Genomic DNA, 57,188 nt, shown 5'->3' with positions numbered 1-57,188 from the left:
GATGAGCGGCGCGGCCATGATGCTGCGCGGCACGTAGCCGGTGGACTCCGCGGCGCTCCGGGCGAACTGGGGACTGTCCGCCACGTCGTCGATCACCAGCGGCTGGCCGGACACCATCGCCCAGCCGGCGATGCCGGTGCCGCTCGGGAACCTCGTCCCGAGCAGGTGGTGTTCACCCTCGCCGGCGACCGCCTCGAAGACCAGGTCCCCGTTGTCCTGGTCCACCAGGAGCACGGAGGCGGCCGCGGCGCCGAACACGCTGCGGGCCACCTCCACGATCGACTGGAGCAGTCTTCGCTGCGGGATGTCGGCACCCTCCAGCGGGTCAGTCGACACGCGCACCTCCCTCGGGTACGGCTACGTTCTCGGCGGCCTGGTAGAGGACGGACTTGAGCTGGAACGGCGTGAGCGCGCGGTGCTTGCTGAGGATGAGCGCGCAGATGCCCGCGATGTGCGGGGTGGCGAAGCTGTTGCCGGTGCTGAGCAGCCGCCGGCCGCCCGGCCCGGCCACCGGCACCCGGACGCCCCGTGCGTAGAACTCGACCGGCGGCGACGGGTTGTAGTAGTAGGTCATCGGGTTGGGACTGTCGTGGCTGGCCACCGAGATGACCGAGGCGAACGGCCACGGGTAGCTGTGGACCGGCATGTTGTGGGCCGACGCCACGATGACGCAGCGCCGGAAGTACGCGGCGTCCGACAGGTCGCGCAGGGCGTCGCGGAAGGCCGGTTTCGTCGTCGAGAGGCTCATGTTGATGACGTCGAAGCCCTCGTCGATGGCCCAGGTGAGCCCGGCCAGCAGGGCCGCTCCGCTGCCGTGCCCGCCGCCGGACAGCACGCGCACCGAGGTCAGCGACACGGCGGGGGCGATGGACCTGATCACGCTCGCGCAGGCGGTGCCGTGTCCCGCCGGGTCGCCCGGCTCGGTCGGGGTGACGGTGAGGACGCCGTCCTCGTCCTTGACCACGTCCATGGCGCGGTCGAGCCCGCCGACCATCGGGTGGTCGGCGTCCACACCGCTGTCGAGCAGGCAGACGCGGACGCCGGAGCCGTCCGCGTCACCCCATGCCCAGTCCTGGGTGACCGTGCCGAACGGGCTGACGTCGAAGGGCTCCTGCGGTACCACGGATACGGGCATGCTCCACGCGGGCACGCCCGGGAAGTGGTCGCGCGGCGGGCGGCGCCAGGGCGGGAGGTCAGTCATCGGCCCCGGCCTCCCCCGGTCCGCCGGCCCCCGGTCCGCCGGCCGCCGACCCGGCGGCGAGCCACCGGCGGACCCGTCCGGCCGGAAGGTCGGCGCCCTTCTCCTCGAACACGCGCAACGCCTCAGCCCCTTCAGCCCTCGCCCGTTCCGTCATCCCGGCCGCTTCGAGCACGATCGCCAGGTCGAAGAGCGTCTCCCCGGTCAGGCACAGGTCGTCGCACCGGGTCACCAGGGTGCGTGCGGCCACGGCTTCGGCGACCGCCTCCTCGTGGTGCCCCCGGGCGGAGGCGAGCCGGCCGCGCAACGCGGCCTCACCCAGCCGCGCCCGCAGACCCGCGCCCTCGGCACCGTCGACGCCCTCGGCACCGCCCACGGCACCGGCACCGGCGTCGCCGCCGCGGTGGAGGCCGTCGAGGCGGTCGAGGCGGTCGAGGGCGGACTCGGCGGCGGCGGTCCGGCCCTGGGCGAACAGCTCCCGGGCGATCGCGACTTCGGTGTTCCGGGTGTCGGTCGCGTGCTCCGAGGTGCGGAGCACGCTCAGGCTCTGCCGGTACCGGGCCTCGGCCACGTCGTGGGCCCCGGCCAGCGACTCCACGAAGCCCGCCGTGTCCAGTACCACCGCGTCGGCCAGGTCGGCGTGCACGTCGCGCGAGTAGGTCAGCGCCTCGGCGACGGTGCGCCGGGCACCGTCCAGGTCTCCGCCGAGCGCCTCCAGGTGCGCCCGGGTCACCAGCACCGGGATGAGCAGCGAGCGGCTGGCGGCGAACCGGACGCCGAGCACCGCGCAGAGCTTCAGCCCGGTGGCCACCCGCATCGGCGTCCACTGCGCCAACTCGCAGACGGCGCAGAGCAGTCGGTCCTCCTGGTAGCCGTCCCCCAGGGCCCGTGCCCGGGCCAGCGCGCGACCGAACGAGGCCGCCGCGGACGCGGCGCGCTCGGCGACGAGTTCCAGGTGGGCGAGCAGTTCGTGCAGCCGGCACCAGCTGAGGTCGTCCTCGGGGTCGCGCTCCAGCTCCGCCGTGATCCGTGCCGCGTCCGCCGCCACGGACGCGGGTGGCTCCAGGCCCAGCCGGAGTGCGACGATCCCGCGCTGGACCGCCAGGGTGACCGCGGACCGTCGGTCGCCCGGCAGTGCGGCCTCCGCCGCGGCGAGCGCCGACCGGCACCGCTCCTCGTCCTGGAGCCAGATCCCGGCGTCGCAGACGTGCAGGGCGAGCGCCGTGTGGCGGGGGTCGCCGGCCGGCAGCAGGTCCCTTGCCCGCTCCAGGAGTTGGACGGCCGCCGGTAGGTCCTTGCGGGCCAGCGCGTGCATGCCCTCGGTGATCAGGGTGTCCGCCGCCGCCCCGGCCAGCCTCGGCAGCCGCGGGTCACCAGGCCGCAGCTGGCGGCGCAGCCGGCAGGTGGCCTCGACGTGGTAGGCCACGGCCATCGCGTCCTGCGGCAGCTCCCCGGCGTACCGCTCGGCCAGGAAGTCGTGCCAGCGCTCGCGGCGGGTCTTGGGGGTGAACTCGTAGGCGGTGTCGCGCAGCAGGGCCTGGGCGAAGCGGAACGTGCCGGCCGGGCCGCGTTCGAGGACCCGCCGCCGGACCAGCCGCGCCGTCGCCTCGTCGGCCTCGGCGGAGCCGATGCCGTCCGCGTCGGCCATCACCCGCAGCAGCCCGCGGGTGAACTCGCGCCCGATCACGGCGGCCAGCTCCACCAGCCCCCTTTCGGTGGCGGGCAGTTGGTCCAGTCGGGCACCCAGCATCGCCTGGATCGTGGGCGGGACCTGGGTGCCGGGGGCCGTCTCGGCGAAGACGTCCATGAGCTGCTCGGCGAAGAGCGGGTTGCCGTCGCACAGCGTGGCGACCCTGCTGTTGACCTCCTGGAGGTCCTGCGGGTAGACGTCGCCCACCAGCGCCAGCTCCCCCACCAGGGAGGCGATCTGATCGTCCGTCATCGGGCCGATCTCCAGCGTCGTCGCACCGGGTTTGCCGCCGCCCCAACCGCTGCGGATGTCCAGGAGTTCGGGGCGGGCGACGCAGAGCAGCAGGACGGGGACGCCCTGCAGCCAGGTCGCCACCTCGTCGATCAGGTCCAGCAGGGTCTCCTCCGACCAGTGCAGGTCGTCCCAGACCATGACCACCGACCGGGAGCGGCCGAGGACCTCCAGGAGGTGCCGCACCGCCCACGCGATGTCGTCGACGCCGGCCTGGCCGGAACTCCCGTCCTGGTCCACGACCGTGCCGAGGGTGCGCGCCGCCAGGCCGTGCGACGGCGCCGCGGCCGCGCCGTCACCGGTTCGCGCGGAGTCCTCCTCCAGCAGCCGGGTGAGCGCCGGCCAGCCGCCGGGGAGCGAACCCAGCATCTCGGCCAGCGGCCGGTAGGTGATCCCCCGGCCGTAGGCGGAGCAGCGCCCGGCGAGCACGGTCACCTCGCCGGCCGGCAAGGTCGCGAGGAACTCCCTCACCAGGCGCGACTTCCCGATGCCGGGGACACCGACGACGGTGGCCAGGCACACCTGGCGCCGCTGCCGGGAGCGTCGGAAGCTGCTTGCCAGGGCCTCCAGTTCGTCGACGCGGCCGATGAACGGGGTGACCGGTCCGGGGAGGTCGGCCGCAGGCTCCGGGGCGGTCACCCGCCAGGCGGGCACCGGGCGGGCCTTGCCCTTCACCCGCAGCGGGGCGACGGGCTCGATGCCGACCTGCCACCGCACCATCGCGGCCGTGTCCGCGCAGAGCAGCACCTCGCCCGGCCGGGCGGCCGTCTGCAGCCTGGCGGCCGTGTTGACGGAGTCGCCGACGACCCGGAAGTCGTCGCCCGGCCGGGTGATCACCACGACGTTGCCGGTGCAGATCCCGGCCCGCGCCTCCAGCCGCACCTGGTACTCGGCGCTGAGTTCGGCGGTGAGGCCGGCCAGCGCCGCGAGTGCCCCGCTGGCGGCGCGCACCGCCCGCAGCGCGTCGTCCTCGCGGGCCACGGTCGCGCCGAAGGCGGCGAGGATCGCGTCGCCGATGAACTTCTCCACCACGCCGCCGTGCTCGGCGATGCAGGCTCCGCAGCTCGCGAAGTAGCGGTCCATGACCTGCCGCAGCGGCTCCGGGTCCAGCCGTTCGGCGAGGGCGGTCGAGCCGACGATGTCCAGGAACAGCATGGACACCTTCCGCCGCGTCTCGCGCGGCGCGGCGGCGGCCGTGAGCGGCGTGCCGCAGCCGGCGCAGAACCGGTCCGACTCGCCGGCCTGCCGGCCGCACGCGGAGCAGGTCACGGCGCGGCCTCCGGAGCGGGACCGGCCGGTCCCGGGCCGGGCTCGGCCGCCGGCGCGGTGGCCGGCGCGGCCTTGGCAGCTGCGGCGGCCGTGGCGGGCGCCGGGACCGGGGTGGGCCCGGCGGCGGGTCCCGCGGTGGGCCCGGCGGTGGGCCCGGCGGGTGTCGTGGACGTGGCGGCGGGCTCCGCCCCCGGCTCCGGCTCCGCCCCCGGCTCCGGCTCCGCTCCCGGCTCCGCTCCGGCCTCGGCCTCCGGTGCGGCCTTAGCGGGCGCGCCGGCCGTGTCGGGGAGGGCCATCCGCGCGTACACGCCGGCGAGGACCACCACGACCCCGGACGCCGCGAAGATCGTGTCGATCGGGCCGAACCGCAGGCCGCCCAGCGTGGCCGAGAAGTCCCGCAGCCCGCTGCCGGCCAGCCAGCCGGACAGCACCGCCGCCAGCATCGCGGCCAGCCGGGTGACCGGGTAGAACACGGCCACCACCCGGCCCCGGAACTCCTGCGGCGTGGCTGCCAGCAGCAGCGGCGACATGGCGGTGTTCAGCATGGTGAGCGGAAGGACGAAGAGGAAGAGCAGGGTCACGGCGGCGGGGAACCCGGTCTGGCGGGAGTACAGGAACAGCAGGCCCCCGCTCACCATCAGTCCGATCCAGGTGGTCCTCCGGGCGCCGATCCACTGGACCACCCGGCCCGCCGCCAGCGCGCCCACGATGCCGCCGACCCCCAGCGCCATGCCCAGGTAGCCGTACAGCTGGGCGGACGCGTGCAGGTTCCCGGTGGCGAAGAAGATGTTCAGGGTGTTCAGGGCGCCGATGCCGAGCTGGCCGATCACGGCGAACAGCAGCAGCGCCACCAGGAAGCTGCTGCTGCGGAAGAACCGCAGGCCCTCCAGGAACTCCTTGACGAGCCCAGGCCGTTCGGCGGCCTTACCGCCCGGCTTCGCGGCCGCCTTCCCGCCCTGCGCGGCGGGCGCGCGCACCCGGTCTGCCGCCGGCGGCACGTCCACCGAGCGGATCGCGACGTACGACACCAGGTAGGAGACGGCGTTGAACAGCAGCGCCCACTGCAGGCCGACCGTGAACAGCAGCGGCGCGGCGAGCGGCGGGCCGATGATCCAGGCGGTCTGCCCGGTCGCCTGGGCGATCCCGGCCGCCCGTGCGCGGTCGGCGTCCCCGGTCACGAGTTCCGCGATGACCGAGAACCGCGCCGGTGTGAAGAACTGGCTGGCCGCGTTGAGCACCAGGACCGTCACGTAGATCAGGCCGAGCCACACCCCGATCGGCAGGTCGTCGGCCGGCAGGAACGAGACGGCGGTCAGCACGGCGACCAGCCCGCCGCGGACCGCCTCGGTGCCGAGCATCGTCGCGCGCTTGTCCCAGCGGTCGACGAACACCCCCGCGAAGGGGCCGACGAACAGCACGGCGACGCTGGTCGCCAGCACGACGCCGCTGACCGCCTGCGGAGCCCACGACTTCCCCTTGGCCAGCTCGGTGGCCACCCACAGGACCAGGGTGGTGCTGAAGACGGCGTCCCCGACGGAGGAGACGGCCTGCCCGAACCAGAGGCGGGTGTAGCTGGGGTCGATCAGCGTCAGCCGTGGTCTCATGAGGCCCGCTCCGGCAGTCGTCGCTCCGTGTGCCGTTGATCAGGCGACCGCTCCGGCAGGAGGAGGAGCGTCATGAGCGCGGTCACCAGGGTCGTGTGGTACGCCTTCGCAAAGTGGGCGCCGGCCGGTTCCGCGGCGGTCGCGGCGGTCGCCGCCGACCTCCCGGGGAGCGCGCCGTCCGGCCGCTGGGCCCGGGCCAGGCACTCGACGGCGGCGCGGCCCCAGGGGGTGCGCAGCGGGTCGAGGCCCAGGCAGGCCTGGGTCATGACGAGTTCCGCGGCGAGGTCCCACCAGTCGTGCCGCACGCTGTGCTCCAGCAGTCGGCGGACCAGCTCCGCCGCGTCCGCGAGGGCCTCCGTGGAGAGCCCGGAGGCGGTCCGGCCGAAGTCGCTGAAGTAGAAGCTGGAGTGGGTGAGGGCGTACGCCTCGGGGATGCTGACCGGCGCCGCGTCGGGGTCCGGACCGTCCGTCAGGGAGGTCCCGCCGACCCCGTCCGCCCGTTCGGCCCGTTCCGCCTGTTCCGCCCGCTCGGCGGGCAGCCGGACGAGGAAGTTCTGCCCGAGCAGTACCCCGTAGGGTTCGATCGTGTGCGGCACCCCCGCCTTGTCCGCGTAGTGGCGCAGCTCCAGCCGCTGGTAGGGCGACGTCCCGTGCGGTGACAGGCCCTCGGGGGCGAGCCGGGCGAGCGCCGCCCGCAGGGCCGTGCCGTCGGTGCCGTCGGGCGCCAGCGCGGCGCCGGCCAGGGCGTACTGGACGGCGCACCGCGGGTCGGCGGTGAGCAGCCGCGGGAGGTCCGAGTGCTGCCAGACCCTGCGGACCACGGCGGTCGCCGTGCCGAGGCGGGGGTCGTCCGCTCCCGCCCGCCGGGCCCACAGGTGGCAGAGCAGCGCGAGTTCCAGAGCGGCCTTCGCCCTCCCGTGCTCCGCCGGGCGGGCGGGTGCCGCGTACGGGTCGAAGCGGTCCAGGTGCCGCCCCAGCCAGGCGAGCGTGCCGGCGGACAGCCGGTCGAGGTCCGGTGGTGTGGCCGGCATGGCTACAGGCGCCCCGTCTCGTCGAGGTAGTCGAGCAGGGCCGCGTCCACCGTGTCGTGGAACTCCGCGAGCGTCCGGCGGTCCTCCTCGCGCCGGTAGAGGTCCTCGCAGCCGACCCACCGCTCCCGGGTCACCGCGCCGGGCAGGTACCCGCCGGTGACGGTGCCGACCTCCCACTCGGTCTTGCCCGCGGTCTCCCAGCAGCTGGCCAGCGTGCCGTCCGCGCTGACCACCGCGCCGTAGCGGCCGTCGTCGTAGCCGCAGGTGACGCACGGGCGGTGGCCCTGCGGCCGGGTGACGGTGAATCCGAGGTCGAGGGCCCGCCGCTGCCACCGGGTGAAGCGGGCGGACAGCTCGCCGGTGTGCAGCAGGTCGTTGCCGTAGCCGATGCCGACGTCGCCGACCTGGGCGAAGTACAGGGTGCACCGGACGGGGTCGAGCTCCGTGGCGAGCCGCTCGACCAGCGCGTCGACGCCCCGGTAGGTCTCCCGGGAGACGTTGACCCGCAGCAGCCACCGGATCGGGGAGGCCTCGGAGGCCCGGACGATGTTGCCGACGATCGCGTCGAAGGTCCCGCCGCCGTCCGTGCGTCCGACCCGGATCCGGTCGTGGTCGGGGCGGTCGCCGTCGAAGGTGATCTGGACGGAGCGCAGCCCGAGCTCGGAGAGCCGGCCGGCCAGGGCCGGGGTGAGCAGGGTGGCGTTGGAGATCATCCAGGCGGAGGACAGCCCGTGGTCCCGGGCCCGTTCCAGCAGTTCCAGGCAGCCGCGCGGGTTGAGCAGCGGCTCGCCGCCGAACAGCAGGATCCGGAGCTGTTCCAGGCCGGCGGCGGCCATCTGCCGCCGGGTGAAGTCGAGGATCGAGGTGATGGTCCGCGAGGTGAGGCGGGTCCGGGCGATCCGGGGCGGGCGGGTGCCGCCGTCCGGGTCCTGGCTGGTGTTCTGGAAGCAGTAGCCGCAGCCGAGGTTGCAGTGGGTGCTGGTCAGCACGGTCAGCGCGTAGCTGCTCGGCGGTGGGGCGGTGAGCAGGCCGAGCTCACCGAGCCGGCGTTCGGTGCCCGGCCGGAGCAGGCCGTCGTCGGTCAGCTGGCCGGGGCGCAGGCGGGCCAGCCCGCCGCCCGGGCCGAGGAACCACCAGTTCCGCTCGCCGCGGAGGATGCGGACGCCGCCGACGAGGGCGGCCGGTGCCTGGGTCACCGCGCACCCCGCATCGCGGGCGAGCGGTCGGTGCCGGTCGCGCCCGCGCCGCCCGGCGCCGCGCCGCTCCGCTCCGGACCGCTCTGCTCCGGCCCACCTTGCTCCGACCTACTTTGCCCCGGCCCGTTCCGCCCCGGCCCGTTCCGTTCCGGACCGCTCCGCCGGCCGTGGGCGACGGTCAGCGCGGTGAGCGCCGTCACCAGGGTGGACTGGTAGGCCTTCCGGAAGAACTCCACGGTGGTCGCGGCCGTGTCCGCCCGGTCGCCGGAGGAGCGCCCGGGGATCGCGCCGCCGGGCGACTGGACCCCGGCGAGCAGCCGCAGCCCGGCCTCCCCCGAGGGGGTGGCGAGCGGGTCGAGGCCGAGGCAGTGCTGCGCCAGGACCAGCTTCGCGGTGAGGTCCCAGTAGCCGTTGCGCACGGAGTCCTCGGTGAGGCGGCAGACCCGGTCGCGGGCGTGCTCCAGGGCGTCGCCCGGCAGGCCGGGGTCGCGGAAGCCGAAGTCGCTCAGGTGGAAGACGGTGTGGGTCACGTCGCACACGTCCAGCTCGGCGACCGGCCGGCCGTCGCGGTGCCGGGCCAGCAGGCTGGCCCGGTACAGCTCCGGGTAGGAGCGCAGGCGGTGCTCGACGCCCGCGAGGTCCGCGTAGTACCTGGTCTCCAGGTGGAGGAACGCCGACTTGCGGCCCGGCGTCAGGAAGCCGCCGGCCACCACCTCGGCGAGCGCGGCCCGGTGCGGGCCGTCGGTGAGCCCGGTGGGCGCCAGCGCGCCGTACATCAGCTGGAACTGCCACGCGTAGCGCGGCTCGGCGATGAGCAGGGCCGGGTGGTCGGGGCTGCGCCAGACCCGTTCGACCGTCCCCGTCACCTCGGCCAGACCCGGGTCCGAGGGCGCCGCCAGTTCCCAGGAGCGGCGCAGCACGGCCAGCTGCAGCAGGGCCTTGACCCTCGGTGTCACCGGCAGTTCGGCGCGGCCCGACGGGGAGTCAAGATAGCCCGAGTGAAGGCGAATCCACTGGAGCGCGCCCGCCGCCAGGCTCTCCACGACCACTGCGTCCAGGCCGGCTGATCGAGTACCCATGGTTCTCCCGGTTCTCCCTGAGGGGTGCGGACCGCTGGGCCGCCTCCTCGATGATGTCGGCCGCGCGGACGGGGCTGTTCGCCGCCGAGAGCCGGCCGCCGAGCCGGCGGGCGCGGTCCCGCAGCCGGTCGTCCCGCCAGGCCGCCCCGACCGGTTCGGACGGGTCCGGCCGTTCCGTTCGGGGGATGTGCACGGCCACGCCGGCCCGCAGGCAGGCGCCGGACAGCACCGGCTGCTCGGAGCCGTTGGGCGTGACCCCGAGGGGCCGGCCGCGCAGCAGGGCGCCGAGCACCGGGGCGGAGGTGCCGCTGGTCAGCACCAGTCCGGCGAGGTCGACGAGCGGTCCCAGCCACGGCTTGCGGACGAGCAGGATGTCGGCGCCGGGCGCGGGTCGCGGGTCCGTCGTCCGCCCCTGCTCGACCACGGCCTGGAACGGGCCGCCGGTGAACGTGGCGTTGAGGCGGGGCCACGGGGTGCCGCCGCCGAAGAAACGGCCGAGGTGCACGTAGACGACGGGCTTGCCGGAGCGCGCCAAGTGATCGGTGACCGCCGCGAGTTCGGCCCGGTCGGCGGCGGGCTCCCAGGCGAGCGGGCCGACCTGGTGCACGCGCTCGGGCAGGACGGCGCCCGGGTACTCCAGCTCGGGGTCGCCGCGGAGCAGCAGCGCCTCACCGAGCAGCGGATCGTCCGGCCGGCGGGACGGCCCACCGGACGGCCCACAGGAGGGACGGCGGGACGGCCGACGTGCCAGGCCGACCTGTTCGCGGACGGCGGCGTACAGCTCCAGGCACTCGTGGGTCCGGTTCTCCCTGGTGCGGCCCCACTGGGGTTCGTCCTCGCCGCCGCTCCGGTAGTTCCAGAGGTGGACCGACAGTCCGATCACGACGACGGGGATGTCCAGCACCTCCGCGGCGAGCAGCGCGCCGTTGCACAGCACCGAGGTGACCAGCAGGTCGGCCTGCGCCTCCCGGGCCGCGCGCACGGTCGCCCGGTACTGCTCCGCTCCGGTGGGGCCCCACGAGGCGGCGGAGAAGGCCCGCTCACCGCCGTACTCGTCCGCCGGCGTGAACGGCAGGCCCGCCTCGGCCGCGACGGACGCGGCACCGGAGCGGCCGAGCACGCCGACCCGGTGGCCCCGGCGCCGCAGCTCGCGCCCGGCGGCGATCGCCGGGTAGAGGTAGCCGCCGTCACTGAGCGGGCAGAGCAGGATGTTCACGGGGCCTCCGGGCCGGGGCGGTCGGGCACCGGGCGGGCCACCCGGGCCCCGGCGGCTCGCGCCGGGGACGGGGTGGCCCGCCCGGTTCTCATGGCTCGGTCCGTCGAGTCAGAGGGCCGCGCTGTTGTTGATGATGCAGATGCTGTCGTCGGCCACGGACTCCTCGCCCGCGGCGTGCGCGACGACGTCGACGTCCTCGTCCTTGACCTCGGTCGGCTCCGGGTTGATGTCCTCGGGCATGCTGTCCTCCTCTGCCATGGCCGCGTCCGCTACGCCGCCCCGTCGAACGTTAGGGATACTCGGTATGACGACGATTAGGCCGCGGTTCGATACCGGTATGACGGCCACTCAGAAGTGCGGAACCGGTCTTCGGTCGGCCGCGCGGACCGCCGTCTCCCGCGCGTAGGCGTACGGCAGCGCCGGCATCTCGTAGCGCACCGTGTGGGCGAGCCCCTCCACGTTCGGGACGGTGAGGAGGCTGGCCTCCAGCAGGTGCTCCAGCACCCGCACCGCCGCGTCCGGGCCGCAGTCCAGCACCGCGGCGGCCTGCTCCAGGGTGAACACCGGCTCCGCCAGCAGCCCGAGTCGCAGCACCGCCCCGTGCGCTGCCTCGGGCAGGTCCCCGATCGACTCGGCCAGCCGGGCGCGGACCGCCGGGTCGCCCCCGCACAGCTCGTCCAGCAGTCCCCGGGTGCCGGCCATCCGCGCGCTGAACTCGCGCAGCGGCACGTGGCGCAGGAACGCCAGCCGGTCGGCCACCAGCCGGACCCCGAGCGGCAGCAGTCCCGCCGCCCGCACGATCCGGCCCGCGGACTCGCGGTCCGCGTCGACCCGGTCCGCTCCGATGACCCGGCCGAGGAACTCCACGGCCTCCTCCGCCGCGAACGAGGAGAGCCAGAACCGGTGGGCGCTCTCCAGGCCGATCATCCTGGGCCGGGCCGTCACCACGACCGCGCTCTCCCCGGCCTCCGGCAGCAGCGGACGGACCTCGTACTCGTGCCGGGCGTCGTCGACGACGACGAGGGCCCGCCGCCCGGTCAGCCAGAGCTGCCAGGCCCACCGCAGGTCCGGCGGGTCCGGACGCCCCGCCGGCTCCGGCCGGCCGGGTGCGGCCGCGGCCAGCAGCTGGCGCAGCACGTCGTCCAGCGGGCGAAGCCGGCCGTCCTCGCCGCGGAGCCGCACGAACAGGCGGCCGTCCGGGAACCGGTCCCCGAGCCGGTGCGCGACGTGGACGGCGAGCGCCGTCTTGCCGGAGCCGAGCGGACCGGTCACCACGGCCAGCCGGTTGCCGCCCCTCGCGAGCGCCTCGGACAGCTGCCGGGTGGCCGCCGCCCGCCCCGTGAAGACCGGCGGATCGCAGGGCAGCAGGTTCGGCACCGCCGCCCGGCCCGGCCGGGGCTCCGCGGGCGCGGCGGGCTGCGCCGGGGCGGGGTCGGGCGGGCGCAGTTCGGCGGGCGCCGGCTCGCACAGCAGCGAACGGTAGAACCGGACCAGCGCCGGACTCGGCGGCAGCCCGAGTTCGAGCGCCAGCGACTGGCGCAGCTCGTCGTAGACCGCCAGCGCCTCGGAGCGCCGTCCCGCCTGGCACAGCGCGGTCATCTGCAGCATCCGCAGCCGTTCCCGGAGCGGGTGCAGCTGGACGGTCTCGGTGAGGCGCTCGATCACGGCCGGTCCGCCGCCCGCGGCGATCTCCGCCTCCGCCCAGTCCTCGAAGACCCCGAGGAACCGCCGGTCCAGCCGCTGGGCGGCGGCGCCGATCAGCGGCACGTCCCGGAACCCGTCGAGGGCCGAGCCGCGCCACAGGTCCAGCGCCTCGGTCAGCGCGCCGGCCCGGGCCCGCTGTTCGAAGCAGAGCGCGTCGAGCTCACCGGCCTCCGTGTGGAGCACGTATCCGCCGGCCTGGTGGCTGATCCGCGTTCCGGACTCCGCGCCGACCAGGCGGCGCAGTCCGGACACGTACACCTGCAGGTTCTTGCGGGCCGTCCGCGGCGGTGCGTCGTCCCACAGGGCCTCGACCAGGGAGTCGGACGAGACCCGGCCGTTGGCGTGACACAGCAGCGTGGCCAGGAGGATCTGCTGCTTCCGTGATCCCGGGTCCACCGAACGGCCGTTCGCGACTACCCGCAGTGGGCCCAGAATCCCGAAACTCACCGTCATCTCACGCCAACTTGATGACGAGGGAATGCCCTTCCACCTCGGCGTCGGACACCGCGTCCAACCGCTGTTTCACGGAGTTGAGGACGGTCACTTCGTCCTCGGTGAGCCGGGAAAGCACGTCCTGCTGTTCCTCCGTCAGCAGGTCGACCGGGTTACCCGCTTGCCGCAGGGCGGCGAGGGCGTCGAAAGTCATGGTCCCCTCCTGTCTCGTCTGCCAGATCATCATCGTCTTCGGCCCGAACCGCGTCCATGAGACCTTTGGGCCAGAAAGCGCCGTCGACCGGGGACGACGCCACGATCACCGCGAAGAGTCCCGCCTGCAGCCTCGACCGGAGTCCCAGCTTCGCCAGAATGGCGGTGACGAACCGCTTCACCGTGCGCTCACTGATGTTCATTTCCCGCGCCATCGACCGGTTGTCGTACCCGAGGCCGAGGTACTGGAGGACGACGCGCTCCCGAGGGGTGAGCGAACGGCTTCGCGGCAGGGCGTCCGCCAGGGGCTGCGGCAGTGCCGGCGGCCGGTGCGCCCCGCACGCCGGGCAGATCGCGGCGATCGGACCGCCCACCCCGTTCAACGCCGCCGCACGTCGGTACACGAACGCGGCGGTCGTTCTCCATGAAACGTCAACAGGATCCCCCCTCGGGCCACACGACTGCGGTGCCCACATGCTGACGCGAGGACCGGGCACCGGCAAGAGGTCGGACCGACCCTCGTCATGCCAACGTCAGGACGGCGCAGGGTATTTGTGGCCGGAGTGAAGGGTGTGACGGGGCCCCCGGCCCCTGGCCCCCCGGCCCCCGCCGGGCGGGGCGGGGGCGGGCTCGGGGGCCGGGGATCGGGGGCCGGGGGTCGGAGGCCGGGGGCCGGGCGGGCGCCGGGCGCGCCGGGTGAGTCAGGCGCCGACGTAGGCCGCGAGGTGCTCGCCGGTCAGGGTGGAGCGGGCGGCGACGAGGTCGGCGGGCGTGCCCTCGAAGACCACCCGGCCGCCGTCGTGGCCCGCGCCGGGCCCGAGGTCGATGATCCAGTCCGCGTGCGCCATGACCGCCTGGTGGTGCTCGATCACGATGACCGACTTGCCGGAGTCGACGAGCCGGTCGAGCAGGCCGAGCAGCTGCTCGACGTCGGCCAGGTGCAGGCCCGTGGTCGGTTCGTCGAGGACGTAGACGCCGCCCTTGTCCGCCATGTGCGTGGCCAGCTTGAGCCGCTGCCGCTCGCCGCCGGACAGCGTGGTGAGCGGCTGGCCGAGGCTGAGGTAGCCGAGACCGACGTCGGCGAGCCGCTCCAGGATGCGGTGCGCGGCCGGCGTGCGCGCCTCGCCCTCGCCGAAGAACCTCTCGGCCTCCGTCACCGACATCGCGAGCACCTCGCTGATGTCGCGGCCGCCGAGGTGGTGGTCCAGCACCGACGCCTCGAAGCGCTTCCCCTCGCACTCCTCGCAGGTGGTGGCGACGTTCGCCATCATCGCCAGGTCGGTGTAGATGACACCCGCGCCGTTGCAGTTCGGGCAGGCGCCCTCGGAGTTGGCGCTGAACAGCGCCGGCTTCACACCGTTGGCCTTCGCGAACGCCTTGCGGATCGGGTCGAGCAGACCCGTGTACGTCGCCGGGTTGCTCCGCCGGGAGCCGCGGATCGCCCCCTGGTCGACCGACACCACGCCCGCGCCGGGCGGGATCGAGCCGTGCACGAGCGAGCTCTTCCCCGAACCCGCGACGCCGGTGACCACGACCAGCACCCCGAGCGGGACGTCGACGTCGACGCCCTGCAGGTTGTTCGCCGACGCGCCGCGGATCTCCAGCGCGCCGGTGGACTTGCGCACCTCCTCCTTGACGACGGCCCGGTCGTCGAGGTGCCGGCCGGTGATGGTGTCGCCCGACCGCAGCCCCTCGACCGTGCCCTCGAAGCAGACCGTGCCGCCCCCCGAACCGGCGCCGGGGCCGAGGTCGATGACGTGGTCGGCGATCGCGATCGTCTCCGGCTTGTGCTCCACGACGAGCACCGTGTTGCCCTTGTCCCGCAGGCGGAGCAGCAGGCCGTTCATCCGCTGGATGTCGTGGGGGTGCAGGCCCGTGGTCGGCTCGTCGAAGACGTAGGTGGTGTCGGTGAGGGAGGAGCCGAGGTGGCGGATCATCTTCACGCGCTGCGCCTCGCCGCCCGACAGGGTGCCGGACGGCCGGTCGAGCGCGAGGTAGCCCAGCCCGATCTCCACGAACGAGTCGAGGGTCTCGCCGAGCGTGGCGAGCAGCGGCGCCACCGACGGCTCGTCGAGGCCGCGGACCCACTCGGCCAGGTCGGTGATCTGCATCGCGCAGGCGTCGGCGATGTTGATCCCGCCGATCCGCGAGGCCCGGGCGCCCTCGGCGAGCCGGGTGCCGCCGCACTCGGGGCAGTCGGTGAAGGTGACCGCGCGCTCGACGAACGCCCTGATGTGCGGCTGCAGCGCGTCCTTGTCCTTGGCGAGGAACGACTTCTGGATCTTGGGGACCAGGCCCTCGTAGGTCAGGTTGACGCCGTTGACCTTGACCTTGGTCGGCTCGCGGTGGAGGAAGTCCTGCATCTCCTTGTCGGTGAACTCGCGGATCGGCTTGTTCGGGTCGATGAAGCCCGACTCGATGAAGATCCCGACGGTCCACCAGCTGTCCACCTTGTAGCCGGGGACGGTGATCGCACCCTCGGCGATCGACTTGGTGTCGTCGTAGAGCTGCGTGAGGTCGATGTCGGAGACCTTGCCCCGGCCTTCGCAGCCCGGACACATGCCGCCGGCCCGGCTGAAGGTCTGCTTCACCGTCTTGCTGCCGGCCCCCTTCTCCACCGTGATCGCGCCGCTCGCCCGGACCGAGGGGACGTTGAAGGAGTACGCGTTGGGCGAGCCGATGTGCGGCTGCCCGAGCCGGCTGAACAGGATGCGCAGCATCGCGTTGGCGTCGGTGGCGGTGCCGACCGTCGAGCGCGGGTTGGCGCCCATCCGCTGCTGGTCGACGATGATCGCGGTCGTCAGGCCTTCGAGGACGTCGACCTCGGGGCGGGCCAGGGTCGGCATGAAGCCCTGGACGAAGGCGCTGTAGGTCTCGTTGATCAGCCGCTGCGACTCCGCGGCGATCGTGCCGAACACCAGCGAGCTCTTGCCCGAGCCGGATACTCCGGTGAACACCGTCAGCCGGCGCTTCGGGATCTCGACGCTGACGTCCTTGAGGTTGTTCACCCGCGCGCCGTGGACGCGGATCAGGTCGTGGCTGTCGGCCACGTTCGGCTCGGGCGACTGCGTGTCCGGCTTGGGGGCCTTGCTCATCGTGTCTCCATCTGCTGGGCGCTACCGCCTGTGCGGTCTCCGCCGGCGTCGCCTGACTCGATCTCGATCCAACCAGTTTCGAGCACCGCCCGGACCCGTTCCGGATCTTCCCGGGCCGTTGCGGACACACGCGGACGTGCACGGACGTGCGCGGGCCTCCGCCGACCTCCGCTGATCTTCGCGAGCGGGCGGCAGCGAGTGAGCATACGGGGAGGCACTGACAATCCGGCCGACCCCCGTCGCGGATGCGAGGCCCGCCGACCCCCGTCGCGGATGCGACACCCGCCCACCCTCGTCGCGGGTGCGACGCCCCGGAGTTCAGCCGGCGGTCGACGCCGCCTCGGCGAGGGCCTCCAGCACCGGCCGGATCAGCGGGTGGCCGTCCGCGCCGGCCCGGACGGCGGCGAACACCCGCCGGGTCGCGAGCGCGCTGTCCACCGGCCGCACCGACACCTGCCCGAGGTCCACCCCGAGCAGCGCCGAGCGCGGCACCAGCGCGACACCCGCGCCGGCCGAGGCGAGCGCGACGACGGCGCGGAAGTCGTCGGAGGAGTGCACCAGGCGGGGCTGGAAGCCCGCGTACTCGCAGGCCAGCAGCACCACGTCGTGGCACGGGTTGCCGGGGTAGGGGCCGATCCACGGCTCGGCGGCGAGGTCGGCCACCGCGATCGGGCCGTCCCCGGCCGCCAGGGGGTGGGCGAGCGGCAGGACCGCCTCGAACGGCTCCGCGTACAGCGGGACGCGGGTGAGCCGGGCGTCGTCGGCGCGCGGCGCGCCCCGGTACTCGACGGCCACCGCGAGGTCGGCGCGCCCGTCCAGGACCATCGGCAGGCTGGCGTCCCCCTCGGCGTCCAGCACCTTGAGCCGGACGCCGGGGGCGCGGGTGGCCAGGGTGCCGATGGCGGGCGCGAGGACCAGGGAGATCCCGGTGGCGAAGGACGCGACGGTGACCTCGCCGGAGACGCCCGCGCTGTAGGCGGCGAGGTCCGCCTCGGCGCGTTCGAGCTGGGCGAGCACGGCGTCGGCGTGCCCGAGCAGGATCTCACCGGCCGCCGTGAGCCGGACCCCGCGGCCCTCCCGCGCGAGCAGGTGGTGCCCGGTCTCCTGCTCCAGCGCGGCCAGCTGCTGCGACACGGCGGACGGGGTGAGGTAGAGGGCGGCCGCGGCGGCGGTCACGGTCCGGTGGTCCGCCACCGCCCGCAGGGTCCGCAGCCGTCTTGCGTCGATCACAGGCCAATTCTGCCAGCGCCGGAGCACCCGGACGGGCGGGGGTGAGCGCCCGGTCCCGCGGAGCCCCGGAAACCGCGAACGGGAGTGGGACGTCGGACGGGCCGACGTCCCACTCCCGGGCGGGAGGGTGGGGCAGGTGGTCTGGGTGCCGTGCGACGGGGGCGGGCCGGTCCGGCCTCCGCCGCACGGCGGCTCTCGGAGCCCGTGGCGCGTCCGGTTCCGAGCGGACGCGCCACGGGCGATCAGGGGGAACCGTCCCGAACGGGGACGGCTCCGCGGGGTGCTGCCCCGCCGCCGGGGCTACTCCCCCAGCGCGGCGCGCGCGTCGATGAAGGCGGCGACGGCGCGCTCGACGTCCTCGGTGGAGTGCGCGGCCGAGAGCTGCACCCGGATCCGGGCCTGGCCGTGCGGCACGACCGGGTACGAGAAGCCGATCACGTACACGCCGCGCTCCAGCAGCAGCTCGGCGAGCCGGCCGGCCTTGGCCGCGTCGCCGATCATCACCGGGGCGATCGGGTGGTCGCCGGGCAGGATCTCGAAGCCCGCCTCGGTCATCTTCGACCGGAACAGCGCGGTGTTGGCCACCAGCCGCTCCCGCAGGTCCGTCGACTGCTCGACCAGGTCGAGCACCTTCAGCGAGGCCGCGGCGATCACCGGGGCGAGCGAGTTCGAGAACAGGTACGGCCGCGAGCGCTGGCGCAGCAGGGCGACGATCTCGCGGCGCGCGGCGACGTAGCCGCCCGACGCGCCGCCGAGCGCCTTGCCGAGGGTGCCGGTGATGATGTCGACGCGGTCCATCACGCCGTGCAGCTCGGGGGTGCCGCGGCCGCCCGGGCCGACGAAGCCGACCGCGTGCGAGTCGTCGACCATGACCATCGCGTCGTAGCGGTCGGCCAGGTCGCAGATCTCGCGCAGCGGGGCGACGTAGCCGTCCATCGAGAAGACGCCGTCGGTGACGATGAGGCGGCGGCGGGCGCCCTGGGCCTCCTTGAGCTGCTGCTCCAGGTCGGCCAGGTCGCGGTTGGCGTAGCGGTGGCGGCGGGCCTTGCAGAGGCGGATGCCGTCGATGATGCTCGCGTGGTTGAGGGCGTCCGAGATGACCGCGTCGCGCTCGTCGAGCAGGGTCTCGAACACGCCGCCGTTGGCGTCGAAGCAGGAGGAGTAGAGGATGGTGTCCTCCTGGCCGAGGAACGCGGAGAGGCGCTCCTCCAACTCCTTGTGGACGTCCTGGGTGCCGCAGATGAAGCGGACGGACGCCATGCCGTAGCCCCAGCGGTCCAGCGCGTCCTTCGCGGCGGCGAGCACCTCGGGGTGGTCGGCGAGGCCGAGGTAGTTGTTGGCGCAGAAGTTGAGCACCTCGCCGGGGGCTCCGCCACCGGTGACGGTGACGGCGGCGCTCTGCGGGGTGCCGATCACCCGCTCGGGCTTGAAGAGGCCCGCCTCGCGGATCTCGTCGAGGGTGGCGGCCAGGTCGGCGCGCACGTTGTCGATCACAGCGGACTCCTACACGAGTGAGCGAGGGCGGAAGGGGGCTCGGACGGTCGCGTCCGGCACTCAGACGGTCCAGTCGAGGATGATCTTGCCGCAGCGGCCGCCGGCCGCCTCGTCGAACGCGGCCTCGAAGTCGGCGGCGGGGTAGCGGCCGGTGATCACGGGGCTGAGGTCAAGCCCGCCCTCCAGCAGGACGGACATCGCGTACCAGGTCTCGAACATCTCGCGGCCGTAGATGCCCTTGAGGGTGATCATCGAGGTGACGACGGAGGCCCAGTCGACCGGGAACTCCTCGGCCGGCAGGCCGAGCATGGCGATCTTCCCGCCGTGCGTCATGTTGGCGATCATCGACTGGAGCGCCTCGGGGCGGCCGGACATCTCCAGGCCGACGTCGAAGCCCTCGCGCAGGCCCAGCTTCTGCTGGCCCTCCTCGATGGTGTGCTCGGCGACGTTGAGGGCCAGCGAGACGCCGACCTTGCGGGCGAGGTCGAGCCGGTAGGGCGAGACGTCCGTGATCATCACGTTGCGGGCGCCGGCGTGCTTGGCGACGGCGGCGGCCATGATGCCGATCGGGCCGGCACCGGTGATCAGCACGTCCTCGCCGACCAGCGGGAAGGAGAGCGCGGTGTGCACGGCGTTGCCGAACGGGTCGAAGATCGCGGCGACGTCGAGGTCGACGGGCACGCGGTGCACCCAGACGTTGGAGGCGGGCAGCGCCACGTACTCGGCGAAGGCGCCGTCGCGGCCGACGCCCAGGCCGACGGTGTTGCGGCAGAGGTGGCGGCGGCCGGCCAGGCAGTTGCGGCACTTGCCGCAGACCAGGTGGCCCTCGCCGCTGACCAGGTCGCCGACGGCGATGTCCGCGACGCCCGCGCCGATCTCGGCGACCTCGCCGACGAACTCGTGGCCGAGCACCAGCGGCGTCCTGATGGTCTGCTGCGCCCAGCCGTCCCACTTGCGGATGTGCAGGTCGGTGCCGCAGATGCCGGTGCGCAGCACCTTGATGAGCACCTCACCGGGGCCGATCGCCGGGGTGGGGACGTCCATCAGCCAGAGTCCGGGCTCGGCCTTCTGCTTGACGAGTGCCTTCACGGCGGTGGCTCCTGACGCACGGTGGGTGGCGGCCCGGTGTGGGCAGGCCGACGGGACCCGGCGGGGGGGTGGCGGTTCCTCGCAGGTCCTTGATCGGTCCTGGCGGTTCCAGGAGGGTTCCTGGCGTCCGCTGTTCCGGGCAGGCAGAAATCTGCCTGGTGAGAGGGGGTGCGGTCCATCTAGGAATTCTTAAGGGCCGCCACAGCTGGGCTAAACGATCGTGCCCGAGCGGGGGTCGGCGGCCCTCGCGGCATGCCGGGAGCCACTCGTACGGCGGAGCGCGCGGAGTGCGTTCGCGGGGTCGCGGGGTGCGTTCGCGGGGTCGCGGGGTGCGTTCGCGGGGTCGCGGGGTGCGTTCGCGGGGCCGTGGGGTGTGGCGGCCCGCGAGCGGGGTTGGGGCGGGTGGCTGAGGCTTGGGTCCGTTCGGGCCAGCGGGGCGGCGGTCGGCGCGCGGGGCCGGTGCGGCGCGCATACGGTGGCGATCGCTCCCCCGTGGGCCCGTGGAGCGCTGCTCCGGGTCCGTCCGGACCAGAGAGGCGCCTCGAAGATGACGACGAATTCCGTGACGAGTCTCCACCGTCCGCGCCCCGCCGCGCCCCGCCGGCGCGGGCGGGCGGTCCCGGCGGCGCTGGCGCTGGCCGGGCTGCTGGCCGCGGCCGGCTGCTCGGGCGGGGCGGCCTCCGATCCGCCGGCCGCGGGGGCGGTGACGGCCGTCCCGGCGGCGCTGAGCCCGTCGGCGACGGCCTCCTCGGCCTCCTCCCCCGCGTCGACGGCGTCGCCGACGGCGGGCGGGACGGTGGTGCCGCTGACGCCGGACGTCACGGCGCGGATCGATGCGGCCGTGCAGCGGGTGCTGCGGGAGGCCTCGGTACCCGGTGTGATCGTCAGCCTGTCGTCGCCGAGTGGCAACTACCTGAAGGCCTTCGGCGTCTCCGACAAGGTCGCGGGCACACCGATGGTGACCGGTCTCAACATGCGGATCGGCAGCGAGACGAAGACCTTCACCGTCACCGGCCTGCTGCGGCTGGTCGACCAGGGCAAGGTGGGGCTGGACGACCCGATCGGCAAGTACGTGGCGGGTGTGCCGAACGGCGACAAGATCACCCTGCGCCAGCTCGCGGCCATGCAGAGCGGGCTCTTCTCGTACACGCAGGACGAGGACTTCGTCCAGGCCCTGGAGGCCGACCCGGACCGGGTGTTCACGCCCCAGCAACTGCTCTCGTACTCCTTCGACCACCCGGTGAACTTCCCGCCCGGCGCCAAGTTCGAGTACTCCAACACCAACACGGTGCTGCTGGGCCTGGTGATCGAGAAGGTGAGCGGGCAGGCGCTCGGGCCGTTCCTGAAGCAGCAGGTGTTCGACCCCGCGGGGCTGGGGCGGACGGTGTTCCCGGTCGGCAGCGAGTTCCCGCAGCCGCACGCACGCGGCTACACCAACCAGACGCCGAACGGGGCGATCGCGGACTCCACCGACTGGGACCCGTCCTGGGCCTGGGCGGCGGGCGCCATCATCTCGGACCAGGCGGACCTGCAGAAGTGGGCGAAGGTGGTGGCCACCGGCACGCTGCTGACCCCGCAGACGCAGGCGCAGCGGTTGGCACCGCAGCCCTCGGCGGTGCCGGACACCTGGTACGGGCTCGGGATCTTCTACGACCACGGGTGGATCGGGCACAACGGTTCGCTGCCGGGCTACCAGAGCGTGGTGGTCTACCTGCCGTCGGCACAGGCCTCGTTGGTGGTGCTGCTGAACACGGACGTGTCGTTCCAGGGTGAGGAGCCGTCGACGCTGTTCGCGCAGGCGGTCACGGAGATCGTCTCGCCGGGGAACGTCTACACGCTCCCGGCGGCGCCAGCCGGGTCGGGTTCGTCCTCGCCCCCGGCTTCCCCGTCGCCGACGTCCTCCTCCTCGGCCTCGTCGCCGTCCTCCTCGCCTTCGTCGGCGTCCCCGTCGAGGTCCGCCTCGCCGTCCTCGAAGTCCCCCGCGTCCAACGCGGACGCCTGACGGGCGCCGCCGCGGGCTGCGCCGGCGGCCCAGGCGGGAAGCGGCCCCGCACGGAGGCCCCCGAACCCGGCTCCGACGTCGGAGCCGGGTTCGGGGGCTTCTGGGCGGGGCCGCCGAGGTGCGTGCCGGATCCGCTCGGTCAGGTCCCGAGGACCTGTGCGAGGTCGTAGGAGACCGGCTCCTCCAGCTGCTCGTAGGTGCAGCTCCCCGGCGCGCGGTCGGGGCGCCAGCGGCGGAACTGGGCGGTGTGCCGGAACCGGGTGCCCTCCATGTGGTCGTAGGCGACCTCGGCGACGCGTTCGGGGCGCAGCGGCACCCAGGAGAGGTCCTTGCCGCCGGTCCAGCGGCTCTGTGCGCCGGGGAGCCGGGCGTCGGCGTGGGCGGCCTCGTCGGCCCAGGCGCCCCAGGGGTGGCCGGTGGTGTCGGTCATCCGCAGCGGGGCGAGTTCCTCGACGAGTTCGCGGCGGCGGGCCATCGGGAAGGCGGCGCAGACGCCGACGTGCTGAAGGCGGCCGTCGGCGTCGTGGAGGCCGAGCAGGAGCGAGCCGACGATCGGGCCGCTCTTGTGCTCGCGGTAGCCGGCGACGACGCAGTCGGCGGTGCGCTCGTGCTTGATCTTGAACATGGCGCGGTCGCCGGGCCGGTAGGGCTGGTCGAGGGGTTTGGCGACGACGCCGTCGAGGCCGGCGCCCTCGTACCGGGCGAACCAGGTGTCGGCGAGGTCGCGGTCGGTGGAGGCCGGGGCGGTGAAGACCGGGTCGGTGGCGTGGGCGAGGGCCGCTTCCAGGGCGGGGCGGCGGACGGCGAGGGGCTCGTCGAGGAAGGAGCGGTCGCCGAGGGCGAGCAGGTCGAAGGCGACGAAGGAGGCGGGGGTGCGTTCGGCGAGGAGTCGGACGCGGCTGGCGGCGGGGTGGATGCGTTCGAGGAGTTCCTCGAAGCGGAGCCGGCCGTCGCGGGCGATGACGACCTCTCCGTCGAGGACGCAGCGCGGGGGTGTCTCGCGGCGCAGCGCCTCGACGAGTTCGGGGAAGTAGCGGGTGAGGGGTTTGCCGGTGCGGCTGCCGAGTTCGACCTCGTCGCCGTCGCGGAAGACGATGGTGCGGAAGCCGTCCCACTTGGCCTCGTACTGCATTCCGGGCGGGATCTTCGCGACCGACTTGGCGAGCATCGGCGCGACCGGCGGCATGACGGGCAGGTCCATGGTCCCGATCCTCGCGCCGAAGGCCCGGCGCCGCACGGTGGGCGGGGGCGCGGGCGTGGGCCGGGAGGCCGGGAGGCCGGGAGGGCCGGAGTGGTCGGCGGGCCTCGGGCCTCGGGGCGCGCGGCGCGCGGGGCGCGCTTAGCGTGAGAGGCATGGGCTCTGCCGTGGAACTGGATGTCGCCGGGCGCAGCGTCCGGCTCTCGAACCCGGACAAGGTGTACTTCCCCGAGCGCGGCTTCACCAAGCTGGACGTCGCCGAGTACTACCTGGCGGTCGCGGACGGGGTGCTGCGCGGGCTGCGGGACCGGCCGACGACGTTGCAGCGGTTCCCGGACGGGGTGGAGGGCGAGTTCTTCTACCAGAAGCGGGCGCCGAAGGGCCTGCCGGAATGGCTGCCGACGGCCCGGATCGCCTTCCCGAGCGGGCGGTCGGCGGACGAGATCTGCCCGACGGAGCCGGCCGCCGTGCTGTGGGCGGCCAATCTGGGGTGCCTGACCTTCCACCCGTGGCCGGTGCGGAGGGCGGACACCGAACACGTGGACGAGTTGCGGATCGACCTGGACCCGCAGCCGGGGACGGACTTCCGGGACGCCGCGCGGGTGGCGCACGAGCTGCGGGCGGTGCTGGAGGAGCACGGCCTGCGCGGCTGGCCGAAGACCTCGGGCGGGCGCGGGCTGCACGTGTACGTGCCGCTGGTCCCGGAGTGGACGTTCACGGACGGGCGGCACGCGGTGATCGCGCTGGGCCGGGAGCTGGAGCGGCGGCTGCCGGGCCGGGTGACGACGGCGTGGTGGAAGGAGGAGCGCGGCGAGCGGATCTTCGTCGACTACAACCAGATGGCGCGGGACCGCACGATCGCGTCCGCGTACTCGCTGCGGGCGCGGCCCCGGGCGACGGCGTCGACGCCGCTGCGCTGGGAGGAGGTGGACGAGGTGCTGCCGGAGGACTTCGACCTGCGGACGGTGCCCGGCCGGTTCGCCGAACTCGGGGACCTCCAGGCGGGGATGGACGGGGAGGCGTTCCGATTGGAGGGGCTGCTGGAGCTGTACGAGCGGCAGGTGACGGACCACGGGATGGGCGAGCTGCCGTATCCGCCGGACCATCCGAAGGCGGCCGGGGAGCCGACCCGGGTCCAGCCGAGCCGGGCGCGGAGGAAGGACGCCTGACGTGGTCACGTAGGCTTTCGCCCCACGAAGATCATCCACCGGGCGCGGGCTCGGGTACGGACACGGGTGCGGGTACGGCGCGGGTCCGGATACGGACGCGCGCACGGGTACGGGTACGGACGGGGCGAAGGGGCGTGGACGGGGTGGGCGTGCGGGGGCTGCGGGAGATCCTGGCGGACGCGGCGGGCGGACTGTTCCCGCCGTCGGACGGGTCGGTGACGGTGCTGCCGCAGCCGTCGCGCCGGGACGCGGGGGTGCTGTCGTTCTCGGCGCACGCGGTGGTGTTCACGGACGAGGACCCGGCATGGGTGCACGAGGTGCTGGCCGCCGTGCCGAGCGATCCGCTGGCCGCACCGCTGTGCCCGCCGTTCCTGACCGCGTTCGCCGAGCGGACCGGCCGGGAGGTCGGCAACATCGACCTGCTGACGGTGGCCGGCCGGCTGCCGGGCGAGCCGCCGCTGGCGCTGGAGCCGGTCGCCGACCGGGAGCACCCCCGCGTGGTGCGCGCCCTGCGCTACCGGGAGGACGTGCGGGTCTTCGAGGCCGACGGCGGGGTGCTGGTGCTCGGGCGCGGTGTGGCCGGGCGCTGGGAGTGCTCGATCGAGGTGGCGCCGGACGCGCGCGGGCGCGGTGTGGGCCGGGCGCTCGCGGCCTCGGCCCGGCACCTGGTGCCGGACGGCGAGTGGCTCTGGTCGCAGCAGGCGCCGGGCAACGCGACCAGCGTCCGGGCGTTCCAGGCGGCCGGCTACCGGCCGGTCGGCGCGGAGGTGCTGCTGGTGGTGGGGCGGCCGTGAGCGGGCTCGCGGTGGTGCCGGAGGAGGTGCGGGCCCGGCTGGTGGTCCGGTTCGGGCCGGGCGCCGACGCGTGGTGCGCGGACCTGCCGTCGTTGGTCGCCGACCTGGCGGGGCGCTGGGGCCTGACGGTGCTGGCGGCCGGCGGGGGCGGCACGGCGCGGGTGTTCCGCTGCGCACGGGCGGCGGACGGCGCCACCGTGTGGCTGAAGCTGACGCCGGACCCGGAGGTGGCGGCCCAGGAGGCGGCGGCGTTGCGGGCCTGGTCGGGTTCGGCCCCGGTGGTGCCGCTGCTCGACCACGACGCGCAGGCCTGCGCACTGCTGCTCGCGGACGTCGCGCCCGGCACGACGCTGCGTGAGCGCGGCTGGCGCCCGTCCGAGGTCGCGGAGATGCTGGCCGGCCTGCGGTCGGCACCGGTCGACGGGGTGGCGCTGCCGCCGCTGGCCGAGCGGGTGGAGTTCCTCGTCGGCCTGACGGAGCGGCGCGCGCCCGGGCTGGTCCCGGCGGCCGTGTGGGAGCCGGCCCGCGAGCTGGCGGCGAGCGGCCCCCGGACGCTGGTGCACGGGGACCTGCACCCCGCCAACGTGCTGCTCGGGCCGTCCGGGCCGGTCGCGATCGACCCGCGCCCGTGTCTGGGCGACCCCGACTTCGACCTGGTCGACTGGGCGCTGGACGGCGTCACCGACACCACCGCCCTCGCGTCGCGGATCGACGAGCTGGCCGCCCTGGTGCCCGGCGCCGACCCCGGACGGGTGCTGGCCTGGTGCCGCGCGGCGGCCGTGCTGATCGCCGCCCCGCGGGTGGCGGCCGGGCGGCGCGACGCGGAGACGGCGTTCCTGCGGGAGCTGGCCGGGATCTGACGGCGCGCCAGGCGGCGTAGCAGGCGGCGCAGCGGACGGCGCAGCGGACGGCGGCGGCGTCGGGTGCAGCGGACGGCGGCGGCGGTGCAGCGGACGGCGGCGGCGGGCAGCGCGGGTCGGGCTGCCCTCACCTCCTGCACCTCACCCGGCGGGCGGCCCGCCCGAGGTACCGGCCCGTCCCTCCGCCGCCCCGCCGGGCGCGACCGACCGCCGCCGCGCCGGACGCGGACCGGCGGGCCCGTACGACACCGCCAACACCGTCGCCCGGCGACGGCCGGCGCGCGGGCCCTGCCCGGTGGACTCCAGGTCACGCCTCAGCTCGTCCAGCATCGTGGAGCCGGGGCTGAAGTCGTACGACTCCAGCCCGGGCAGGTCGAGGTCCCGCCGCAGGGACGCCACCGCGAGGTCCCGCCACATGTAGAGGTCGTCCGGTCGGCGGCCGCCGACCTCCTCCCACTGCCGGCAGCGCGAGCGCAGTCCGAGGACGGCTCCCCGCGCGGTGGCCGTCGCGCACATCCCGCCCTGCGCGTAGAACCAGCCGTTCAGCTCCAGCGCCACCTCTCCGGCGAGCTCGGGCGTGACCCGGGTGCCCGAACCGTGCGACAGCCTCCCGAGGATGCGGAAGACCTCCGGGTAGGACTCCAGGCGGGCCCGGTGGAGTTCGATCGCCCAGCCCGACTTCAGGTCCGTGAGCCATCGCGCCCGCTCCCGGCGCTGCTGCGCCAGGGTCAGCGCGGCGCCGACGCCCGCCACGGCCAGTGCCACGAGCCCCGACACCAGCGCGGTCACGATCTGTTCGCTCATGGCAGCCCCTCCCCTCCTCCGGCTCCGGCCGACGGGGCCGAGTATGCCCACCGTTGGCGCGCCGAACCCCGGTGCCCCGCCGCCCGGTTGAGCGGCCGGACAGCTCTCCGAACCCCTGGCCGTACGAGCCCGCAGCGGCCGATGGGGCCAACGGGGCCGATGGGGTCAACGGGGCCGGGGAGGGCCGAGGGGTCTGCGGGTAGAGTTCGATCAAGGGAGCGCCGGCCGGGGAGGAACCATGCGGACAGACGACGTGCCACCGATCGTGCTGGTGCACGGGACGCGGTTCAGTGCGGCCCAGTGGGCTGCGCAACTCGCGGTACTGGAGCAGGACTTCCCGGTGACCGCGGTCGACCTGCCGGGCCACGGCGCCCGCTCGGCGCAGCCGTGGAGCCTCGACGCTGCGGCGGAGGTCATCGCCGAAGCGGTGGACGAGCTCGGCCGCGGGCCGGCCGTGGTCGTCGGGCACTCCCTGGGCGGGTACGCCTCGCTGGAGTTCGCGCGGCGCAGCCCCGAACGCCTCCGCGGGCTGGTGCTCGCGGGGGCCAGTGCCCCGACGTACGGCCCCTGGGCGGTGCCGTACCGCTGGGTCGCCGGGCTGGTCCCCCGCGTGCCGGCGGAGCGGCTGACCCGGTGGAACGACCGGATGCTGCGCCGGCTGTACCCTCCGCACGTCGTCGGGCCCACCATCCGCAGCGGCTATGCCTTCCACACCCTGCCCGCTGCCTGGGGCGAGGTGCTGGGCCGTTTCGACGCGGGCTCGATGCGTCACGTGACGGCGCCCGTGCTGATCCTCAACGGTGAGCGGGACCTCGTCTTCCGGTCCGGCGAGCGGGAGTTCGCCCGTGCACACCCGCAGGCCCGCATCGAACTGATCCCACGGGCGCGGCACCTCGCGAACTTCGACGACCCCGAGGCGTTCACCGGCGCCGTCCGCCGCTTCGCCGAGGGCCTCCCGGCCCAGGTCTGAGCCGGGCGCGGCAGCCCGGTCCGGGCTGCCGGCCCACGGTGTGGAACGTCCCGGTTGCGGCGCTACCGGGCGGCGAGTGCGCCGACGAAGGTCGCGAACGCGCCGACCAGCAGCACGGCGGCGGCGATCCCGAGGGCGACCCGGCGCCGTTGGGAGCGGTCCCGCGGGCGCAGCAGCAGGTGGACGGCGACGAACCCCGCGACCGGGAAGGCCGCCAGGGCCAGCAGCAGGATGCTCAGCCAGTAGAGCACCCCGGCGGTGCCCGCGAGCCGGCACGCGCCGTCGCTCGTGCAGGAGACCGGGACGCGTTCGTGTGTGGCGATCTTCCAGTCGGTCCAGGCGTGCTCGTTCGCCTGTCCGCCGCCGTCGGGGAAGAAGGTGCCCCGGCAGTCGCCGGTCGTGCCCTGGACCGGCCGGGCGGGGTCGGTGCGCAGGCACCGGTCGGCGACCAGTGCGCCGCGTGTGCCGGCGAGCCCGGTGGCGTAGGCCAGGCCGTCTCCCGCCCGGGCGACGCCCCAGCCGCCGAGGCCCAGCAGCACCAGCACCGCGACGGCCGGCACCAGCACCTTGCCGAGTGCGCGCCGAATATCCGGATCCATCTCCGCCCCCTGCCCGTTCGGCCTGACCGTTCGGCCTGACTGCTCGGCCTGCCCGTCGGCCTGTCCGTTCGGCCCGGCGAGCCGAGTCTCGCCGCCCCTCGGCTGGGACGCCGCCGCCGGCCCTCCGGTTTCGGTCCGGCTGTCAGGCGCTGCCCCGGCCGTTCATCATGGCGAGCACGGAGGCCAGCCCGAGCATCGACCCGACGGTGGCGCCCGTGGGCGTGAGGAGGCGGCCGGCGAGTGGGTCGCTGACGACACAGACGAGCAGGAAGCCGCCGGCCGGAACCGCTGCCAGCCCGGCCACCAGCATCGCCAGCCAGGACACCGTCGCCTTGAACCCGCTCTCGTGGCACACGCCCCCTCCGCAGCGCACCGGTATGACGCCGACGTCGACCGAGGTTCCCCTGTCGAGTGCGTAGCGGTTCGTGGGCTCGCCTCCCGCCGGGGTGAAGGTTCCGTCGCAGCCTCCGGGCGGCAGCGCGGCCCGCTGGTCGGCGGACAGCTCGGCCGGGCAGCGGTCGATGGCGTACCGGCCCGGGACTCCGCTGCTCCCCGCCGAGTAGCCGAGGTGCGGGACGGCGACGGAGACCGCCAGCCAGGTGAGCGAGAACAGGCCCAGGGCGACGGCGATCAGCGCGGCTCTGCCGAGGAGCCACCCGACCAGGGCCCGCCCCCGTCGCGGGGCGGGCGGCACGGCGGGCGGCACCGCGTCGGCGACGGCGCCGGGGCCGGGCTCGGACTCGGAGTCGGACTCGGAGTCGGGCTCCGAGTCGGAAACCTCGTCGGCGACGGGGGGCGGTACCCGAGCCGTCGCCGTCCTGGGCCCGGGCCTGGTCCTGGGCCGCCGTCGGCGGCGGCGGTCCGTAGGCGGTCCCACCGTCACCGCCGGCCGCGCCGCCGGTGCTCCCCCGAGTCGTGTCCGCGTCCACCGCTCCCCCGTCCCTGGTCACCCGCGGACGCCGCGCGGCGCCGGACCGTCCGGTACCCGTGCCGTCCCGGATCCAGGACGCCGTACGACCGGGAGCGGTTGCGTGCACAGCGGGCGCCGGACCGGCCCCGGGCGTGCGGGCGTGCGGACGTGCGGGCGGGTCAGACGGCGAGCGCGCCGACCGGGGCGAGCGAGGCGATGATCGCGACCGCGTCGGCGATCTGCCCGTCCGTCAGGTCCCCTCGGGCGGTGAGGCGCAGGCGCGAGACACCGTCCGGGACGGACGGCGGGCGGAAGCAGCCCACCGCGAGCCCGGCGCGGCGGCAGTCGGCGGCCCAGGCGACGGCGGCCTCGGGGCCGGGGGCCCGGACGGAGACCACCGCGGCGTCGGGCGTGGAGGCGTGCAGCCCGGCGGCGGTGAGCCGGTCGGCGAGGGTGCGGGCGACCTCGCGGGCGCGGTCGGCGCGGTGCGGTTCGGCGCGCAGCAGGCGCAGGGCGCCGAGCGCGGCCCCGGCGGCGGCCGGGGCGAGGCCGGTGTCGAAGATGAAGGTGCGGGCGGTCTCGGTGAGGTGGCGGATCACCCGGCGGGGGCCGAGGACGGCGCCGCCCTGGGAGCCGAGCGACTTGGAGAGGGTCACGGTGGCGACCACGTCCGGTGCTCCGGCGAGGCCGGCGGCGGCGAGCGCGCCGGCGCCGCCGGGGCCGAGGACACCGAGCCCGTGGGCGTCGTCGACCAGCAGGGCGGCGCCGAACGACCGTGCCGCGTCGGCGAGTTCGGGCAGTCGGGCGGCGTTGCCGTCGACCGAGAAGACGGAGTCGGTGACCACCAGGGCCCGCCGCCGGGTGCGTTCGGCGAGGGCGGTGGCGACGGCGGCGGGGTCGCTGTGCGGGGCGCGGTGGACGTCGGCCCGGGCGAGCCGGCAGCCGTCGATCAGCGAGGCGTGGTTGTACGCGTCGGAGACGATCAGGGTGTCCGGGTCGGTGAGCGCGGTGAGCGCCGCCAGGTTGGCGGTGTAGCCGGAGGAGAACACCAGGGCCGCCTCGACGCCGCAGAACTCGGCCAGCTCGCCCTCCAGTTCGGTGTGCAGGGCGGTGGTCCCGGTGACCAGGCGGGAGCCGGTGGCGCCACCGCCCCAGCGCAGCGCGGCGTCGGCGGCGGCCCGGGTGACGGCGGGGTGGCGGGTGAGTCCGAGGTAGTCGTTGCCGGCGAGGTCGAGCACCGGGTCCTCGGCGGGCCGGCTGCGCAGCGTCCGGGTGAGCCCGGCCCGGGCGCGCTGCTCGGCCGTCTCGTCGAGCCAGTCGAAGACGGCGGCGGGGGCGACGGCGGGCGGGGCGGCCGCCTCGGGCGCGGTGCGGTGGACCATGGTCGGCACTCTGGCACGCCCCGCGCGCACCGGGCAATGTGCGCCTGCGCACACACCCGGCCGTCCGTTCGTTCCCCGTTCACCGCGATCACGCGAGGAGAATCCGTGGCTCTTAGACAGCTCCGGGAATCTCTCCGAAGCGGCGAAAGAAGCAGTTCCCGGACCTCGCGGCCGCTGCCGCGGGGAAACCGGGCACCGGTCACCGTGCCGCCCCCGCGGGCGGTGGCGGGCCGGCCGTCAAGGCCGACCCCGGAATGATCCGGCAGGCCGGAACCGACGCCGGCGGTTCCGGTTCGAGGAGTTCGAGGAAGCTCGACTTCGGAGGCGGGACGGCCGCGTGGCCGCGTTCCGGTCCCCGTCCGATCGTCTTCGTCCGCTGCGACAGCGGTCGCCGGGGCGGGACCGAGGACGTCCACCGGGTGATCTCCGTCCTCGGTGACAGCGGCCTCTCCGACCTGGTCCGCCGGAAGCGCGCGCGGATCTTCGTCGAGGTGGCCTTCCGGACCGCCCGGGAGGCCGTCCGCCAGGAGGGCTGCCCCGACGTGCGCCTCCCCGAGCACCCGCCCGCCGTGCCCGAGGGGTGAGCCGGGGGTGTCCGCCTCGCGCTCGCCGCGGGCCCGGGCTTTGCCGGGGGCGGCGGCGAGCAGGCAAGATAGCCGGGTGACCCTCCTTGATCTGATGCCGAAGCCCGCCACGCCCGACGCGCTGTACGAGACGTTCGCCGCCTGGGCGGAGGAGCGCGGGATCTCGCTGTACCCGGCGCAGGAGGAGGCGCTGATCGAGCTGGTGTCGGGGAACAACGTGATCCTGGCGACGCCGACCGGCTCGGGCAAGAGCCTGGTGGCCGCGGGCGCGCACTTCGCGGCGCTGGCGGAGGGGCAGCGGACGTTCTACACCGCGCCGATCAAGGCGCTGGTGTCGGAGAAGTTCTTCGACCTGTGCAAGATGTTCGGCACCGAGCAGGTCGGCATGATGACGGGCGACGCGTCGGTGAACCCGACCGCGCCGATCATCTGCTGCACGGCGGAGGTCCTGGCGCAGATCGCGCTGCGCGACGGCCAGCGGGCCGACATCGGCCAGGTGGTCATGGACGAGTTCCACTTCTACGCGGAGCCGGACCGCGGCTGGGCGTGGCAGATCCCGCTCCTGGAGCTGCCGCAGGCGCAGTTCCTGCTGATGTCGGCGACGCTCGGCGACGTGCGCCGGTTCGAGGAGGACCTGACCCGCCGGACCGGCCGCCCGACCACCGTGGTCCGCAACGCGACCCGGCCGGTGCCGCTGTTCTACGAGTACCGGCGCACCACCATGCACGACACGCTGGAGGAGCTGCTGCAGACCGGCCAGGCGCCGGTCTACGTCGTGCACTTCACGCAGAAGGAGGCGGTGGAGCGGGCTCAGTCGCTGATGAGCATCAACATGTGCTCGAAGGCGGAGAAGGACGCCATCGCCGCGCTGATCGGCAACTTCCGCTTCACCACCAAGTTCGGCCGCAACCTGTCCCGCTTCGTGCGGCACGGCATCGGCGTGCACCACGCCGGCATGCTGCCGAAGTACCGTCGGCTGGTCGAACGCCTCGCCCAGGCGGGCCTGTTGAAGGTGATCTGCGGGACGGACACGCTGGGCGTGGGCGTCAACGTGCCGATCCGCACCGTGCTGTTCACGGCGATGTCCAAGTACGACGGCCAGCGGGTGCGGATGCTGCGGGCGCGCGAGTTCCACCAGATCGCCGGGCGCGCCGGCCGGGCCGGGTTCGACACCGTGGGCCAGGTGGTGGCGCAGGCCCCGGAGCACGTCATCGAGAACGAGAAGGCCGTCGCCAAGGCGGGCGACGACCCGAAGAAGAAGCGCAAGATCGTCCGCAAGAAGGCGCCGGAGGGCTTCGTCGGCTGGTCCGAGGAGACCTTCGAGAAGCTGATCGCCGCCGACCCGGAGCCGCTGGTCTCCCGGTTCAAGGTGAGCCACGCGATGCTGCTCTCGGTGATCGGCCGGCCGGGCAACGCCTTCGAGGCGATGCGCAAGCTGCTCACCGACAACCACGAGGACCGTGCCGCCCAGCGCCGGCACATCCGCACCGCGATCGCCATCTACCGTTCGCTGCTGGAGGGCGGCGTGGTGGAGCGGCTGCCGGAGCCGGACCCGGAGGGCCGGATCGTCCGGCTCACCCTGGACCTCCAGGAGAACTTCGCGCTCAACCAGCCGCTCTCGACGTTCGCGCTGGCCTCCTTCGAGCTGCTCGACCCGACCTCGCCCTCGTACTCGATGGACGTGGTGTCGGTGGTCGAGGCGACGCTCGACGACCCGCGCCAGATCCTCGCCGCGCAGCAGAACAAGGCACGCGGGGAGGCCGTCGGCGAGATGAAGCGCGACGGCATCGAGTACGAGGAGCGGATGGAGCGGCTCCAGGAGATCACGTACCCGAAGCCGCTGGAGGAGCTGCTCACCCACGCCTACGAGGTGTACCAGCGGGCGCACCCGTGGATCGGCGACCACCGGCTCCAGCCGAAGTCGGTGGTCCGCGACCTGTACGAGCGGGCGATGACCTTCTCGGACTACGTCGGCTTCTACGAGCTGGCCCGGACCGAGGGCATCGTGCTGCGGTACCTGGCGGGCGCGTACAAGGCGCTGGAGCAGACCGTCCCCGAGGACGCGAAGACCGACGACCTGAAGGACGTCATCGCCTGGCTGGGCGAGCTGGTCCGCCAGGTCGACTCCAGCCTGCTGGACGAGTGGGAGCAGCTCGCCAACCCGACCGATCCGCAGTCGGCCGAGGTGGTGCTGGACGAGAAGCCGGCGCCGGTGACGGCCAACGCACGGGCGTTCCGGGTGCTGGTGCGCAACGAGATGTTCCGCCGCGTGGAGCTGTGCGCGCTGGAGCACTACGACGCCCTGGCCGAGCTGGACGGCGAGTACGGCTGGGACGCGGACCGCTGGGCGGACGCCATGGACGGGTACTGGGAGGAGTACGACGACCTGGGCACCGGTCCGGACGCGCGCGGTCCGAAGATGCTGCTGATCGAGGAGGAGGACTCCTCCTGGAAGGTCCGGCAGATCTTCGACGACCCGGAGGGCGACCACGACTGGGGCATCAGCGCCGAGGTCGACCTGTACGGGTCGGACGAGGAGGGCCGGGCCGTCCTGCGGGTCACCGCGGTGGACCGGCTGGGCGGCTGACGGACGGTCAGGGGTCGCCCGGGCCGCCCGAGGCGCTTCCGGGCGGGCGGCGGCAGCGATGACGACGACCTGACGATACGTCACGACGGGGCGGGCGGAAGGGATTCCACCCGCCCCGTCGTGCGGGGTGCTACATCCAGACGAAGGGCGCGCCGGCCGTGTACGAGAGCGCCCGGGTGGCCTCGTCGAGCATCTGCTCGACGCCGGCGGGGGCGGCGGACGGGACCGGGAGCGGGGTGGTGACGGGGCCGGAGGGGCTCGGCGAGCCGGCGTGGGCGTCGGCCGGCCGCGAACTGGTGACCGTCACGTAGTGGCCGACCAGTTCGACCCTCGGCTCGCCGCCGGGCTTGGCCGTGCCGGCGGCCTGGGCGGGCGCGGCGGAGGCGTCGGGGAGGATGAAGGCCACCGAGCCGGGCTTGGCGCGCAGCGCGTCCGCGGCCTTGGCGGCGGCGGGGGCGTCGGCGAAGCGGAGCAGGGTGACACTGCTGAGCACCGGCTTCTCCTGGCCGGCGAAGCTGACGGCGAGGTAGCCGCGGCAGCCGCCCTCGCGCAGCAGGTCCAGGGTCCGGTCCTGGAGCACCTCGGTGCAGTTGTCGCCGCGGCGGGCGCCGGAGCGCTTGCCCTTGTAGCCGCCCGCCTCGATCAACCGCTGGGCGGGGAAGTAGGCGTCGACGTCCAGGACCTCGGGGTCGGCGACGGCGCGGGGGGCGTCGCCGACGACCGGTGGCGTCTTGGTCGCGTCCCTGGTGGACGGACCGAGCCCGGGTATGAAGTCGCCGGGCATCGGGCGGCTGATGACCCACCCTCCGGCCGCGACCACGCCGATCACCACGACCCAGCCGACGGCCCGGCGGGCGGTCACTCTCCTGGCCCGGTACGCCCCGGCGGGCCGTTCCGACGTGTGGCCTGCCGGCCGTTCTGCCGACCGATCTGCCGGTCGCTCCGCGGGTGACGGGGTGTGCTCCCCCTGCGTGGTCATGGCGCCGATTGTATGCAGGTCACGCGTGGTGGAGATCACTGGGGCGGGCTCCGGAGGCCGTCGTCCGCCGCGGCGGGCCGCCTCCGCACCCGACGTGACCTGCACCACTACCGTGAGCTTCGACACTGTGACAACTCGCACATCCTCCCCGGGATCTTCTGGTGGGTTTCCTCTGGCGTCTCTCAAGGGCCAGGAGGCAGGATCAGGCCCATGGATCTGCTCGATACCCTCACCGCCAAGGGCCTGCGTGGGGAGACCCCCACCCGCGAGGAGGCGCTGGCCGTCCTCGCCACCACCGACGACGAGCTGCTGGACGTGGTCGCCGCCGCCGGACGGGTGCGCCGGCGGTGGTTCGGCCGCCGGGTCAAGCTCAACTACCTGGTGAACCTGAAGAGCGGGCTCTGCCCGGAGGACTGCTCGTACTGCTCGCAGCGACTGGGCTCCAAGGCCGGGATCCTCAAGTACACGTGGCTGAAGCCGGACCAGGCCGCCGAGGCCGCGAAGGCCGGCGTGGCCGGCGGCGCCAAGCGCGTCTGCCTGGTGGCGAGCGGGCGCGGCCCGACGGACCGTGACATCGACCGGATCACCGACACCATCACGGCCATCAAGGAGGCCGACCCGGCGGTCGAGGTGTGCGCCTGCCTGGGCCTGCTGTCCGACAACCAGGCCGAGCGGCTGAAGGCGGCCGGCGCCGACGCCTACAACCACAACCTCAACACCTCCGAGAGCACGTACGGCGAGATCACCACCACCCACACCTACGCCGACCGGGTCGACACCGTGCAGAAGGCGCACGGCGCGGGCCTGTCCGCCTGCTCCGGCCTGATCGCCGGCATGGGCGAGAGCGACGAGGACCTGGTGGACGTGGTCTTCGCGCTGCGCGAGCTGGGCTCGGACTCGGTGCCGGTGAACTTCCTGATCCCGTTCGAGGGCACCCCGCTGGCCAAGGAGTGGAACCTCACCCCGCAGCGCTGCCTGCGCATCCTGGCGATGGTCCGGTTCGTCAACCCGGACACCGAGGTGCGGATCGCCGGCGGCCGCGAGGTGCACCTGCGCAGCATGCAGCCGCTGGGCCTGCACGTCGCCAACTCCATCTTCCTCGGCGACTACCTGACCAGTGAGGGCCAGGCCGGGCAGGCCGACCTCGACATGATCCGGGACGCCGGCTTCGAGGTGGAGGGCATGGGCGAGAGCACCCTGCCGCGGCACCGGGCGGACGTCGTCGCGGGCGGCGGGTGCGGGACGGGCGCCGCCACCGGTGGCGGCTGCGGTTCGGGCGCCGCCCCGGCGGACGCCGCGGACGCCGCGGGCGCTCCGGCGGCCGGCGGGTGCGGGACGGGCGGCGGCTGCGGCCCGTGCGGCGGGCACGCCGGTCACGGCGGGTCGCTCGTCGCGGAGCCGGCGGCGGAGCCGGTCACGGCGGTCGATGCGGCGGAGGCGGCCGAGGCGGCCGAGGCGGCCGAGGCCGTCGAGGTGGCCGCGGGCATCGGCGACGAGGCGCGCACCGACCTCGTCCGGGTCCGCCGTCGCGGCGCCGGCACCGAGCTCGCGCCCAACGCCTGACCACCACGGCACCGAACGGAACGGTACGGAAGCAGACCGATGACCCAGCTGTCCACGGACACCCTCCTCGCGCTCGACCGGGCACACGTCTGGCACCCCTACGGGCCGATGCCCGGCACCGCCACCCCGTACGTGGTGGAGTCCGCGTCCGGCGTCCGGCTCACGCTGGCCGCGCCGGTCGCGGGCGGGCACCGCGAGCTGGTCGACGGCATGTCGTCCTGGTGGGCGGCGATCCACGGGTACGGGCACCCGGTGCTGGACGAGGCGGTGCGCGACCAGCTGGGCCGGATGAGCCACGTCATGTTCGGCGGGCTCACCCACGAGCCCGCCGTCCGGCTGGCCGCCACCCTGGTGGAGATCACCCCGGAGCCGCTGCAGCACGTCTTCCTCGCCGACTCGGGGTCGGTGGCCGTCGAGGTCGCGATGAAGATGTGCCTGCAGTACTGGCAGTCCGTCGGACGGCCGGAGAAGCGCCGGCTGCTCACCTGGCGCGGCGGCTACCACGGCGACACCTTCCACCCGATGTCCGTCTGCGACCCGCAGGGCGGCATGCACCACCTGTGGGGCGGCGTGCTGCCCGGCCAGCTCTTCGCGGCGCAGCCGCCGGCCGGCTTCGACGCCCCGCTCGACGCCGAATACGTGAACGCCTTCGACGAGTTGATGGAGCGTCACGCGGACGAGCTGGCGGCGGTGATCGTCGAACCGGTGGTGCAGGGCGCCGGCGGGATGCAGTTCCACTCCCCCGCCTACCTGCGGATGCTGCGCGAACTCTGCGACCGGCACGGGGTGCTGCTGGTCTTCGACGAGATCGCCACCGGGTTCGGCCGCAGCGGCGCGCTGTTCGCGGCCGACCACGCGGGCGTCTCGCCGGACGTGATGTGCCTGGGCAAGTCGCTGACCGGCGGCTACCTCACCATGGCGGCGACGCTCTGCACGGCCGGGATCGCCGACGGCATCAGCCGGGGCGAGATGCCGGTGCTGGCCCACGGCCCGACGTTCATGGGCAACCCGCTGGCCGCGGCCGTCGCCAACGCCTCGATCGACCTGCTGCTCGGACAGGACTGGCAGACGGAGGTCAAGCGGATCGGGACCGGGCTGCGGGACGGCCTGGCGGACGCCGCCGGGCTGCCGGGCGTGCGGGACGTGCGGGTGCTCGGCGCGATCGGCGTCGTGCAGCTGGACCATCCGGTGGACATGGCGGCGGCAACAGAGGCGGCCGCGCGCGAGGGCGTCTGGCTGCGCCCGTTCCGGGACCTCATCTACACCATGCCGCCGTACGTGACCGGTGACGAGGACGTGGCGCGGATCGCCGCGGCCGTGACGGCGGCGGCGGTGGCGGGATGAGCGCCCGGATCCTGTTCGTGACCGGGACCGGCACCGAGGTCGGCAAGACGGTGGTCACCGCCGCCGTCGCCGCGGCCGCGCTGCGGGCGGGGCTGCGGGTCGCGATGCTGAAACCCGGACAGACCGGTGTCGCGCCGGGTGAGCCGGGGGACGCCGAGGAGGTCGCCCGGCTGGCCGGCGGTCCGCTGACGCTCCGTGAACTCGCCCGGTTCCCCGAGCCGTTGGCGCCGGACACGGCGGCGCGGCGGGCCGGGTTGCCGTACCTGGCGGCGGAGGACGTCGCGAAGGCGGTGGCCGATCTGGCCGACGGTCACGACCTGGTGCTCGTCGAGGGCGCCGGCGGCCTGCTGGTCCGCTACGACGAGCAGGGCCGGACGCTGGCCGACCAGGCGCAGGCCGTGCGCGGCCTCGGGCTGCCGGCCGAGGTGCTGCTGGTGGCCACCCCCGGTCTCGGCACGCTCAACACCACCACGCTCACGGCGGAGGCGCTCGCCGCGCGCGAACTGCCGCTGACCGGCGTGGTGGTCGGCGCCTGGCCCGACTCCCCCGGCCTCGCCGACCGCTGCAACCTGGCCGACCTGCCGCGCGCCGCCGGCGCCCCGCTGCTCGGCGCGCTGCCCGAACGGGCCGCCGTCGCCGGGGACTTCCCCGCCGTCGCCGTCTCCGGGCTGGCCTCCGAGCTGTACGGCCGGTGGGACGCGGCCGGGTTCACCACGGAGCACGGGGCCGGCTGAGCACCGGGCCTGCGCGAGGGCGGCCCCGCGCCCGGGGCCGCCCGCCCACGTCCGGCCGCCCTCGCGGCGCCGGTCACCGGCGCGGGCCCGCCGGGGCACGAACGCGGCGGTTTTCGCTCGAACGGGTGAGATCCGGGCACCACCCGGTCCACGGCGCGGTAGGCCTGAATACCGTTCTCCGCATGACGGATGGCCTGATGGTGGACGAGGCCCTGCGGGCCCTCGCCGCGCTCGAAGCGGCGTGGAAGGACGACGACGAGGCACTGGCCGCGCTGGCCGCCCGGAGCCCGGCCGAGCAGCCGCTCCCCGCGCTGGTCGCGGCGTACGGCGAGCACGCCGTGGACACGCTGATGGCGCTGGCGTTCGGACTGCGGTCGAGCATGACGGACGAGGAGCTGGCGGAGCTGACCGACGCGGTCAGCTCCAACATCGGCGCCCGGATGAGCGCCCTGCTCACGCAGACCCTGCGGGCCTGGGGCGAGACGGCCGGCGACGACCTCGACGTGGTCAAGGCGATCGCCCACGCGGTGATCGACGCGATGCGGGCGGTCACCGAGGAGCCGAGCAAGACGGACGTGCTGCCCCTGCTCGCCACGTTCCGGACGTACGCGCTCAGCAATCCCTGACACGTCACCGGATCTCGTCGCGGACTGCGGGGGTCGGCGGGGCCGGGCTGCGGGGGCCGGGCTGCGGGGGCCGGGCTGCCCGGCCCTGGCGGGCCGTGCGGATACCACCTGCTTGAATGACCGTATGCACGATCTCCTGCTCCGCATGCCCGGCATCACCGCCGTCCGCGACCGCTGCCGGGCCCTCGCCATGCTCGACGCCGTCCTCAGCCCCGACTGGGAGGACAGGTACTACTCCTTCGACGCCCAGTGGGGCGAGGGCGAGGAGATGGCCTCGATGCGGGACGGCTGCGGCGACGACTGGTTCATGGTCTTCTCGCCGGCGGGCGCGTACGCCCGCGGCTTCGCCCACGAGTCGCCGAACGCGCCCCACCTGCTGACCGAGGTGCCCGAGGTCTTCCGGTCCCTCGTGGAGGAGCCCGCCTTCGCCGGACACGACGGCTCGCCGATGGCGACGGTCTGCTTCTGGCGGCAGACCGGGGACGCCCACTGGCGGGCGCCGGTCGCCCCCGCGACGGGCGGCGCGGAGCTGTTCGGGCTGCTGGCCGACGGCAGCGCGGGCGCGTACCGGGACTGGGCGGAGGAGTACTACGAGCCCGAGCACGAGCCGAGCCTCGCGGCCGTCGAGCACGTCCTCGCGCTCCGTCCGCTGACCGCCGCCGTGGTGTCCGCCCTCAACCCGGACACCGACCTCGACGAACTCGCCGACGACATCGCGGGAATCGGCTACCCGGTCTGAGCACCCCCGAGGGGCGGCCGGACCGCGCAGCGGTGGTCCGGCCGCCCCTCGGGGCTCGCCGTGGCTACAGCGCGGCCTCGTCCAGACGGCGGCGCTGCTCGTCGGAGAGGGTCAGGTCGAGGGCGCCGAGCGCCTCGTCGAGCTGGGCGGTCCTGCTCACCCCGACCATCGGCAGGATCCCCGCCTCGTGGTCGAGCAGCCAGCTCAGCGCCACCTGGTTGACGGTGGCGCCGGTCTGCTCGGCGACCTCGCGCAGGGCGGCGAGCCGCTTGGGCGTGCCCGGGTGGTCGTAGGCCGCGCCGATCTCGACGTCGTCGCGGGTGAGGCCGCCGGAGAGCAGCGGGCTGTAGACCCAGAGCCGGAGGTCGCCCTCGGAGCGGACGTAGTCGAGGAGTTCGGACGTCACGTGGACGTGCGCCGAGGAGAGCAGCGGCACGTCGAACCGCGGCTGGAGGTAGGAGTAGCGGTACTGGAGGTGGCTGTAGCGCGGCCCCTCCCCGGCCAGCGCCCGCGCCCGCTCGACCCGCCAGACGGCGTGGTTGCTGGCGCCGACGGCGCCCGCCTTGCCGGACGTCACGAGGTCGGCGAACGCCTCCACGGTCTCGGCCAGCGGGACGGACCGGTCCTCGATGTGGCTCCAGTACACGTCCACGTGGTCGGTCCCGAGGCGGCGCAGGCTGTCCTCGACGGCGGCCCGGACGGTCTTCCCGGAGAGTCCCTCGGCGCTCTCCAGCCCGCCCCCCGGCACGCTGGGCCGGGCACCCACCTTGGTGCTGATGACGACCCTGTCGCGCGCGCCGCGGCTGGCCAGCCAGCGGCCGATGACCTCTTCGCTCTCGTCCCCGGTCGCGCCGTCGAGCCAGAAGGCGTAGTTGTTCGCGGTGTCGAGGACGGTCCCGCCGGCCTCGACGAAGCGGTCCAGGATCCGGAACGACGTCTCCTCGTCGACGATCGTGCCGAACCCCAACGTGCCGAGCACGAGCGTGCGCTGAGGAACTGTCATGATTGGATCCCCTCCCATTGTGGTCTGGACCATTCAAGACCCAATCGCGATCACCCGCAATCGGATTCCCGGACCCCGTCGGTCAGGCACCGAACGCGAACGCCAGCGCGGCGAGCGCGACCAGCATGCTCCCGGCGAAGGCCGAGCCGGCGAGGAGGGCCGCCTCCGCCGCGCGCGAGCCGACGCGGGTCCGGAGGATGAACGTCAGCAGTCCGGCGACGGCCGACAGCAGCACCGCCACGAGCAGCCACACCAGCCGCACTCCCACGGCCGGGCCGCAGTGATCGCGGTCGGCATCGTGAGCCTGCTGGCCGTCGTCACCCTGCGCCGGGACGCCGGCGGTGCGGGCGGTGCCGGTGGTGCGGGCGGTGCGGACGCCGCCGCCCTGAGCGCGGTCGCCGACGCCCTGGTCGCGGTCCACGACCGGACGTTCCTGCTCGGGCCCAACGTCGTTCTCGGCGCCAACTCACTGGCCCTGGCGTACCTGATGTACCGCTCGCGGCTGGTGCCGCGCCCCGTCGCCGTGCTGGGGCTGGCCGGCGGGTCGCTGATCTGCGCCTCGGCGGTGGCGGTGCTGTTCGGCCTCTACCCGCAGGTGTCCACGGCCGGGTCGCTCGCGGCGCTGCCGGTCTTCGCCTGGGAGGTCACGCTGGCCCTGCGGCTCATCGTGACGGGCTTCAGCCCCACGAGCGCGTTCGCCCGGGCGAGTTGAGAGCCGTGCGGCCCCCTGCCGGTCAGCCGGCCCTGCCCGTTCCGGGGAGCTCCGGGCGGACGAGCGCCCGCGCGAACGGCTCGCCGCTCCTGCGCGCGTAGGTCATCCGCTCGCGCACCTCGTGGAGGGTGCGGGGCCGGTAACCGGGGCCGCCGCAGCAGCTCTTGTGGAAGCGGACGCCCGCGTGCAGGAGCACCCCGAGCGTCCGCCAGCCGGCGGTGTCACGCCGGCGCGGAGCGGCGAACGCGGAGCCGGCGTGGACCAGCGGTCCGGCGCAGCGCGGGCAGCGCCGGGCGCGGTCGCGGTCGTAGGGCTGCTTGTACGAGGCCCGGCAGGGCAGGCAGACGTAGGAGGTCTTCGCGTGGGCCATGCCGTCAGCGTAGGGCCGGCCGAGGTGGCGCTCGACCGGTTTTCCGCGCCGTTCGCGGGACGGGCCGCCCACCGCGGCGGCCGCTACGCGTTCACGCGCGCGACCTGCCGCGCCGTCGGCCGCCGGTCCTGGAACGGGCAGGCGAGCTGTTCCTGGATGGCGTCGGAGAGCAGGTCCTCCCGCCCCTTGAGCGCGTCCGCCACCTCCTGGTCGACGGGGAAGACCAGCTCCGCCGCGACGTTGTCCTGCACGATCCGGGCGAGGTTGTCGAGGGCCGTGAGGACCGGGTCGGCGGGCGGCTCGGCCGTGGACACGTCGAGCAGGTGCGTCGCCGCGTCGGCGGGGTTCATGAACTGCTTGATGATGATGGTGTTCTGGTTGAGGACGGAGGTGGTCCAGATCGAGAGGACGACGACGTAGAGGTTCCTCCACTGCTCCTCCCCCACCCGGTGCCGCCACCGCCGCATGATCGCCTCCACGCCGGCGATCTGGGCCTTGGCCGCGTGGAACATGTTGGTCCGGACGTCGCGGTACACGCCGCCGGAGAACTCGGTGAACGACTCGATGCCGAACGACCCGCGCTCCACGGACTCCTCGACGAAGCGCAGCCCCGCGTCGAGGATGCGCCGTGACGACGCCTCCAGGTCGTCCGGCAGGCCGGCCGCGTCGAGCTGCCGGCGGGCGGTGTCGAGGGTGGCCGCGAAGTCCTGCAGCGGGCGGACCCAGCCGCGCCCCTCGGAGCCCTTGAGGTACGGCGCGAGGACGGAGAACAGGCCGAGCGGGACGTGCGCGACGGACTTCGCCAGCTCGAACACCTCCGGCACGGGGTGCAGGGTCTCCCGCGCCCCTTCGTGGACGAGGGTGTACCGGCCGCCCTGGGAGTCGTTCTGGACGACGATGACGGGGCTGAGGTGATCGATCAACTCGGCCTTGAGCGCGGCGTAGTTCCGTCGCATGTCGGCGTTGACCGCGAGGAGGGCGTCGCGCGCCCGCCGCGTCGGGTCGGACCGGAAGGCGACCATGTGCAGGTCGTGCGGGTCGACGTCCCCGGCGTGGTCGTCCGGGGCCTGGCTGTTCTGCGGGACGCGCATCGTGCTCCTCGGTGCCGGGGAAAGGGTGGCCGCCTCCCACCCTGGGTGTCCCGACGTCCCGGCCGACAGGGCTCCCGGTCCCGTTGGCGCCGCCCCTCCGCTCCGGGACACCCCGCCGGAGGGTTCCGCACGACACCGCCGAGCCCCCTCGGGGGCCTTCCTCCGGTCCGGAGACGTGCGGAACTGTGCTAGACCTGGGGGTAATCGAAGGGGCCCACGTGCACCAGCTCAACCTCGGAGTCATGGCACAGTCGCGTAAAGAGAACGAGCGCCGACTGCCGATTCACCCCTCACACTTCGAGCGGATCGACCCCGACCTCCAGGGGCGCATCTTCCTTGAACACGGCTATGCCGAAGGTTTCGGCGTACCGGACGAACAACTGGCGCCCTTGGTCGCCGGCTTCCGCTCGCGGGAGCAACTGCTCGCCGAATGCGACGTCATCCTGCTGGCCAAGCCGCAGGCGGCGGAACTCCTGGAGTTCCGCGAAGGGCAGGTCCTCTGGGGCTGGCCTCACTGCGTCCAGGACGAGGAGCTCACCCAGATCGCGATCGACCGCCGACTGACCCTGATCGCCTTCGAGGCGATGAACCACTGGACCGACGACGGCTCGTTCAACCTGCACGTCTTCCACAAGAACAACGAGCTGGCCGGGTACTCCTCGGTGCTGCACGCCCTCCAGCTCACCGGCTCGACCGGTGACTACGGCCGCCGCCTCCGGGCCGCGGTCCTGGGCTTCGGCGCGACGGCCCGGGGCGCGGTGACGGCGCTCAGCGCGCTCGGCGTGCACGACGTCGACGTGCTCACCCAGCGCGGGGTGACGGCGGTCAGCTCACCGATCCACTCCACGCGGATCGTGCGGTTCGACCGCGACGAGAACGACGCCCGGCGCAGCTACGCGCTGTCCGAGGACGGCCGGGTGCCGCTGGCGGGGTTCCTCGCCGAGCACGACATCATCGTCAACTGCGTTCTGCAGGACACCGCGGCTCCGCTGACCTTCCTCGACGAGGAGGATCTTCGGCTTCTCGCGCCCGGCACCCTCATCATCGACGTGTCCTGCGACGAGGGGATGGGCTTCAGCTGGGCCCGCCCCACGTCCTTCACCGAGCCGACGTTCCAGGTCGGCGACAACATCCGCTACTACGGCGTCGACCACAGCCCGTCCTACCTGTGGAACTCGGCGACCTGGGAGAACAGCGAGGCGCTGCTGCCCTTCCTGCGCGCGGTGCTCACCGGCCCGGGGACGTGGACGTCCGACGAGACCCTGCGGCGCGCGATCGAGATCCGCGACGGCGTCGTCCAGAACCCGAGCATCCTGTCCTTCCAACACCGCTCGCCGGACTATCCGCACCGCCCCCTGGAGCTGCCGGCCGCAGCCTGACGCCGACTCGCCCGCGCCGGCGCCCGCGCCCTCGTCGGCGTCGGCGTCGGCGTCGGCGGCCGGGAACCGACCGGCCCGTCCGAGGCCTGGCAGTCCTTCATCCAGGCATCAGGACCGGCGAATTCGACACCCTCCGGGCGTCGTCAACCGGCCGGCCCCGGAGGGCGTGTCCTCCGGGGCCGGCCGTCACCTTCCCACCCGCGCTACCCCAGGATGACCAGCTTGCTCAGCGCCAGGCCGATCCGGTCGACGGCCTCGCAGACCTCCTCGGGCTGCCGGGCCGTGAAACAGAGCCGGAAGAACCCCGGGGCGGGGCTGTGCATCGTGCCGCCGGGGAGGAGGGAGACCCCGGTGGGAGGTGCGGCGAGGTAGTTGAAGAGCCACAGCTCGTCCTGGTCCAGCCCGATGCCGGCCGCGATCGGCAGCGGGGCGGCGGCGTACGAACCCTCGGGCGGGCGCTTGCCGAGGTACTCCTGGAGGTCGAGCCAGAAGAACTGGGCCGGGTTGTCGCCCTCCAGGTGCACGAACCCGATGTCGTTGACGGCCAGCCGGTCCTTCACCTTCTCGAAGCTCGCGCTCAGCAGCTCGCGGTAGCGCCGCATCGCGTAGTCGGTGTACAGCTCCGAACCGGCGCCGTTCACCGTGCTCGACAGGAGGGAGCCGATCACGTAGTGCTTGAGCGAGTCGAAGGGCGTGAACCAGGACATCGGGTGCTTCTTCTCCTCGATGCCCTTCGTACCGAGCATCGCCCGCTGCACCGGCCCGTACTTGGACACCACGAATCCCGTCCGGAACCCCGACAGCCCGAAGTCCTTGGCGAACCCCCACACCACGTGGATCCGCTCCGGGTACCTCCGGTAGGCGTCCAGGGCCACCGCGCTGGTGAACGGGATCCGTCCGCCGTCGACCTGCGAGTGACAGTAAATTTCATCAGAAATGATATGAAGATCGGTCTCGTCGATGGCCCAGGCGTAGATCTCCTCCAGCAGCTCCTTGCCGTAGTTGACGCCCAGCGGGTTGTGCGGGTTGGTCAGCACCAGCAGCCGGGGCTGCCGGCCGGTCTGCCGCTCGTGCGCCCGGAACCGCTCCTTGACCAGGTCCAGCGTCAGCCGGAACCGTCCGGGGCCCTCCGTCGGCAGGTCCACCGGGACGCACTTCAGCTTCGGCCGCTGCTCGAACGACCAGTTGAACCCCTGCCAGTACGGCGCCGGGATCAGCACCGCGTCCCCCTCGACCAGCGGCGGCGGGCCGGGCTCGCCGATCCTCGGCGGATCCTGGAGCGCGAAGGCGAGGCACTCCAGCGCCGAGGCGACGCCCGCCGTCCCGAACACGTCCCCGTCCGCCACGTGGGCGCCCCAGGCCTTGGTGAGCAGCGCCGCCACCTGCTTCCGCAGCTCCGGCGTGCCGTAGGCGGACATGTAGTGGATGTACGGCTCCGGCAGCAGGGCGGTGTGGTCGAACACCATCTTCTGCATCGAGTCGTCGTAGACCAGGACGTTCTCCGCGACGGACAGGTCGACGGCGGTGTCGGGCGCCAGGTGTCGGTGGTAGAAGGCGAGCGCCTGCTCGAAGTCGGGGATGCGCGCGAGCAGCTCGGCGGGCTTGTTCAGGCCCGTGGGGGCGGCGGGGGTGTCGGGGGTGGTCATGGCGCGGGGGTTCTCCTCCGGATTCGCCGGGCTCGCCCGCCGGTCACGGGAGGTGGCGAATCCGGCACGGTTCGCATACGGATAGTGCCAGCGCACCACGCCCGGAGAACCCCCGCCAGCGGTCGGCACCCATCCGGCGACGGCCGCCCGGCAGCACCGTCCGCGACCGCCCGGAGCCGGCGGCCCTCCCTGCAGCCGTGGACCGTCACGGAGCCGTGGGACCGCTCCCGATCCGCCGACCGGTCCGGGCCGGGGAGCCGCCCGGCCCGGCGGACCGCGCCGATCGGCGGACCACCGGACGTGCGGGCGGACCCGCAGCCGGGCTCGCGGCCGGGCTCGCGGCCGCGGGGCCGGCGCCCGCGGATGTCAGCCGGACGCCAGCGGCTTGGCCCAGCGGGTCCACTGCGGCTGCGGCCCGTAGCCCGCGGCCTGCCAGGTCCGGTGGCCGAGGGCGTTGTCGTCCAGCACCATCGCGTCCGCCCGGCGCCCGCCGAGGGCCTCGAAACGTGACTCGGCGGCGGCCAGCAGGGCGGCGCCGAGGCCCCGTCGGCGGTGGTCCGGATCGACGGCGAGACGGTAGAGGTGGCAGCGCCAGCCGTCCCAGCCGGCGATCACCGTGCCGACCGGCACAGCAGGATCGTCCTCCCGTACCGCGACGATCAGGCACTCCGGATCGCGGGCGAGCAGCGCGGCGACGCCCGCCGCGTCGTCGGTGATGCTGGTGCCCTTGGCCGCACGGGCCCACAGGGCCAGTACGGCGGGGATCTCGTCGGGGGTGGCGGTGCGCAGCGCGTAGTCGTCGGTCATGGCGCCGTGTCTACCAGGGTGTTCGCGCCTCCGGCCGGGAATTCCGCGGAGCGGGACGGGTCGTGGCGTGCGCGACCGCGACGGGCCCCCGGCGCGGGCGTTCAGCTGCCCGCCAGCGCCCACACGGTGGTGGTCTTCAGTGCCGCGTCCTCCAGGTCCGCGACCACCGGCACCTCGTACGCGGCCAGCGCCGTGAACCGCTCGCGCGGCAGGTAGGCGCGGCCCGGGTCGCCCACGACCACCACCGCGCCGCGGGCCCGGGCGCGCTCCAGGAACGGCAGGAACCGGGACGCCATCGCCCGCTCGTAGAAGACGTCCCCCGCCAGCACCACCTCGGCGGGCGCGCCGTCGCCGTCCAGCAGGTCCTCGACCGCCGCGTCCACCCGGACGCCGTTCTCCTCGGCGTTGATCCCGATCGCGGCGACCGCGTAGGCGTCGATCTCGGCGGCCCGCACCGACCGGGCCCCGCACAGCGCCGCCGCGACCCCGACCAGCCCGGATCCGGCCGCGAGGTCCAGCACCGTCCGCCCGGCCACCAGCTCCGGGTGGTCCAGCACGTACCGGGCGACCCCGACCCCGCCCGCCCAGGCGAACGCCCAGAACGGCGGCGGCAGTCCGCGCTCACCGCGCGCGTCCTCCGTCGTCTCCCAGAGCGCGATGGCGTCCTCCGCCATGTGCAGGCGCACCTCGGGCACGAACGGCACCGGCCGGACGACCGTCTCGCGTCTCACAAACTCCCGGTCCGACGGGGCAGTTGCGGCGGACCCGGCGGCCGGTCGCGTCTCGTTCAGCATGCGTGCAGCATAGAGCCCGTGACCTGGTGCTCCGCCCACCCGACCGATCACCCGACCGCCGACCCGACCGCCGACCCGACCGCCGACCCGGTCACCGACCCGGCAGATCGCCCGGTCGCCCGGTCGCCCATCGTCCCGCCCCGCCCCGCCCGCTGCCGCACCCCGCCCCGCCCCGCCGAGCCCCACCGCACCCCACGGCGGGCCCGGCGGCGGCCACCGGGACCCGCGCCGAGCACGGCCGAAAGTCGCCCCGCTCACCCGCCCGAACCGCCGTGCGCAGCGGGTAGGTTCTCCGCGTGGTCGGCGTGCGGCCGGCCGGAGACGGGGGCAACGGTGTCGGACAAGGCGCTCACGGGCAAGGCGGCGGTCGTCACGGGCGGCTCGCGCGGAATCGGACGGGCCGTCGTCGAGCGGCTGGCGGCGGACGGCGCGGACGTCGTGTTCGCGTACGCGAGCAACGAGGCGGCCGCGGCGGAGGTGGTCCGCGCGGTGGAGGCGAACGGTTCCGGCCGGGCGCACGCGATCCGGGTCGACCTGGGCGAGCCCGACGGGGCGGAGCGGCTGATGGTCGAGGCCGAGGAACACCTCGGCGGGCTGGACATCCTCGTCAACAACGCGGCGCCCACCTTCACCCGGACACCGCTCGCCGAGACCGGGACGGCCGACTTCGACGCCGTCCTGGCCGTCACCGCGCGCGCCGTCTTCCTGACCCTGCGCCACGCCGCCCGGCGGATGCGCGACGGCGGGCGGATCGTCAACATCTCCACCCTGAACACCCGCCGCCCCACCGACGGCATCAGCGCGTACCTCGCCGGCAAGGGCGCCGTCGAACAGCTCACGGCCGCCGCCGCGCTCGAACTCGGCCCGCGCGGCATCACCGCCAACACCGTCTCCCCCGGTCCGGTCGAGACCGACCTGCTGCGCGCCGTCAACCCGCCGCAGGCGCTGGAGGTCGTGGCCGGGCTGACGCCGCTGCGGCGGCTCGGGCAGCCGTCGGACATCGCGGACGTGGTGGCCTTCCTGGTCGGGCCGGACGGGCGGTGGATCTCCGGGCAGAACCTGGGCGCCACCGGCGGACTGGGCTGACGCGGGCAGGGGCGCGGGCAGGGGCGGGGACAAGGGCGGAGGCGGGGCGGGGACGGTCCGGAACGGCCCCGGCGGCCGGGGTTCCGACCGGCCGTGACCGGCCGGCGGCGGCCGGTCGGGCGCCCCGTGAGGTGTCGGGTGCAACCCGGATCACGCACCGCCACCCGATGCGTACCATTTCGATACCGAAGCCTGGGTGAGCTGCGAAGATGCTCGCCGGGCAGGCCCGGGCCCGGGTAGCATCCGGCACATGCCATCCGGCCCGGTGCAGGCGGCTCAGCGCCGCCGTGCCGTTCTGCCGGGCGGCGGACTCTCGCGGGCCGTTCGGTGGTGCCCGCGTACTCGGTACGCGCGCCAGGGCAGTCGCGCGAACGGCGAAGGGCAGCGTCTTGGCGGATCGACTCACCGGTGGCGACTCCTCACTACTGCGGCGGATCAACGCGGCGGTGACCCTCCGGGCGCTACGCGCCGGCCACGCCGTGACCCTCACTCAGCTGGTCGGCGACACCGGGCTCTCCCGGCCGACGGTCGAGGGCGTGATCGAGGGGCTGGTGGAGACCGGACTGGTCGCCGAGGTGGAGCAGCCGCAGAACGGCGGCCAGACCGGCGGCGGCCGGCGCGGGAGACCCGCCCGCTGGTTCAGGTTCCGCGCCGAGGCCGGGCACATCCTCGGCATCGAGATCGGCGTCCACGACATCCGGATCATCCTCGCCGACCTCACCGGCGAGGTCGTCGGCAGCCACTTCCGGCCGGTCGAGGAGACCCTCGACGCGGAGGAGCGGCTCACCAGCGTCCGGTCGGTGGTCGCCGAGGTGCTGCGCAAGGCCGGCGTCTCCCGGGACAACCTGTGGGCGGTCGGCGTCGGCACCCCCGGCATCGTCGACCGTGACGGCACCGTCCAGCTCGGCACCGCCATGCCCGGCTGGACCGGCCTCGACCTCGGCGCCCGCCTGCGGCGTTCCTTCCGCTGCCCGGTGATGATCGAGAACGACGCCAACCTCGCCGCCATCGCCGAGCACTGGCAGGGCGCGGCGGTCGGCGCCGACGACGTGGTCTTCGTGATGGCCGGTCTCAGTCCCGGTGCCGGTTCCCTCATCAACGGCCGGCTGCACCGGGGCTACGGCGGCGCGGCGGGTGAGATCGGCGCCCTGCACCTGCTGGGCCAGGAGGTCACGCCCGAGCGCCTCCTCTCGACCACCGGCAAGCCGCTCAACCCGCTCGACGAGGCGGCCGTCGCCCGTGTCCTCAAGCTCGCCCGGGAGGGCGACGAGGTCGCGCAGGTCGCCATGGACCGCTTCCTCACCCGTCTCGTCCAGAGCGTCGCCGCCCTCGTGCTGGCCATCGACCCGCAGCTGGTCGTGGTCGGCGGCTGGGCGGCCGGCCTCGACGGCGTCCTGGACCCGCTGCGCGAGCGGCTCGCCCAGTTCACGCTGCGCGCGCCCGAGGTGGCGCTGGCCGCGCTCGGCTCGGAGGTCGTCGCGATGGGCGCCCTGCGGGTGGCCCTCGACCAGGTCGAGGAGCAGCTCTTCGCCGTCAACCCCCCGACGGCGGACCAGACGGCCCCCGCCCGGGCCTGAACACCGGAGCGGCGGAACGGCGGAGCGCCTGAGCAGCGGAACGGCGGCCGACGGGAGGAGTCCCGTCGGCCGCCGCCGCGCCTCGCGAAGGCGACGCCCCGGCCGGGTCGCCACCGATCCTTCCCTACCAGTGCGAGTTCACGGCCCCACCCCAGGATCGCCGGACGCTTGGGTTGCACAGAGATCGTTCGGAACCCACCGACCCTTGCGTCACAAGCCCAGGGGCGGCCCCGAACGGTTGCCCCTCGTTCAGGAACCCGTGCTGGACCCCGGATCGGCGCCGGACGTGCGGCCCGCGGGGAGCGCGCAGCGGCCTGCGGGGAGCGCGTCACGGCAGGCCCCGGAGGCGGGTGCACCGCGTCCCGTCGCACCACCGGCCGGGTGCACCGCACGGGAACGGCCCAGGCCCGGACGCCTGTGGGAGCGTCCGGGCCTGGGCCTGAGGGTGTTTCCGGGAGTGGATCAGGAGGCGGCGGCACCGACCGGGGTCGCGCCGACCGGGGTGACCTCGACGAGGCCGGTCTCGCCGAAGGTGAGCTTGCAGGTGTCGGCCCGGTAGGTGGAGACCGCGAGCGCGACCAGGCGGCCGGCCGCCGCGTACTGGGTGGTCATCACCAGGACCGGAGAGCCGGGCGGGCGCTCCAGGAGCGCGGCCTCGTCGGCCTCGGCGACGCCCAGCTCGACCGAGCGGGACTCGCCGTCGACCTCCAGCCGCTCCAGCTGGCGCAGCACGGAGCGGGCGCGGTCGCTCTCGGCCCGGAAGCCGGGCAGGTGCGGCAGCGCGGCGGCGGGCACGTGCAGCGACTCGCTCGCCATGCTCTGGCCCTGGACGAGGCGGACCCGGCGGACGGTGTGGACGGTGGCGCCCTCGTGCACACCGAGCGCCTTGGCCAGCCGGGCGGTGGCCGGGGCGGTGGTGCAGTCGACCGTGCGCCAGGCGTGGCTGCGGGCGGCGCCGGGCCAGCCCTCTTCCTGCCGGTTGACCGGGACGCCGACCCGGGGGGCGGCGATCAGGGTGCCGATGCCGCGGCGGCGGACCAGGCGGCCCTCCAGCTCCAGCTGGTCGAGCGCCTGCCGCAGGGTGGCGCGGGCGACACCGAAGCGGGCCGCGAGCTCGCGCTCGTTGGGGAGGATCTGGCCGGTGGAGAACTCCGTGTCGATGGCGCGGAGCAGCACCGTGCGCAGGTGCCAGTACTTCGGTTCCGGTACCGCCGTGAGCTGTCCTGTCGTCCCCACCGTGTCCTCCACCCTGTTTCTTCCGCCCTGCCGAAAGAGGGCGGATCCGGCCCGCTGTCCGCTGTTGCGGCAGGTGGGAGAGCGGGCTTTTTCCGTCCTTCTTTATTAAAGGTCCTTGCAGTAAGTGACACTAGGGGCTGGCCCGGGAGATGGTCAAGACCAATGGCGACGCCCGGTCGGGTTCCCGCACAGTTTCATGTTGCGTTCACGACAGCTCCGCAAGCGGACGCGTCGGACGTCGGCCCCGCACCGGCCGATCGGTAGGCTGCCCGGGTGATCGTGGTGACGAGTGTGAACGTGAACGGAATCCGGGCTGCGGCCAAGAAGGGCTTCATCGAGTGGCTGGCCGCCACCGAGGCGGACGTGATCTGCCTGCAGGAGGTGCGCTCCGAGGCCGGGCAGCTGCCGGTCGAGCTGCGCGACCTCGACGGCTGGCACGCGGTGTGGGCCCCGTCCGCCGTCAAGGGCCGGGCGGGCGTCGCGGTGCTCTCCCGGCAGGAGCCGAGCCGCACGGTGGTCGGCTTCGAATCCGCCGAATTCGACAATTCGGGCAGATATCTGGAAATCGACCTCCCCGGCCTGACCGTGGCCAGCCTCTACCTCCCCTCCGGCGAGGTCGGCACCGAACGCCAGGAGGAGAAGGAACGCTTCATGGCGGAGTTCCTCACCCACCTCGGCAAGCTCCGCACCCGCGCCGCGGCCGACGGCCGGGAGGTCGTGGTCTGCGGCGACTGGAACATCGCCCACCGCCCCGAGGACCTCAAGAACTGGAAGGCCAACCAGAAGTCCGCCGGCTTCCTCCCCGAGGAGCGCGCCTGGCTCTCCCGCGTCTACGACGAGGCCGGCTACGTCGACGTGGTCCGCCGCCTCCACCCCGACCGCACCGGCCCCTACACCTGGTGGTCCTACCGCGGCCGCGCCTTCGACAACGACTCGGGGTGGAGGATCGACCTCCAGGTCGCCACCCCGGCCCTGGCCGCCAAGGCCGTCGAGGCCTACGTCGAACGCGCCGACACCCACGCCGAGCGGTGGAGCGACCACGCACCGGTGACCGTGGTCTTTGACCTCGACCAACTCCCCTAGCACTTACCGGAGTTCGGGCAATCGACTTCGGATGCCACGGTCGTCGCTCGACATGCCCAGGGCGACGACCGCAGCTGCCAGGAACCCGCAAACGGACGGCGCGGCGATTGGCGCGTTCCGAGTGACAGTCAGAAACCGTCCAGGAAACGCCTCGGTTTGTGAAAGAGCCAAGGTCTCTCGGCGCAGGTCCGAGGTCGCGGCCGGCCGCCCGTTCGGCCGCCTCCGCCGAACACGGCAGCTCCTCGCCGCGGGCGAGTGCCGCGGCCGTGTCATCGCCATCCGGACGGTCCGGCGCGAAGCGCCCCGCCCGCGCACGCGAACGCCCGGCCGGGAGAGCCCGGCCGGGCGCCGGTCGCGGTGCTCCGTGGATCAGAACCGGGTGGTGACGGTGACGCCGCTGAAGTCGGTGGCGGCGTACAGGCCGAGGTAGCGGTAGCCCGCCGTGGGGTTGGTGACGGTGATGGAGTGGGTGGTGCCGGCCGCCGTGGAGGCGGCGGTGTAGGCCTTCGGCGACGCCCAGGTGTCCGCGTTGTAGTACAGGTACGCCTGACCGGTGCCGCCGAAGGTGTCGACCTTCAGTGTGGTGGTCCCGGCCGGCAGGTAGACGTACAGGTAGTCGGTGCTGCCGGCGGTCGCCGAGCGGCCGGTCCGGACGCAGTTGCGACCCATCGCGTCGGCGCGCTGCTCGGGGCAGGCCGGCAGGCCGAGGGCGGTCGTGGTGACCGCGCCCTGTGTGGTGCCGATCCGGCCGGTGTCGTCGGTGGTGGTCAGCGCGACGGTGTACAGGCCGGGCGCGCCGTAGGTGTGGCTCGGGCTGCGCTCGTCCGAGTAGGTGCCGTCGCCGAAGTCCCAGTGCCAGCCGGTGATCCGGCCCGGGCCGGTCTGCACGGAGCGCTCGTTCAGGCTGACGGTCGCGCCGTTCACCGTGGTGTCGAACAGCGAGGTCGGACCGGTCGCGTAGCAGCCGCCGGCGACGCAGGCGTCGAGCCAGGCGTCGAAGTCGGCGTCGTACGAGGTGCCGAGGCTGTTGTAGACCGCGTAGCCACCGGGGTAGTCACCGGCGCGGAAGCGCTCCAGCATGGACTGGACGTCGGCCGGATGCCTCTCCAGCATGTACCGGACGGCCAGGTAGCCCCACGGGTAGATGCGGGTCGAGTCCGAGTTGGCGTAGGTGTTCTGGAAGAGCGTGCTGAGCTTGTAGGTGTGCTTGGCCGCCTGGTTCATCGCGTCGACGTCGGTGGCGCCGCGGTGGCTGTACGAGACGTACTCGGCGAGGCCCTCGACCCACCACTTGTTCGGGACGGACGACTGGGTGTCGAAGTTGCCCTTCAGGTTGTAGATGCCGTCGAGGTAGTGGGTGTACTCGTGGTTGAGGTTCCACACCCGGGCGGGGTCGTTGACGTTCCAGGCCTTCTGGTACATCAGGGTCACGGCCCGCTTGTTCGGGTCGGTGGGGTCCATGAGGGTCACGCCGCCGTTGTCGGTGCTGTTGCCGAAGATCGCCCACGAGTAGGTGGTGTAGTCGGCCTTGTTGGCGAAGATCCCGAAGGTGACGGTCTTGGCGTACTGGTTCGGGATGGCCCCGCTGTCCTTGGACACGCTGTGGAAGAGCGCGTCCTGCTTGCGCAGGCTCTCGCAGACGGTGGCCAGTTCGGCGGCCGACAGGGACTGGGCCTGGAGGATGCGGTTGTCGCAGACCAGTTGGTTCGGCAGGATCACCGAGACGAGCTTGTTGCGCAGGTCGCAGATGCCGTAGTACGAGCACTGGCTGTAGTTGAAGCGCTCGGCCTGGCGGGCCGTGTACAGGTACAGCGTCCCGAAGGGCGAGAGCAGCGGCGCGGAGTCCAGCACCTTCTTGACCAGCGGCTTGGCCACGGCCTCGGCGGCGGGGCTGGTCCCGGCGAACCTGGCCAGGTCGTTGCCCGCGTTGGTGTCGAGGACGGTGTGGGGCCCGCTGAGCAGGTCCCGGTGGTTGATCGCGAAGTCGGCGAGCGAGTTGATGAGGCTCGGGTCGTCCGCGAGCGCCTGGACGAAGTCCTTGTTCCGGTAGCCTTCCCAGAGCGGGTAGAACAGCACGGAGTTGACCGCGCTGCGCATCTGCGGGAACTGGTTGTACGTGTTGTCGTACTCGTCCAGGATCCGCTTGTAGACGCCCAGGTAGTGGGCCTGGACGTTGGCGCTGTCGGTGAGCCACACCACCTCCTTGAGGATGCGGCCGTTGTTCTCGCTGACGTCGCGCCAGCGGGTGCCCGCGAAGAGGGTGTCCAGGGCGGTCGTGACGGCGTCGGTGAGCGCGGGGGTGTACGCGCCCGCCGCAACGGGGTGCCAGAACTGGATGTAGTAGCCCACCTGCAGGTACTTCACCAGCTGCGCGATGCCGGTCGTGTTGTCACCGGGGTAGGTCGCCGCCACGTCCTTGAGGGCGGCCGCGACGGACAGCATCCGGGCCTGGTTGAAGATGCTCGGGTCGGCGGCGGCGCTCTGGTACAGCGAGTTGATGCACTCCGGGGTCGAGCTCTTGATGAAGGCGACCAGGTCGGCCCCGGTGAGGGCCGCGAAGTCGGCCGGGGTGCAGCTCTGTACGGCGAGGGACTTGAACTGGGCGGGGGCGGCCGCGTCGGCCGGCTCCTCCAGCAGGCGCGTCGCGCCGATCAGCGCGGGGGGCAGCGGGGCGGCGGGCTCGCCGGGTTCCTCGGAGCCCGTCGTCGTGGTCGGAGCCGGCGGGGCGGCGGGGCCGACCGGGCCGGCCGAGGCGGTCGTCGTGGCCGGAGCCGACCCGGTGGTCACGACGGGCGGCGCCGCGATGGCCTGGGCCGGGAGCACGGCGGTGGCCGTGGCGCAACAGGCGACGACGCCTGCCGCGAGCACGGAGAGTCTGGTGCGCAGGAGCACGCCGAATCCTTCGTCGAGTGGGGGCAGCCCGACGTGGGGTCGGGCTGAAGGAAGGAGATTTGGCGTGGATCCTGTCATCGACCGATGAACAGAACAATGTCACAGGTTATATTGCATGAGATTTTCGGCCATCTCGCGGCTCGCCCCCTCCGAGCGGCTGACCTGCGATGTTCCCGGCCTGAGCGGCTCGGCATAGGGAGCCGAAGGGACATCGGGCCATGATCCGGACGGCCACACAAGGCCGACGGACCGCACGGACTGGCCGATCTGCGCCTCAAACGCGGAACGCCCGGCCGGGGAGACCCCGGCCGGGCGTGCACGGCCTGTCACGCGACAGGTCGACGCGTCGGACGGCGCCGAGGTCGTCGGCGCGGGTGTCGTCGGCGCGCGGTCGCGGGTGGTCCCGGTGCCGCCGAGGCAGCCCCGGCCTTCGCCTGCTCCGCCGCTGTGCGGCGGGCACAGGCTCTGGGGCCCCGCCCGGCCCGCCCCGCCCGGCTCGACGGACGGGCCTACCGGTGTTGCCGTGCGTGCAGGCCGTGGAGGAGTTGGTCGATGTGGGTCGCGGCCTGCGCGGGGTCGAGCGGCCGGTGGCCGACCAGGAGGCGGTACCAGAAGAGGCCGAAGAGCTGGTCGGTGACGGCGTCCAGGTCGGCGGTGGGCGGCAGGTCGCCGCGTTGCGCTCCACGCGCCAGGATCGCCGACACGACCGCCCGCCGGCTCTCCACCCAGTCCCGGAAGGGTTCGGCGAAGGCGGGATCGAGTTGGGCCTCGGCCATCAGACCGCGCAGGGTCTGCACCCGGAGGGGGTGTGCGGTGACGCCGTACAGGGCGGTGGCGAAGGCGGTCAGGTCGCCGGCGAGGGACCCGGTGTCGGGTTCGGGCATCCGTTGTTCGACAGCGGCGCGGTAGGCGTCCATGACGAGGGTCGCTCTCGACTTCCACCAGCGGTAGATGGTGCTCTTGGCGACATCGGCGCGGGCGGCGATCCGTTCGACGGTGACGGCCTGGTAGCCGAGTTCCTCGACGAGTTCGATCGCGGCGGCCAGGACGGCGTCGTGGGCTTCCTCGCTGCGGAGCCGGCCGCCGGTGCGGCGGCTCGGGGATGGTCCGGTGGGCACGCGGAACACGCTAGCAGTGTGCTAGGTTCAATCGAAACGCGACGTATCGTTTTTATTTGGGGGAGTGAATCGATCATGAGCGAGATCGTGGTGTCGCACGGCTACGGCGCGAGCGACGACAGCGTCTGGTTCCCGTACCTGACCGAGCGGCTCGCGGCCGCGGGGCACCGGGTCACCGTGCCCCGCCTGCCGCAGACCGAAGCCCCGCAACTCGGGCCCTGGCGCGAGACCTTCGGCGCCGCCGCGCTGGCCGCCGGCCCCGCCGGGTCCACGGTGCTGGTGGGGCACAGCATCGGCGGCGTCAACGTGCTCCGGTTCCTGGAGCAGCACGACCCCGAGGTGAACGGGGTGTTCGCGGGCGTCCTCCTGGTGGCGACCTCGGCCCACGAGGTCGGCTACGACGAACTCGCCCCGTTCTTCGAGGGGGGCTTCGACTGGGAGCGGATCCGTCGCTCCGCCCGCCACTTCCGGGTCCTGCAGGCGATGGACGACCCGGTCAACCAGCCCGACCCGTCCGAGCACGTCCGGCTGCTGGTCGAGGGCCTCGGCGCGACCGCCGTGGTGACGCCGACCGGTGCCCACTTCGGAGCCGCCCCGGACGACCACGTCGAGGTGCCGGAGGCCGTTCGGCTGGTCACCGAACTGCTCGCCGTCTGACCGGACCGACACCGACGAGGAACCGCATCACCCACGGCCCGTGGGGTGCGCCCACCCGGGAC

At 74.0% G+C, this 57,188-nt stretch carries 50 protein-coding genes (1 of these 50 running past the window's edge); 18 read left to right on the top strand and 32 right to left on the bottom strand.

The window, feature by feature from the left end; all coding sequences use genetic code 11:
* From AC067J_RS27335 to tdh, 16 genes are all read right to left on the bottom strand, one after another.
* Nucleotides 1-336 carry the 5' portion of a GAF domain-containing protein gene (locus AC067J_RS27335; RefSeq protein WP_478303493.1) on the bottom strand. It extends 318 nt beyond the left edge of the window, so only the first 336 of its 654 coding nucleotides appear in the window; its start codon is at nt 334-336; its stop codon lies off the left edge, out of view.
* The gene (locus AC067J_RS27330) at nt 326-1,201 is read right to left on the bottom strand and encodes a S8 family serine peptidase (protein ID WP_478303491.1); all 876 of its coding nucleotides are present in this window, start codon (nt 1,199-1,201) and stop codon (nt 326-328) included. The genes AC067J_RS27335 and AC067J_RS27330 overlap by 11 nt, the downstream gene beginning before the upstream one ends.
* Entirely contained in the window at nt 1,194-4,448 is a 3,255-nt protein-coding gene (locus AC067J_RS27325; RefSeq protein ID WP_478303490.1) for an AAA family ATPase, read from the bottom strand. The genes AC067J_RS27330 and AC067J_RS27325 overlap by 8 nt, the downstream gene beginning before the upstream one ends.
* Complete coding sequence (locus tag AC067J_RS27320) at nt 4,445-6,052, bottom strand: MFS transporter (RefSeq protein ID WP_478303488.1); 1,608 nt, start codon at nt 6,050-6,052, stop codon at nt 4,445-4,447. Before AC067J_RS27320 ends, AC067J_RS27325 begins: the two co-directional genes overlap by 4 nt.
* On the bottom strand, nt 6,049-7,083 hold the full coding sequence (locus AC067J_RS27315) for a DUF6895 family protein (protein ID WP_478303486.1): 1,035 nt from the start codon (nt 7,081-7,083) through the stop codon (nt 6,049-6,051). The genes AC067J_RS27320 and AC067J_RS27315 overlap by 4 nt, the downstream gene beginning before the upstream one ends.
* Nucleotides 7,084-7,085: 2 nt before the next feature.
* Nucleotides 7,086-8,279, bottom strand: coding sequence for a radical SAM protein (locus tag AC067J_RS27310; protein WP_478303484.1), 1,194 nt, complete (start codon nt 8,277-8,279; stop codon nt 7,086-7,088).
* Entirely contained in the window at nt 8,276-9,358 is a 1,083-nt protein-coding gene (locus AC067J_RS27305; protein WP_478303483.1) for a DUF6895 family protein, read from the bottom strand. The genes AC067J_RS27310 and AC067J_RS27305 overlap by 4 nt, the downstream gene beginning before the upstream one ends.
* Nucleotides 9,264-10,574 carry a glycosyltransferase gene (locus AC067J_RS27300; RefSeq protein ID WP_478303482.1) on the bottom strand — a complete coding sequence of 437 codons (1,311 nt, stop codon included), beginning with the start codon at nt 10,572-10,574 and terminating at the stop codon, nt 9,264-9,266. The genes AC067J_RS27305 and AC067J_RS27300 overlap by 95 nt, the downstream gene beginning before the upstream one ends.
* A gap of 108 nt (nt 10,575-10,682) precedes the next feature.
* On the bottom strand, nt 10,683-10,814 hold the full coding sequence (locus AC067J_RS27295; RefSeq protein WP_478303480.1) for a hypothetical protein: 132 nt from the start codon (nt 10,812-10,814) through the stop codon (nt 10,683-10,685).
* 108 nt (nt 10,815-10,922) lie between these two features.
* Complete coding sequence (locus tag AC067J_RS27290; protein ID WP_478303479.1) at nt 10,923-12,674, bottom strand: AfsR/SARP family transcriptional regulator; 1,752 nt, start codon at nt 12,672-12,674, stop codon at nt 10,923-10,925.
* A 58-nt stretch (nt 12,675-12,732) separates the two neighbouring features.
* Nucleotides 12,733-12,924, bottom strand: coding sequence for an aroma-sacti cluster domain-containing protein (locus tag AC067J_RS27285; protein ID WP_327674151.1), 192 nt, complete (start codon nt 12,922-12,924; stop codon nt 12,733-12,735).
* Nucleotides 12,884-13,399 (bottom strand): helix-turn-helix transcriptional regulator, encoded by a 516-nt coding sequence (locus AC067J_RS27280; RefSeq protein ID WP_478303477.1) that lies wholly within the window; start codon nt 13,397-13,399, stop codon nt 12,884-12,886. The genes AC067J_RS27285 and AC067J_RS27280 overlap by 41 nt, the downstream gene beginning before the upstream one ends.
* Nucleotides 13,400-13,624: 225 nt before the next feature.
* Nucleotides 13,625-16,018, bottom strand: coding sequence for an ATP-binding cassette domain-containing protein (locus AC067J_RS27275; protein ID WP_478303475.1), 2,394 nt, complete (start codon nt 16,016-16,018; stop codon nt 13,625-13,627).
* A 318-nt stretch (nt 16,019-16,336) separates the two neighbouring features.
* Nucleotides 16,337-17,248: a LysR family transcriptional regulator gene (locus AC067J_RS27270; RefSeq protein WP_478303473.1), complete on the bottom strand. Its 912-nt coding sequence runs from the start codon at nt 17,246-17,248 to the stop codon at nt 16,337-16,339.
* Between the two features lie 300 nt (nt 17,249-17,548).
* On the bottom strand, nt 17,549-18,742 hold the full coding sequence (locus AC067J_RS27265) for a glycine C-acetyltransferase (RefSeq protein WP_478303472.1): 1,194 nt from the start codon (nt 18,740-18,742) through the stop codon (nt 17,549-17,551).
* A 60-nt stretch (nt 18,743-18,802) separates the two neighbouring features.
* Nucleotides 18,803-19,831, bottom strand: coding sequence for an L-threonine 3-dehydrogenase (tdh, locus tag AC067J_RS27260; RefSeq protein ID WP_478303470.1), 1,029 nt, complete (start codon nt 19,829-19,831; stop codon nt 18,803-18,805).
* 547 nt (nt 19,832-20,378) lie between these two features.
* Here tdh and AC067J_RS27255 point away from each other — a divergent pair.
* The gene (locus tag AC067J_RS27255; protein WP_478303469.1) at nt 20,379-21,833 is read left to right on the top strand and encodes a serine hydrolase domain-containing protein; all 1,455 of its coding nucleotides are present in this window, start codon (nt 20,379-20,381) and stop codon (nt 21,831-21,833) included.
* 139 nt (nt 21,834-21,972) lie between these two features.
* Here the strand turns inward: AC067J_RS27255 and AC067J_RS27250 are convergent, their stop codons facing one another.
* Complete coding sequence (locus AC067J_RS27250) at nt 21,973-23,034, bottom strand: ATP-dependent DNA ligase (protein ID WP_478303467.1); 1,062 nt, start codon at nt 23,032-23,034, stop codon at nt 21,973-21,975.
* Nucleotides 23,035-23,186: 152 nt separating this feature from the next.
* On the opposite strand from AC067J_RS27250, the gene ligD reads away from it, so the two are divergent.
* The 3 genes from ligD to AC067J_RS27235 all read left to right on the top strand — a co-directional run bounded on the left by ligD (nt 23,187) and on the right by AC067J_RS27235 (nt 25,854).
* On the top strand, nt 23,187-24,200 hold the full coding sequence (ligD, locus tag AC067J_RS27245; RefSeq protein ID WP_478303465.1) for a non-homologous end-joining DNA ligase: 1,014 nt from the start codon (nt 23,187-23,189) through the stop codon (nt 24,198-24,200).
* Between the two features lie 134 nt (nt 24,201-24,334).
* The gene (locus tag AC067J_RS27240; RefSeq protein ID WP_478303463.1) at nt 24,335-24,994 is read left to right on the top strand and encodes an N-acetyltransferase family protein; all 660 of its coding nucleotides are present in this window, start codon (nt 24,335-24,337) and stop codon (nt 24,992-24,994) included.
* Nucleotides 24,991-25,854, top strand: coding sequence for an aminoglycoside phosphotransferase family protein (locus AC067J_RS27235; RefSeq protein WP_478303461.1), 864 nt, complete (start codon nt 24,991-24,993; stop codon nt 25,852-25,854). Before AC067J_RS27240 ends, AC067J_RS27235 begins: the two co-directional genes overlap by 4 nt.
* 141 nt (nt 25,855-25,995) lie before the next feature.
* Here the strand turns inward: AC067J_RS27235 and AC067J_RS27230 are convergent, their stop codons facing one another.
* Nucleotides 25,996-26,658: a hypothetical protein gene (locus AC067J_RS27230; RefSeq protein WP_478303459.1), complete on the bottom strand. Its 663-nt coding sequence runs from the start codon at nt 26,656-26,658 to the stop codon at nt 25,996-25,998.
* Nucleotides 26,659-26,896: 238 nt separating this feature from the next.
* Between AC067J_RS27230 and AC067J_RS27225 the strand changes: the two genes are divergently transcribed.
* Nucleotides 26,897-27,628 (top strand): alpha/beta fold hydrolase, encoded by a 732-nt coding sequence (locus tag AC067J_RS27225; RefSeq protein ID WP_478303457.1) that lies wholly within the window; start codon nt 26,897-26,899, stop codon nt 27,626-27,628.
* Between the two features lie 62 nt (nt 27,629-27,690).
* Here the strand turns inward: AC067J_RS27225 and AC067J_RS27220 are convergent, their stop codons facing one another.
* The 3 genes from AC067J_RS27220 to AC067J_RS27210 form a co-directional block, all read right to left on the bottom strand.
* Nucleotides 27,691-28,227 carry a hypothetical protein gene (locus tag AC067J_RS27220; RefSeq protein WP_478303455.1) on the bottom strand — a complete coding sequence of 179 codons (537 nt, stop codon included), beginning with the start codon at nt 28,225-28,227 and terminating at the stop codon, nt 27,691-27,693.
* A 142-nt stretch (nt 28,228-28,369) separates the two neighbouring features.
* Nucleotides 28,370-28,921 carry a hypothetical protein gene (locus tag AC067J_RS27215; RefSeq protein ID WP_478303453.1) on the bottom strand — a complete coding sequence of 184 codons (552 nt, stop codon included), beginning with the start codon at nt 28,919-28,921 and terminating at the stop codon, nt 28,370-28,372.
* 395 nt (nt 28,922-29,316) lie between these two features.
* Nucleotides 29,317-30,519 carry an 8-amino-7-oxononanoate synthase gene (locus AC067J_RS27210; RefSeq protein ID WP_478303451.1) on the bottom strand — a complete coding sequence of 401 codons (1,203 nt, stop codon included), beginning with the start codon at nt 30,517-30,519 and terminating at the stop codon, nt 29,317-29,319.
* Between the two features lie 419 nt (nt 30,520-30,938).
* On the opposite strand from AC067J_RS27210, the gene AC067J_RS27205 reads away from it, so the two are divergent.
* Together AC067J_RS27205 and AC067J_RS27200 are read left to right on the top strand one after the other, a co-directional pair.
* Nucleotides 30,939-31,103 carry a hypothetical protein gene (locus AC067J_RS27205; RefSeq protein WP_478303449.1) on the top strand — a complete coding sequence of 55 codons (165 nt, stop codon included), beginning with the start codon at nt 30,939-30,941 and terminating at the stop codon, nt 31,101-31,103.
* Nucleotides 31,104-31,197: 94 nt separating this feature from the next.
* A complete protein-coding gene (locus AC067J_RS27200) occupies nt 31,198-33,690 on the top strand; it encodes a DEAD/DEAH box helicase (RefSeq protein ID WP_478303508.1) in 2,493 nt (830 codons plus the stop codon).
* A 130-nt stretch (nt 33,691-33,820) separates the two neighbouring features.
* Here the strand turns inward: AC067J_RS27200 and AC067J_RS27195 are convergent, their stop codons facing one another.
* Nucleotides 33,821-34,552 (bottom strand): hypothetical protein, encoded by a 732-nt coding sequence (locus AC067J_RS27195; RefSeq protein WP_478303447.1) that lies wholly within the window; start codon nt 34,550-34,552, stop codon nt 33,821-33,823.
* Nucleotides 34,553-34,879: 327 nt separating this feature from the next.
* Here AC067J_RS27195 and bioB point away from each other — a divergent pair, with 327 nt between their 5' ends.
* The 5 genes from bioB (at nt 34,880) to AC067J_RS27170 (ending at nt 39,675) form a co-directional block, all read left to right on the top strand.
* On the top strand, nt 34,880-36,232 hold the full coding sequence (gene bioB, locus AC067J_RS27190; RefSeq protein ID WP_478303445.1) for a biotin synthase BioB: 1,353 nt from the start codon (nt 34,880-34,882) through the stop codon (nt 36,230-36,232).
* A gap of 39 nt (nt 36,233-36,271) precedes the next feature.
* The gene (locus tag AC067J_RS27185; RefSeq protein WP_478303444.1) at nt 36,272-37,576 is read left to right on the top strand and encodes an adenosylmethionine--8-amino-7-oxononanoate transaminase; all 1,305 of its coding nucleotides are present in this window, start codon (nt 36,272-36,274) and stop codon (nt 37,574-37,576) included.
* Nucleotides 37,573-38,310: a dethiobiotin synthase gene (gene bioD / locus AC067J_RS27180; protein ID WP_478303443.1), complete on the top strand. Its 738-nt coding sequence runs from the start codon at nt 37,573-37,575 to the stop codon at nt 38,308-38,310. Before AC067J_RS27185 ends, bioD begins: the two co-directional genes overlap by 4 nt.
* 182 nt (nt 38,311-38,492) lie before the next feature.
* Nucleotides 38,493-38,936: a hypothetical protein gene (locus AC067J_RS27175; RefSeq protein ID WP_478303442.1), complete on the top strand. Its 444-nt coding sequence runs from the start codon at nt 38,493-38,495 to the stop codon at nt 38,934-38,936.
* 124 nt (nt 38,937-39,060) lie between these two features.
* Nucleotides 39,061-39,675 (top strand): hypothetical protein, encoded by a 615-nt coding sequence (locus AC067J_RS27170; RefSeq protein WP_478303441.1) that lies wholly within the window; start codon nt 39,061-39,063, stop codon nt 39,673-39,675.
* A 64-nt stretch (nt 39,676-39,739) separates the two neighbouring features.
* Here AC067J_RS27170 and AC067J_RS27165 read toward each other — a convergent pair whose 3' ends face one another.
* On the bottom strand, nt 39,740-40,678 hold the full coding sequence (locus AC067J_RS27165; protein ID WP_478303440.1) for an aldo/keto reductase: 939 nt from the start codon (nt 40,676-40,678) through the stop codon (nt 39,740-39,742).
* 82 nt (nt 40,679-40,760) lie between these two features.
* Nucleotides 40,761-40,931, bottom strand: a complete 171-nt coding sequence (locus tag AC067J_RS27160) for a hypothetical protein (protein ID WP_478303439.1) — start codon at nt 40,929-40,931, stop codon at nt 40,761-40,763.
* Between the two features lie 45 nt (nt 40,932-40,976).
* Between AC067J_RS27160 and AC067J_RS27155 the strand changes: the two genes are divergently transcribed.
* Nucleotides 40,977-41,390, top strand: a complete 414-nt coding sequence (locus tag AC067J_RS27155; protein WP_478303438.1) for a DUF4386 domain-containing protein — start codon at nt 40,977-40,979, stop codon at nt 41,388-41,390.
* 22 nt (nt 41,391-41,412) lie between these two features.
* Here the strand turns inward: AC067J_RS27155 and AC067J_RS27150 are convergent, their stop codons facing one another.
* Both AC067J_RS27150 and AC067J_RS27145 read right to left on the bottom strand, forming a co-directional pair.
* Nucleotides 41,413-41,760, bottom strand: coding sequence for a deoxyxylulose-5-phosphate synthase (locus AC067J_RS27150; protein WP_478303436.1), 348 nt, complete (start codon nt 41,758-41,760; stop codon nt 41,413-41,415).
* Between the two features lie 83 nt (nt 41,761-41,843).
* Nucleotides 41,844-42,851, bottom strand: coding sequence for a hypothetical protein (locus AC067J_RS27145; RefSeq protein WP_478303434.1), 1,008 nt, complete (start codon nt 42,849-42,851; stop codon nt 41,844-41,846).
* Nucleotides 42,852-43,069: 218 nt separating this feature from the next.
* On the opposite strand from AC067J_RS27145, the gene AC067J_RS27140 reads away from it, so the two are divergent.
* Complete coding sequence (locus tag AC067J_RS27140) at nt 43,070-44,230, top strand: N(5)-(carboxyethyl)ornithine synthase (protein WP_478303432.1); 1,161 nt, start codon at nt 43,070-43,072, stop codon at nt 44,228-44,230.
* 203 nt (nt 44,231-44,433) lie between these two features.
* Here AC067J_RS27140 and AC067J_RS27135 read toward each other — a convergent pair whose 3' ends face one another.
* From AC067J_RS27135 to AC067J_RS27125, 3 genes are all read right to left on the bottom strand, one after another.
* Entirely contained in the window at nt 44,434-45,876 is a 1,443-nt protein-coding gene (locus tag AC067J_RS27135; protein ID WP_478303430.1) for a pyridoxal phosphate-dependent aminotransferase, read from the bottom strand.
* 366 nt (nt 45,877-46,242) lie between these two features.
* Nucleotides 46,243-46,683, bottom strand: coding sequence for a GNAT family N-acetyltransferase (locus AC067J_RS27130; protein WP_478303428.1), 441 nt, complete (start codon nt 46,681-46,683; stop codon nt 46,243-46,245).
* 101 nt (nt 46,684-46,784) lie between these two features.
* On the bottom strand, nt 46,785-47,477 hold the full coding sequence (locus tag AC067J_RS27125) for a class I SAM-dependent methyltransferase (RefSeq protein ID WP_478303426.1): 693 nt from the start codon (nt 47,475-47,477) through the stop codon (nt 46,785-46,787).
* 333 nt (nt 47,478-47,810) lie between these two features.
* Here AC067J_RS27125 and AC067J_RS27120 point away from each other — a divergent pair, with 333 nt between their 5' ends.
* The gene (locus AC067J_RS27120) at nt 47,811-48,563 is read left to right on the top strand and encodes an SDR family oxidoreductase (RefSeq protein ID WP_478303424.1); all 753 of its coding nucleotides are present in this window, start codon (nt 47,811-47,813) and stop codon (nt 48,561-48,563) included.
* Between the two features lie 389 nt (nt 48,564-48,952).
* The gene (locus AC067J_RS27115; protein WP_478303423.1) at nt 48,953-50,140 is read left to right on the top strand and encodes an ROK family protein; all 1,188 of its coding nucleotides are present in this window, start codon (nt 48,953-48,955) and stop codon (nt 50,138-50,140) included.
* 462 nt (nt 50,141-50,602) lie between these two features.
* On the opposite strand, the gene AC067J_RS27110 is transcribed toward AC067J_RS27115, so the two are convergent.
* Nucleotides 50,603-51,376, bottom strand: coding sequence for a GntR family transcriptional regulator (locus AC067J_RS27110; RefSeq protein WP_478303421.1), 774 nt, complete (start codon nt 51,374-51,376; stop codon nt 50,603-50,605).
* A gap of 273 nt (nt 51,377-51,649) precedes the next feature.
* Between AC067J_RS27110 and AC067J_RS27105 the strand changes: the two genes are divergently transcribed.
* Nucleotides 51,650-52,459: an exodeoxyribonuclease III gene (locus tag AC067J_RS27105; protein WP_478303419.1), complete on the top strand. Its 810-nt coding sequence runs from the start codon at nt 51,650-51,652 to the stop codon at nt 52,457-52,459.
* A gap of 369 nt (nt 52,460-52,828) precedes the next feature.
* Here AC067J_RS27105 and AC067J_RS27100 read toward each other — a convergent pair whose 3' ends face one another.
* Nucleotides 52,829-55,351 (bottom strand): collagenase, encoded by a 2,523-nt coding sequence (locus tag AC067J_RS27100; protein WP_478303417.1) that lies wholly within the window; start codon nt 55,349-55,351, stop codon nt 52,829-52,831.
* 509 nt (nt 55,352-55,860) lie between these two features.
* On the bottom strand, nt 55,861-56,469 hold the full coding sequence (locus tag AC067J_RS27095; RefSeq protein WP_478303415.1) for a TetR/AcrR family transcriptional regulator: 609 nt from the start codon (nt 56,467-56,469) through the stop codon (nt 55,861-55,863).
* A gap of 75 nt (nt 56,470-56,544) precedes the next feature.
* Between AC067J_RS27095 and AC067J_RS27090 the strand changes: the two genes are divergently transcribed.
* Nucleotides 56,545-57,126: an alpha/beta fold hydrolase gene (locus AC067J_RS27090; RefSeq protein ID WP_478303413.1), complete on the top strand. Its 582-nt coding sequence runs from the start codon at nt 56,545-56,547 to the stop codon at nt 57,124-57,126.
* Nucleotides 57,127-57,188 lie beyond the last annotated feature (62 nt).

The organism is Kitasatospora sp. NPDC042419 (assembly GCF_056437345.1).
Note: the sequence above shows the minus strand (reverse complement) of the source record. Positions and strands in the feature narration are given on the sequence as shown.

Coding starts and splice junctions, on each gene's coding strand:
- AC067J_RS27330 (WP_478303491.1), bottom strand. CDS start 1,201: ATGACTGACCTCCCGCCCTGGCGCCGCCCGCCGCGCGACCACTTCCCG.
- AC067J_RS27320 (WP_478303488.1), bottom strand. CDS start 6,052: ATGAGACCACGGCTGACGCTGATCGACCCCAGCTACACCCGCCTCTGG.
- AC067J_RS27315 (WP_478303486.1), bottom strand. CDS start 7,083: ATGCCGGCCACACCACCGGACCTCGACCGGCTGTCCGCCGGCACGCTC.
- AC067J_RS27305 (WP_478303483.1), bottom strand. CDS start 9,358: ATGGGTACTCGATCAGCCGGCCTGGACGCAGTGGTCGTGGAGAGCCTG.
- AC067J_RS27295 (WP_478303480.1), bottom strand. CDS start 10,814: ATGCCCGAGGACATCAACCCGGAGCCGACCGAGGTCAAGGACGAGGAC.
- AC067J_RS27285 (WP_327674151.1), bottom strand. CDS start 12,924: ATGACTTTCGACGCCCTCGCCGCCCTGCGGCAAGCGGGTAACCCGGTC.
- AC067J_RS27280 (WP_478303477.1), bottom strand. CDS start 13,399: ATGTGGGCACCGCAGTCGTGTGGCCCGAGGGGGGATCCTGTTGACGTT.
- AC067J_RS27275 (WP_478303475.1), bottom strand. CDS start 16,018: ATGAGCAAGGCCCCCAAGCCGGACACGCAGTCGCCCGAGCCGAACGTG.
- AC067J_RS27255 (WP_478303469.1), top strand. CDS start 20,379: ATGACGACGAATTCCGTGACGAGTCTCCACCGTCCGCGCCCCGCCGCG.
- AC067J_RS27250 (WP_478303467.1), bottom strand. CDS start 23,034: ATGGACCTGCCCGTCATGCCGCCGGTCGCGCCGATGCTCGCCAAGTCG.
- ligD (WP_478303465.1), top strand. CDS start 23,187: ATGGGCTCTGCCGTGGAACTGGATGTCGCCGGGCGCAGCGTCCGGCTC.
- AC067J_RS27230 (WP_478303459.1), bottom strand. CDS start 26,658: ATGAGCGAACAGATCGTGACCGCGCTGGTGTCGGGGCTCGTGGCACTG.
- AC067J_RS27225 (WP_478303457.1), top strand. CDS start 26,897: ATGCGGACAGACGACGTGCCACCGATCGTGCTGGTGCACGGGACGCGG.
- AC067J_RS27220 (WP_478303455.1), bottom strand. CDS start 28,227: ATGGATCCGGATATTCGGCGCGCACTCGGCAAGGTGCTGGTGCCGGCC.
- AC067J_RS27210 (WP_478303451.1), bottom strand. CDS start 30,519: ATGGTCCACCGCACCGCGCCCGAGGCGGCCGCCCCGCCCGCCGTCGCC.
- AC067J_RS27200 (WP_478303508.1), top strand. CDS start 31,198: ATGCCGAAGCCCGCCACGCCCGACGCGCTGTACGAGACGTTCGCCGCC.
- bioB (WP_478303445.1), top strand. CDS start 34,880: ATGGATCTGCTCGATACCCTCACCGCCAAGGGCCTGCGTGGGGAGACC.
- AC067J_RS27185 (WP_478303444.1), top strand. CDS start 36,272: ATGACCCAGCTGTCCACGGACACCCTCCTCGCGCTCGACCGGGCACAC.
- bioD (WP_478303443.1), top strand. CDS start 37,573: ATGAGCGCCCGGATCCTGTTCGTGACCGGGACCGGCACCGAGGTCGGC.
- AC067J_RS27175 (WP_478303442.1), top strand. CDS start 38,493: ATGACGGATGGCCTGATGGTGGACGAGGCCCTGCGGGCCCTCGCCGCG.
- AC067J_RS27170 (WP_478303441.1), top strand. CDS start 39,061: ATGCACGATCTCCTGCTCCGCATGCCCGGCATCACCGCCGTCCGCGAC.
- AC067J_RS27165 (WP_478303440.1), bottom strand. CDS start 40,678: ATGACAGTTCCTCAGCGCACGCTCGTGCTCGGCACGTTGGGGTTCGGC.
- AC067J_RS27150 (WP_478303436.1), bottom strand. CDS start 41,760: ATGGCCCACGCGAAGACCTCCTACGTCTGCCTGCCCTGCCGGGCCTCG.
- AC067J_RS27145 (WP_478303434.1), bottom strand. CDS start 42,851: ATGCGCGTCCCGCAGAACAGCCAGGCCCCGGACGACCACGCCGGGGAC.
- AC067J_RS27135 (WP_478303430.1), bottom strand. CDS start 45,876: ATGACCACCCCCGACACCCCCGCCGCCCCCACGGGCCTGAACAAGCCC.
- AC067J_RS27130 (WP_478303428.1), bottom strand. CDS start 46,683: ATGACCGACGACTACGCGCTGCGCACCGCCACCCCCGACGAGATCCCC.
- AC067J_RS27125 (WP_478303426.1), bottom strand. CDS start 47,477: ATGCTGAACGAGACGCGACCGGCCGCCGGGTCCGCCGCAACTGCCCCG.
- AC067J_RS27090 (WP_478303413.1), top strand. CDS start 56,545: ATGAGCGAGATCGTGGTGTCGCACGGCTACGGCGCGAGCGACGACAGC.